Here is a 56,804-nt window from a genome sequence, read left to right on the forward strand (position 1 = left end):
CCGCACCGACCAAGCCGGGACAGGCCCTTGCCAACGTCAACGGCGAAGAGATCACGGTGCTGCAGCTGAACGAGGAGATCCAGCGCGCCGGCATCCCCGCCACGCGCCAGCCCGACGCCAGCAAGCAATTGCTGCAGGCGCTGATCGACCGCGAGCTGCTCGAGCACGCGGCAACCCAGGAAAAGCTCGACCGCGATCCGAAGGTGATGGGCGCCATCGAGCGCGCCCGTTCGCTGATCGTGGCGCAAGCCTACATGCAGAAGCGGCTGGCCAATGTCGCCAAGCCGACGCCGGCCGAGGTCGAGGAGTACTACAAGGCGCATCCCGACTACTTCGACAAGCGCAAGCAGTTCAGCATGGATCAGCTCGTCATCGCGGGGAGCGACCTCACGCCCGAGGTACGCAAGGCGGCCGATAGCGCGCGTTCGCTCGAAGAGGTTGCGGTCTGGCTCGATGCGCACGGCATCAAGTACGGCCGCGCCCAGATCACGCGCAGTACCGCCGACCTGAACCCCGCGCTGGCGAAGAAGCTGCTCGCCATGCCCAAAGGCCAACTGTTCAGCGTACGCGAAGGTGAGCGCGCCATGATGCTGTCGATAGCCGAGGTACGCGAGGCGCCGGTGCCGCTCAATGTCGCCACGCCCCAGATCGCGCAGTACCTGTTGACGCGCAAGCACAAGGAAGTGGCCGCGGCCGAGGTCGACCGGCTGCGTGAGGGAGCCAGGATCGAATACCTGAACAAGGAGCTGGCACTCGATGCGAGGGCCGCGCCGGCCAGTCTTGCCAATCCGCGTGGTACGGATGCCGGCGACGCGGGACGCGCCGGCAAGGCAGTGGCACCTGCTGCCGGCACGGCGTCCGGTACCGGCCCGGCGGCAATGCCCGAGACGGCTCCGGCGCGTACCACGGGCGCAGGAACGCCGGACGCCGCGGCGGTCGATCGCGGCGTCGCCGGCCTGAAGTAATCGGCCTCAACCAAACTCTGGAGGAGCGAGCATGAAAACACTTGCACAATGGATCATGGCAGCTGTGCTGGCACTGGGCGCCGGGTTCGCCAGCGCCGCCGAAGTGCTGCTCGGACCGGGCGACGTGGTGCGCCTGTCCGTGTACGGCAGCCCCGACCTGGCGGTCGAGACGCGGGTCAGCGAGAGTGGCGCCATTACCTTTCCCTTGCTGGGCCAGGTGGCCGTCGGCGGCCTGTCCGTTGCCGCAGCCGAGAAAAAGATCGGCAACCTGTTGGAAAAGGGTGGCTACCTGAAAAAAGCCGAGGTCAACATGATTGTCACCACGCTGGCCAGCCAGCAGGTCTCGGTCCTTGGACAGGTCAACCGGCCGGGGCGCTATCCGGTGGAAGGGCGACGCAAGGTACTGGACCTGCTCGCCATGGCTGGGGGAATCGGCTCCGAGGGAGGCGACCTCATCAGTCTGGTGCGTACCCGCGACGGCAAGACCACGCGCGAGACAATCGACGTTGTCGACATGGTGCGCAAGGGTGAACTCGACAAGGACTTCGAAGTGGCCGGCGGCGACATCATCTATGTCGAGCGCGCGCCCCGTGCCTATGTCACCGGCGAAGTGCAGCGGCCCGGGGCATTTCGCATCGAGCGGGGCATGACGGTCCAGCAGGCGATTTCCGCCGGCGGCGGCCTGACCCCGCGCGGCAGCGACAACGGCATGCGCATCACCCGCCGCGATGCCGCCGGCCGTCCTTTCACGCTCGAAGCCCGCGCCAGCGATCCGGTCCAGGTCGACGATGTGATCACCGTGCGCGAAAGCTGGTTCTGAGCCGCCCGGAGTCGCCATGAACCTCTATCAATTCCTGTTGTTGCTGCGCGCACGGCGACGCCTGATCCTGTCGACCCTGCTGGTGACGGTGTTGCTGGCGCTCGGCTGGAGCCTGATCCAGAACAAGACCTACACCGCGACCGCATCGGTACTGCTCAACTATAAAGGCGTGGACCCGCTCACCGGTGTGACCACACCCGGGCAGCTGCTGCCCGGCTACATGGCGACCCAGATCGACATCATCACCAGCAAGAACGTGGCATTGCGCGTCGTCGACCGCCTGCGCCTGGCGACCAGCCCGGTCGTGATCGCGCAGTTCCAGGACGCTACCGACGGCAAGGGCAGCGTGCGCGACTGGCTGGCCGACCTGCTGCTGCGCAAGCTCGAAATCAAGCCGGCGCGCGAATCGAGCGTCGTCGAAATCAGCTTCAAGGGCGCCGATCCGGCCTTCGCCGCCGCGGTCGCGAACGCGTTCGCCGAGGAATACCAGAACGCCTCCGTGCAGCTCAAGACCGAGCCGATGAAAAAGGCGGCGTCCTATTTCAATGAGCAGACGAAACAGCTGCGCGACAACGTCGAGACGGCCCAGGCGCGCCTGTCGAAATACCAGCAGGAGAAGGGCATCGTCAGCCTCGACAACAATCGTGTCGACATCGAGCTGGCGCGCCTGAACGACTTGTCCTCGCAGCTCGTGGCGGCGCAGGCGGCAGCGCTCGAGGCTACCTCGCGCGAACGCATGGCGGGGGGCAATGCCGTACACTCGCCGGATGTGGCCAACAATCCCCTGGTGCAGAATCTGCGCGTAGCACTCGCGTCGGCTGAAGCCAAACTGGCGGAAGGCGCTGCCCGCTACGGCAGCAACCACCCGCAGTACCGTGCTGCGCGCGCCGAAGTCGACAAGATGCGCGCAGACCTGAATGCCGCGCTCGGTACGGTGTCGAAGAGCGTCGGCGGCAATGCGCAGGTGTTGCGCCAGCGCGAGGAGGAATTGCGTGCCGCCCTGGCGGCCCAGAAGACCCGGGTGCTCGAGCTGAACCGCACTCGCGACGAACTCGGCGTCCTGCTGAAGGACCTCGACAGCGCGCAGCGCGCCTTCGATGCGGCCAGCGGGCGCTTCTCCCAGACCCGGATCGAAGCCCAGGCCGAGCAGTCCGATATCGCGGTGCTGAACCCGGCGGTCGCGCCGGCCGAACCCTCAGGCCCGCGGGTCCTGCTCAACACCCTGGTGGCAATTCTGCTGGGCAGCATCCTTGGCGTGGGCCTGGCCTTGCTGCTGGAATTGCTGCAACGGCCCGTGCGGTCCGGTGCCGACGTGCACGACCTGCTGGGTATCCCTGTGTTGGGCACCATCGAGTGGCAGGCGCCGCGCCCGCGTAGCGGCCTGCGCGCGTTGATGGCACCGCGGCGCCTGTTGCGCCTGAACTGAAGGAAGCTGCGATGAACTCACCCATCCTCTCACCGCTGCCAGCCGATACTGCGGACTCGCGCATGGGCATGCTGCTGCTCGAAGCGGGCAAGCTAACGCTGGACAACGCCGAGCGCGTGCTGCGCATGCAGAAGGATCTCGGCATCCGCTATGGCGAAGCCGCGGTGCGCCTTGGCCTGGTCAGCGAGGACGACATTCGCCAGGCGTTGGCGCGGCAGTTCGGCTATGACTACGTGCAGCCGGGGCAGGGCGCTCTGTCGGCGCGCCTGGTGGCCGCCTACGAGCCTTTTTCGCCTCAGGTAGAAGCCCTGCGCGAGATTCGCAGCCAGTTGATGTTGCGCTGGTTTGCGCGCGGCCGCCGGGCACTGGCCGTGGTCGGCGCCGACCCCGAGGACGGAGCGGCATTGTTCGCCGCCAATCTCGCAGTCGTCCTGTCCCAGCTCGGCGAGCAGACCCTGCTCGTGGACGCGAACCTGCGCAGTCCGCGCCAACAGGAGGTGTTCGGACTCAAGCCACGCCAGGGCTTGTCCGACCTGCTCGTGGGACGCACCGACCTCGACGCAATCGTGCGTGTCCCGGGGTTTGCCGACCTGTCGGTCCTGCCGGCCGGTACCTTGCCCCCCAATCCCCAGGAACTGCTGAGCCGTGAGGCATTTCGCACGCTGCACACGCTGCTGGAAAACCGCTACGACGTCCTCCTGTACGACCTGGCGCCCTTCGGCTACGGCGCCGACGCACTCGCCGTGGCCGCGCGCGCGGGCGGGGTGCTGCTGGCCGCGCGCAAGGATCATACCCGTGTCGCCGATGTCGCGCGGATGGCCGAGCAGCTGGTCGAGGCCGGGGCCGAGGTCGTCGGCGCCGTCGTCATGGAGTTCTGAATGACGAGCCAGGCCAGCTCGCAGGTGTCCGGGCCGACGGCAAGCGCGTCCACGCGTGCGGCGGCCGGCACCGCCGATGCGCCCATGTCTCGCCGCGGCTTTGCAGGACTGCGCCACGCAGCCCGCGCGGCGCTGCCGGAATGGTGGCCCGTGTGGCTCGGGCTGGCCGCACTGTTCCTGCCGACCTTCGCCAGTCTGGCGACCGGCGCCTGGATCGGCGAAGAGCAGGCCCATGGACCGATGATCTTCGCGCTGGCACTGTGGCTTCTCTGGCGCAAGTGGGCTATCGTGCAGGCCCTGCCTCCGGCCTCGTCCGCGACCGGCTGGGCGGTGCTCGCTGTGGGCCTGGTGCTGCACCTGCTGGGGCGCTCGCAGCATATATTGATGTTCGAGATCGGCGCCATCATCGTCGTGCTCGCGGCAATCGTGCTGGTCAAACACGGTGTGTCCGCACTGCGCGTGTTGTGGTTCCCCTTCTTCTTCATGCTGTTCATGGTGCCCCTGCCCAGCGAATTCGTGGCCGCCGTCACGATGCCGATGAAGATGGCGGTGTCCTGGGCCACCGAACAGCTGCTGTTCGCAGCCGGCTACCCGATCGGGCGTTCCGGCGTGGTGCTGCAAATCGGTCAATACCAGCTGCTGGTAGCCGATGCCTGCGCCGGCCTGCAAACGCTGCTCACGCTCGAGGCGCTCGGCCTGTTCTACCTGAACCTGATGCGCCATCCCTCGGCGTTTCGCAATATCTGGCTGGCCTTGCTGATTGTTCCGATCTCGTTTTCGGCCAACGTGATCCGGGTCGTGGTGCTGACCCTGGTCACCTTTTATTTGGGCGACGCGGCGGGCCAGGGCTTCCTGCACGGCTTCGCCGGCATGGTGCTGTTCCTGACGGCGCTGGCGCTCATTCTCGCAGTGGACTCGGGGCTGCAGTGGCTGGCGCGACGGCGCATGGCCGGGGCGCGCGGGGGAGGGGACATGAACAGCCGTTTCCTTGCCAGCCTGACCCGGGCGTGGCAATGGCGGCCACGTCGGCCCTGACAGGCGCGTTGACGCCGTCGCAGAAGACAGCCCAGGCGCGGCCCGGCTTCAGCCTGGAAGCAATGGTGCCCGCTCAATTCGGCGCCTGGCGCATCGACCCCGCCATTGTGCCGCTCACGCCCAATCCCGAGCAGCAGGGTTTGCTGGAAAAGATTTACGATCAGACCCTCTCGCGCACCTATGTCGACGATGGCGGCAGGCGCGTGATGCTGTCGATTGCCTACGGTGGCGACCAGAGCAAGGCGCTGCAGCTGCACCTGCCCGAAGTCTGCTACGTCGCGCAGGGATTCCAGCTCGTCCGCGACGGCAGCGACCGCCTCACGACCGGTTATGGCGTCCTGCCCGTGCAGCGCCTGGTCGCGCGACTGCAAGAACGCAACGAACCGATCACCTACTGGGTGACGATCGGCGAACATGCCACGCGCTCCGGCATCGAGCAGAAACTGCGGCGCCTGGCCTATGGCCTGTCGGGCGAGATCCCGGACGGCATGCTGGTGCGCGTATCGAGCATCACGAACGACGAGCCCGGCGCATGGCGGCTACAGGACCGTTTTGTTGGGGAACTGCTGGCCGCCATGGGTCCAACCGATCGTGCACGCCTCATCGGCGCGCTGCGCTGACCGTCCCTGTCATCATGTCCGACACCTTGCTCCAGGTTGTTTTCAGCTCCTTGCCATTCGCTGTGGTGCTGTTCCTCGTGATCGCGGCCGTGCTCGGCATCGGTCTCGGCCTGGTATGGCCGCGGCTGCTCGCCTATCCCTATCTGTGCATCTTTTTCTGGATGAATTCGACCAGTTACGGCAGCTTGTCCGTATTCGCCACCCCCGGTGTCTACAGCCGCGGTTCCGGCTTGCTGTTCTTCCCGGTGGTGCTCTGGTATGTCCTCGGTGCCTGGGCATGCGCCCGGGTGGCGGCGGCATTCCGGCCCGGCGGCACGACGGATTGCAACCTGCGGCCCTGGTTCTGGGGCTGGACGCTGCTGCTGGGCGCCCATGCCGCTGCCGCTATTTTCGCTGGCGTGCCGCTGAAGGACGCGCTGGCACCGTCGGGATTTTCCAACATTGTATGGATGGGGCCGCTGGTTGCACTGATGCTGCTGGCGTTCCGCACCCGCGCCGAGGCCCTGGAACTGGCCCGTTTCATCATGCTGGCCGGTCTTGGACGGGCGCTGTTTGGCCTGGTGCGCTGGGCGGCCTTTGGTGGCGACCCGAACAACGTCTACGCCAACATGAACGCGATCAGCATCCGTCTGACCTTCTTCGACATCAACGACAGCCTGCTCTGCATGATGGCATGCGCGATTGCCGCGGTGACCCTGTTTGGTACTGGCAATAGCAACGAAAAGAGCGACGATGGGCAAACGCGTCTGTGGCGGCTGCTGGCGTGGCTGGCGCTGGCGAGTACGGCCGCCTGCATCGTCCTGTCCTACCGCCGTAGCGCCTGGATAGGCTTCATGCTCGGCTGTGCTGTCGTGCTGCTGCGCTTTCCGCCGCGTCGCCGCATCCAGTTGGCGCTCGCGGCCTCGCCGCTGGTGGGCGCGGCGCTTGGCTACGCAGCCCCTGCGTCGCCTGGGCCAGGCCGGCGGCGGGATGGCCAGCCTGCTCTACGACATGCAGTCACGCCGCTTCGGACCCGAGAGCGAGCGCGTTCTCGAACTGAAACTGGTGCTGGCCGATATCCTTGCGCGGCCATTCACCGGCATCGGCGCCTGGGGCCGCTATACCGGCTACCAGCAGATCTCCTGGCAGGCCAATCCGGACGGTGGCCTGTTCCTGCACAGCGGCGTGCTGCACGTGTTGCTGAAAAGCGGCCTGCCCGGGCTAATCCTGCTGGGTGGAACGATCTGCGCCTTCGTGCTGGTCGCGCGCCGCGCCCTGCGCAGCCTGCCTCCCGACCTGCTGGGCCTGGGTACGGCAGGCGCAGCCGCGCTTGCCTTCATGATCCCCGACGTACTGATCGGCACGCCCTTTCCCCAGGTGCGCACGACCCAGATGCTGGCCATTGCCCTGGCCTTGCCCTACATTGCGCTGGCCGCCGGCGCTACCATGCCGCTACCACGCCGGAGGCACATGCGCGTACGCTTGCGTCCCGAAGCCGAATCCCTCGCAGGGAGCATCGCTTGAGGCCAGCCTTCCACAGGGTAAAGGGCGGCCCCATCGGCCTGTCCGGGCGGCAGCGAGTCAGGGCAGGCCGGCGCGCGGCAACCCGTCACGGCAGTTGGGCGGGCGCGCAGTCGACCGATGGGGCAGGGCGTACGCATCCGTCCCGGCAAACCCATGAACCTGCGCCTGTTCCACAATGCCTGGTCGAACCTGCTGGGGCGGCAGTGCCGGCGCTCGCCGCGCTGGCCACCGTCCCGCTGGTCGTTGCGGGCCTGGGCGAAGCCGGCTATGGGCTGTATTCGCTGGTGACCGCCATCGTCGGCTATTTCGCCGTCATCGATATCAACGTTACGGCCGGCTCAGTCAAGTACATCGCGGCCCAGCATGCGCGCGCCGAGCACGACAGCGTGGCAGAGACGCTGTGCTTCGGTTTCACCGTCTATTTGCTGATCGGCACGCTCGGAGCGCTGGGATTGTATGGCGCGGCGCCCTGGCTGGCGGCGGAGGTGTTCGCGGTGCCTGCCACACTGGCTGGCGAGGCCGTATCCTGCCTGCGCCTTGCCGCGCTTGGCTTTCTTCTCGGCCAGCTGCAAAGTTATCTCAATAGCGTTCCGCAGGGGCTGATGCGCTTCGACGTCTCCGGTCGCATCGAGATGGTATTCGGTACGCTCGTGCCGCTGCTGACGGTGGCGGTGTTGATGCTGGGACAGGGCTTGTACGAGGTGATCGCGCTGCGCGTGGTCGCTAGCGCCCTGCATTGCCTGGTGTTGTGGCGCGGCGTGAAGCGCCTGTTGCCGCGCCTGCGCTGGCGCTGGCCGGACCGTGCCCTGCGTGGCAGCATCCTCGGTTTTTCCGCCTATTCCTTCCTCTCGCGCTTCGCCGCGCTCTCGTATGCGCACGCCGACAAATTGGTCATCGGTGCGCTCGTCGGCGTCACCGGCCTGGCTTACTTCACGGTGGCGGCCACGCTGGCGAACCGCGTGCTGGGTCTGACCTTCCGCCTCTCAGGGGTGTTCTTCCCCGCCACCAGCGCACTGGCTGCCGGCGGCGAACTGGCGCGGCTGGGCCGCGCCTACCTGAAGGCTACCCGCTACCTGGTCTACGTGAACGCCGCCATGCTGGTGCTGCTCGCCGTGTTTGCCCATCCGCTGCTCACCGCCCGGATGGGCGCCGATTTCGCGCGCAGCGGCGCGCTCGTACTGGCCCTGATGGCCCTGTCGCAGTTCGTCGACTCGCTTACCAGCCTGCCCACGCTCGTCAACGACGGCATGGGTTACCCCCGCCTGTCGGGCGTGTTCGCGCTCGCTCGTGCGCTCGTTGGCCTGGTGCTGGTCTATGCGGGCGTGGCCGGCTGGGGAATCGAGGGCGCGGCCTGGGGCCACCTGCTGGCTTCCTTGTTGTTTACCGTCAGCTTTCTCGTTGTCGTGCACGGGCGCACAGTGCCAACGCAGCTGTCGCACCTGTGTGCGCATGCCTACCTTCCCGGTATTGGCGCCGCGGCAATCGCCGCGGTCTTCGCAGGCGCGGCCGAACGCTGGTTCGACCGCGGCAGCCTTGACTTCGCCCTGATCGCTTTGATCAGCGCTGCGCTGCTGGCCTTGCTCGGGATGGTGTTCGTTGTCGAACGCGATGACCGCCGCTGGGCCTGGGCATGGGTCAAGGCCATGGCGGGGGGCTAGGGTGCGTGTCCTGCTGGTATCGGAGGACTTGCCGGGCGAGCAGATAGGCGGGCTCGGCAAGCATGTCGTCACGCTCGGCAACACGCTGCTCGCGCGCGGACACGAAGTCAGCATTCTCGGCCGTAACGACCTCGGGCCAGGCGCCGGCGCCGCGCAGATCGGCTTTCACGGCCGCTTCCAGCCCGGTTTCGACTATGCCCACCCCGGCTGGAAGGAGCAGCAACTCGGGCTCTTCAATCCGCTCAAGCGTCCTTACTTCGCGCGCAAGATCGGCCGCGCCATCGCGCGCCATGCTGGCCATGCCGACGTCGTGCACTACCACGGACACCTGCCGCTCGTCGGTCAATATGTCGATCCAGCATTGAACTTCGTGCAAACCCGCCACGACCAGGGCAGCGAATGCCTTACCCATCTGCGCTTTCGCGAGGGCCAGGTGTGCACGACCCGTGCCCCCCGCGATTGCTCGGCCTGCATCGATGCGCGCGCCGGCGCCCTGCGCCAGGGTATCACCGCCATCGCCGTAAATGGCTACCGCCAGGCCAGCGCCCGTGCCTTTGCCAGCCACAAGACCGTGTTCGTGTCGGACTTCCTGCGCTGCCAGTTCCTGCGTGCCGAGCCCGGCGCCGACCTGTCGCGTTGCCGCGTGATCCCCAACTTCGTCGACTATGCGCGCCTGGCCGCCATCGCCGCCGCCGCGCCCGAACCCGTGCCGGGCGACATCGTGCTGGTCGGGCGTATCGATGCCGGCAAGGGCTTCGGCGAATTTCTCGTGGCGCTAGAAGGACGCTTGCCGGCCTGGGCGAGCGTGTCGATCGTGGGGACGGGCCCGAACGCGCCGAACTGGAACGCCGCCACGGCGGCGCGCAGGTGCGCTTTCTCGGCTGGCAGGACGGACAGCGCACGCTGGCCCGGAGCGCGTGCAGCCACCTGTGCGTCGTTCCCTCCATCTGCGAGGAAGCCTGCAGCACCACCGTGCTCGAGGCGTTGGCCTTGGGCCGTCCCTGCATTGCCCTGGCCAGGGGCGGTACGCCGGAACTGGCCAGCTACCAGCAGTATCCTGGTCAGCTGCAGCTGGCCCTGAGCATGGCGGAACTGGCCGATCGGGTCCTGGCGCAGCTCGCGATCCCGCCGTGCCGTGGCCCGCTGCCGCCCCGTTTCGGCGCCGATGCCGCCGTCATCGTCCCCCGACTGGTAGACCTGTATGCCGACTGAGCCCCGATTTTCGATCGTCACCTGCACACGGAACAGCGCCGCCACGCTGGACGACACGCTCGCATCGCTGCGTGCCCAGACCTGCCAGGACTTCGAGCATATTTTCGTCGACGGCGGCTCGACCGACGGCACGCTCGACATGCTGGCCGCCTATCCCGGCAACAAGCGCATCCTGCGCGACGTGGGCGGCGGCATCAGCCGCGCCATGAACCAGGGCATTGAGGCCGCGCGCGGCGCCATCGTCGCCCACCTGCACGCAGACGACTACTACGCCACGCCCGACGTCCTCGAGCGGGTGGGGCGCTGCTTCGACAGCAGCGGCGCCGGCTGGGTGGTAGGCCGGATCCAGGTACTGCACGAAGGTCGCCTGCTGCCGCAGTACCCGCAGCGGCGCTTCAGCTACCGCGCCTACGCCGCCAAACCACGCCAGCATCCCCATCCAGCCGTGTTCGTGCGCCGCGAGTGGTTCGCGCGCGCGGGCCTGTTCGACACCAGCCTGCGCTACGCAATGGACATCGACCTCTGGCTGCGCCTGGCCGCACTGGCGCCGCCCGCCATGCTCGACGATACCCTGGCGATCTTCCGCGAGCATGCCGGCAGCGTTTCATCAAGCAACAAGCTGCAGGCGCGGCGCGAGGAATTCGCCGTGCGGCGCCGCTACCTGGCGCGCGCGCCGCTAGCGTTTGCCGTGTATTGCCTGCGTTATCTGAAGCGCATGCATGCCTTGCGCCGCACTACCACGGCATGAGCAATCGGGACGCGTATTGACGAGCGTATTGACGAAAGGCGCAATCTGTTTGTGAACAACACACAGCTGTTAAATGCTTGAAAATGAAGGGAAAACAAGCTTGATACTCTGTCGTTGGATTTCTGCGATGCAACCAAAAAATATGATGATTTGAGGAAAAAAGTTTCCTCTGTTCAATTTCTTACTGCGGTAACATCATTCCGTTACGAACGTTCCGTCAAGAACCATCGTACGGACGACGCAAGCCTGCAGCACGCGCCGTTCACGCAGCATGCGGGCCACCCCGGTCCGCTGAACAGTCATCCAACGTTCTCGGAGCATCATTCATGAAATTCAACCGACAGGGCCTGATCCAGGCCCTCGCCCTGGCATCGTTGTGCGCGCTGTCCTTGAATGCGCGCGCCGATTGGGCCCAATCGGCCGATCCACTCGTCGTCCAACCGGGGCCGGCGGGCAGTGCCATCCAGGCCCAGAATCCGCCCGGTTTCACCTGGGCCCGCCATTCCACGGGGCCGGCCGCGTACGACATCGAAATCACCCCGGCCGGCGGCGCGCCAATGGTTGCCGTGGTCGAGCGTAACTGGTACTTGCCGACCAAGGCCCTGCCTCTGGGTAATTACACCTGGCGCGTGCGTCCGAGCGGCAGCAGCGACTGGTCGACCGAGCGCAGCTTCTCGATCACTGCCCGTTCCACCGTCTTCGAAGTGCCGGACAACACCACCTTGCGCCAGCGTATCAGCGCCAAGGCACGCCCACGCGCGCTGCCGCCGTCGTTCACCTTGTATTCGAGCTGGAGCGCGGCCAAGAAGACCGAGCTCGATCCCTACGTCAGCCGCATGAATAACGAGATCAAGCTGCAGATCAATGCGCTGCCGGTCCTGAGCGATGCACGCTGGCCGATCGCCATCACCTCGCCGCTGACGGCCGCCATGGCCTCCCAGCAGACCGACATCCGCCAGCGTATCAACGAGGCCAGCCGGCAGCTGGAAGCGGCGGCCGTGATGTGGCGCATGAAGCGCGATCCGATGTTCCTGACCGAAGCGCTGCGCAAGGGCGACCAGCTGGCCAGCCTCGACCCGAAGGGCCCGACCAGCTACGCCAACCAGGACCAGGCGACACGCCAGATCTCGGTGTCGCTGATCAAGGCGGTCGACTCGCTCGCCGGCGACCTCGACGCCACGCGCAAGGCGCGCTGGCTCGACACCGTGCGCGTGCGCACCGAAGAGATCTATCGCAACCTGGCCGGCGACAATGGCCGTCTCGACCAGTATCCGTTCGACTCGCATGGCAATACGAGCCTCGTGTTCCTGGTGCTGATCTCCTCGCTGTCGCTGGGCGACATCCCGGAAGCGCAGAAGTGGTTCGATTTCTCGTTCCGCGCCTACGCCAACGCGCCCTCGCCATGGGCCGGTCCGGAAGGGGGCTTTGCCAACGGCACCGCCTATGCCGAATACGCCGCCGGCTACCTGGTGCAGCTGTGGGACCCGCTGACCCAGGCGACCGGCGTGAATTTCTACGCCAAGCCCTGGGCTCTGGGCTTCCTCGACTTCGCGACGCAGTTCACGCCGCCAGGCTCGAAGATCCACGCCTTCGGCGACGGTTCCGAGACCAAGCCCGACACCCGCGTCTTCCACGCCTTCGGCTCGCGCATGGTGTCGCCGCGCGCGGCCTGGTACGTGGCCAAGCTGGGCGGCACCGAAGACACGCTGTCGCTGCTGCAGGCACCGTACCCGATGCCGGTGGCCGATACCAAGGTCCAGCTGCCGCCGTCGAACACCGCCTACTACCCGAGCACCGGCTGGGTGTCGATGCACAGCGATATCGGTTCGAATGCGCGCAGCTCGCTGTACTTCAAGTCCAGCCCGTACGGCTCGTTCAACCACAGCCACGGCGACCAGAACGGTTTGCTGCTGTCGGTGGCCGGCCAGCCATTGCTGGTCAAGGCCGGCTGGTATGACTGGTATGGTTCGCCTTACTGGACCGACTGGTACCACCAGACCCGTTCGCAGAACGCCATCACCTTCGACGGCGGCAAGGGCCAGCTGGTGACCGGCTACCGCGAGCAGCTGCAGCGCAACGGCAAGATCATCGGCTATGCGGCGCAGCCAAGCTACGACTACACCGAGGGCGATGCGACGCCGTCGTATGGTGGCCAATTGACCATGGCCAAGCGCCAGGTCTGGCACCTGCGCAATGCCGGCAACGCGATCCTGGTACGCGACCGCCTGTCGGCAACGGTGCCGCACACCTATGAGTTCAACCTGCACGCTCCGGTGGCGATGGTGAAGGAAAACGCGGGCGCGGTGAAGATTGCGATCAACGGCCAGTCGGTGTGCGTACGTTCCCTGAACCCGAACGCCAGCTTTGCTCCGTGGATCGGCCCGGGTGCCAAGCCGAATGTCGTCGAAGACCATGGCGCCTTCTACCTGGCCAACGACGGCAAGTCGGTCGCCGAGTTCCTGGTGCTACTCGATGTCGGCTGCAAGCGTCCGGAGGTGCAGGTCACGACGTCCGGCACCGTGCGCACGGTCACTGTTGCTGGGCAAAGTGTCACGCTGAACTGAACGCAGGCCCTTCGCGGCCACGCGCTATAGTCGGTACGCCTGCCAAGGCGCGCCGCCCACGTCCCCGCGGCTGCGCGCCACGGGGACGTTTTTTTTTGGTCGCGATGCACGCCAGCCATTGGCTCGCAACTGGCCGGCGCGCGGCCGGGAGCTGCCAGCCATGAGACAGGTTTTCCTGATCCACGCGCACAGGGACCTCGAGCAACTCAACACGCTCATTGCCCGCCTGTGCGATCCGGACTTCGTCATCTACGTCCACCTCGACCGTAAATGGCAGGTCGATCCGGCACAGGTACATCCTGGCGCCCGCCAGGTGCAGCCGCGTGTCGACGTGCGCTGGGGCGGCTTCAGCCAGGTACGCGCCATGCTCGGCTCGCTGCGCCAGGTCATCGCCAGCGAACGCGATTTCGACAAGCTCGTCTTCCTGTCGGCCCAGGACTATCCGGTCTTGCCGAATGCCGTGCTCAAGCACGAACTGGCGGCGCTCCGGGGCCGCGAGCTGATCGATACCGTGGCCATCGGCCCCGGTGGCTGGCCGGCCGCCTATCGCTACCAGTTTTTCCATCGCGAGGGCGGCGCCTTGCCTGCGCGCCTGGGATGTGCGTTCGCCAGCCGTGCCCTGCGCCTGGCAGGCAGGGACGCGGCGCCTGCCTGGCGGACTGGTGCCCTATGGCGGCTCGGCCTGGTGGACACTGTCCCGACCCTGCCTGATCCACCTGCTCGGCCAGGTGGACCAGCAACCGCGGCTGGCACGCTTTTTCAGCACGGTTCTCTGCCCTGATGAAATGTTTTTCCAGACCCTCGTGATGGCCTCGCCTTTCGCCTGCCGCGTGTTGCCGCAGAGTTTTCGCTACGTCCAGTGGCCGGAGGGCAGCGCGCGCAACCCCATGGTGCTGGTCGACGCCGATTTCGAGCCGATCCGTGCTTCCGGAGCGCACTTTTGTCGCAAGCTCGACAGTGTTGCCAGTGCTGGCCTGCGCGCACGCCTGGAGCAGGCTGCGCAGGGTCGGGCTGGCGGCTGATGCTGGCCTTGCAGAAGTCACGGCTGCGTGAGGCTGATCCAGCCGTGTACGGTCTCGCGCCGCGATCGTGGCGGCATCATCCACGGCATGCCGCACCGGTGCGCACATCGCGCTGTCCGGTAGGCACTTCCAACGCTCCTTGATTGCCCTCAAATGCGCGGCCCGCCCTGTTGCGTTTCGGCGGGCGCATTCTGGAACGCCTGCGCTAGTATCGACGGCGATATCTCGACAGGGCTCCCATGCGCACCAGGTCGCTTTCCATTGCTTACATCGTCCGCGACCCGCTGCCGCCGCTGCGTGCCGACGTGCTGACCCTGTTCGGTGCCGAAATGCCGCGTCACGGCGTCCATACCGAGCTCGTCGGGCAGCGCGGCGCGGCGCCTGGCGCGCCCTGGCAGGGTGGTGGCATGCACGCCGTCGGCAGCCTCGCCGGACGCTTCGCCAGCATCCTGGCGCCGCTCTGGGACGCGCTCGGCCTGCTGCGCGCCGCGCGCCGCGTGCGGCCCGACTGCATCCAGGTGCGCGACAAGGTTGCCAGTGCATGGCTGGGACTGGTGGCGGCGCGCCTGCTGCGCGTTCCCTTCGTCTACTGGATGTCCTTTCCCATCGTCGAGGGCTTCGAGGCACGGCGCGATGCCTTGCGCGGGCGCGGGCGCGGTCCGGCCTGGCTCGGGCATGCCGTGCGCCCGGGCCTCGCGCCTGCTGCTGTACCGGATGGTGTTGCCCCGCGCCAGCCACCTGTTCGTGCAGAGCGAGGCGATGCGCGCCTGGCTCGCAGGGCAGGGCATCGCGCTTGATCGCATGACGCCGGTGCCGATGGGCGTCGACGCCGCCCTGTTCGACCGCACATCCATCGCGCCCAGCCAGGACCCCAGGCTGGACGGCCGGCGCGTCGTGCTCTACCTGGGCCGGGTCGCCCAGTCGCGCCGCTCCGACTTCCTGCTCGAGGTCACCGAGCGGCTGCGCGCGCGGCTGCCCCAGGTGCTGCTCGTGATTGCCGGCGATGCGCCCTCGAATGACGAAATGGCGTGGATGCGCTCAAGCATCGCTGCGCATGGCCTGGACGAGCACGTGCTGCTGACGGGCTGGCTGCCCCAGCGTGAAGCGCTGGGCTACGCGGCGCGCGCCGAAGTAGGCCTGTCGCCGATCCCGCGCGGCCGGCTGTTCGACGTCTCCTCGCCCACCAAACTGGTCGAATACCTGGCGCTCGGTATCCCGGGCGTGGCCAACGACATACCCGACCAGGCGCGTGTGATACAAGAGAGCGGTGCCGGGCTGTGCGTGCCGATGCAGGCCGACGCCTTTGCGGAGGCCACGCTGCGCCTGCTGGAGGACCCTGCGCTCGCTGCCGCCTGCGCCGCGCGCGGTCCGGACTGGGTCCGCGCCCACCGCACCTACGACATCCTGGCCCGCGTCGTCGCCCAGGCCTACGAGCGCATCCTGCCATGTGGACCTGGTCGCTGAAGTGCACGCTGCGCTCCCTGCTGCGCACGCTCCTGCGCGGACTGTGGGCCCGCATCCTGCTGCCCGGACTGCTCGCCAACGAGCGCAGCGCGGTCCGGCTGAATGAATCCATTGCCCGGCGCGCACGCCGCCTTGGCGTGCAGGTCGACGGCGATGGAACCCGCCTGTGCCACGCCGATCGCGGCGCACCGCTCTTGACCAAGCACGCGCTACGCCAGCATCCGGAACGCTTCGTCCGTCCACGCGGCCCCGGCTCGCTGCTGCGCAACACCATCCGTACCAGCGGCACCTCCGGCACGCCCTTGACCCCGGTGCAGGCCTGGAGCGCCGTGATCCGCGAAGAAGCTTTTTCTCCAGCGCCAGCTGCGCTGGATCGGCTGGCGCCCGGGCGGACGCCGCGCCTGGATTCGCGGCGATATCGTCTGCCCCGCGCATCCGGCAGATGGCCGCTACTGGTGCCATGACCGCTTCGGCCGGATGCTCATGATGTCTTCCTACCACCTGTCGCAGGCCAGCATTGGCGCCTACATCGACGCGCTGGAAAGCTACGATCCGGTCGTCATCCAGGCCTATCCGTCCTCGATCGCGGCGCTCGCGTCCTGGCTCGATGCGGGCAGCGCGCACTACCGCGGCCGCGCCCTGCGTGGCGTGCTCACCTCGTCCGAGACGCTCGAACCGGGGGTGCGCGCCCTGGTCGAGACATGCTTCGGCGTGCCCGTCTTCGACTGGTATGGGCAGGCCGAACGGGTCGTGGCAATCGGCACCTGCGAGCGCGGCAGCTACCACGTGCTCACCGACTATGGCGGCGTGCAGTTGCTGCCGCTGGACGATGGCGGCTACGAACTGGTGGGGACCACCCTGAACAACCCCGCCATGCCGCTGCAGCACTACCGCCTGGGCGACCGGGTGTTGCCGGGCGACGGGGCGCCTTGTGCCTGCGGCCGCGTGTTCCCGACCGTCCAGGCGGTGCTGGGGCGCCAGGAGCGCAGCCTGGTGCTGCCCGACGGACGCATCGTCACCCGCCTCGACCGCGTATTCCGGGGGCGCGACCGCAAGCTCGTGGAAGGGCAAGTGTTGTATCGGGGCGACGGGCGTTTCAGCCTGCGTGTGGTGGCCGGCGAGGGCTTCGGCGCAGCCGACGAGGCCGCGCTGACGGCGGCTTTTCTCCTGCGCGTGCCCGGCGTAGAAGTAGACGTGGTGCGGGTTCCAGCGATTGCACGCGGCCCCAACGGCAAATTCGAGTTCATCGCGGTCGAGGGCTGAACCGTGCGCGGGAGGGGAAACAGATGATGTATGATCGAAATATTGTGCCTTTATTAAGAATCGTGAATCCGCCAGCCCTCATCAGATGTGTCGCACCCCCGGTTGCCGGAGTCCGCGCATGAAAGCGCGCGCGCCGCGCATCCTGATGCTGGGTACCGCACCGGAAGGGCGGGGCGGGGTGGCGGCGCTGGTGTCGGTGTTGCGCGACGGCGGCCTGTTCGAGCGCGAGGCGGTAGCGTATGTCAGCACCCACCGCGAAGGCGGCGTGTTTGCCAAGCTGGGCAGCGCGGCGAGCGGTTTCTCGAAAGCCGCGCTGGCCTGCCTGCGGCAGCGTCCGCGCATCGTGCATGCACACGCCGCCTCGGGAGCGAGCTTCCTGCGCAAATCGATGCTGTTGTGGCTGGCGCGGACAGCTGGCTGCCGTACCATTTTTCATCTGCATGGCGGCGGCTTTCGCCAGTTCGCCACCGTTCGTTCCAGCATGCTCACGCAGCGCTGGATCCGGCATACGCTCGAACGCAGTTCGCTCGTCATCGCGCTCTCCGAAGGCTGGGCCCAGTTCCTGCGCGGCTTCGCACCGGAGGCACGCGTGACCGTGGTGCCGAATGCGGTGCCCTTGCCGCGGCAGGGCGAGCAGGGCGAGCAGGGCGAACAGGCCGAGCAGGCCGAGCCGGGGCGTATCCTCTTCCTCGGCCGTCTCGAATGCGCCAAGGGCGTGGCCGAGCTGCTCGATGCGGCCGCTACCCCGGCGCCGCGTTTTCCGCAACTGCGCCTGGTACTTGCTGGCAGTGGCGACCTCGAAGCGTGGCGTGCCGCGGTCGCCGCGCGCGGCATCGGCGCGCACGTCGAACTGCCGGGCTGGCTGGATGCGGCTGCACGCGAACGCGAACTGGCCCGGGCATCCGTGTTCTGCCTGCCTTCGCATGCCGAAGGCTTGCCGATGTCCCTGCTCGAGGCCATGGCGGCCGGCAAGGCGGCCGTGGCCACGGCCGTCGGCGCGGTGCCGGAAGCGGTGCGCGATGGCGAAAATGGCCTGCTGGTGCCGCCGCACGATGCTCCGGCGCTGGCGGCGGCGCTGGAGCGGCTGCTGGCCGATAGCGCCTTGCGTGGGCGTCTTGGCACGCAGGCGAGGGCGACGGTGGAACGGCATTACTCAACAGAAGCGGTGTGTGGCCAGTTGGCCGCGATCTACAACGATTTGGCGGGGGTTCGATGAATGCAACAGTACGCATGGTATGGCTGGTGAACCGTCTGCGCTGCATGTCGGTAGCGGAGATCGGTTACCGGGTGCGCCAGGCCGCGCGCACGAGAATGGCGCGCCGCGCGATCCCACGTGGCGCCCCGGCCCCTTTGCCGCGTACCCGCAGCTTCGGCCTGCCCGGTGCTCCCACCCTCGACGCCGCCCAGGTCGAAACCCTGCTGGCCGAAGCCGACCGTATCTGCGCCGGCCACGTCGTCCTGTTCGCCGACCGCAGCTTCGACGTCGGCGTGCCCACCGTCTGGAACCGCGACCCCGACAGCGGCATCACGGGGCCATCGGTGTTTTCGGGCGACATCAGTATCGACGATCCCAACCTGGTCGGCGACATCAAGCATGTCTGGGAACTGAACCGCCACCTGCACTTGGTGCGCCTGGCGCAAGCCTGGAGCGTCAGCGGCGACGTGCGCTGGCTGCACGCGCTCGAGCAGCAGCTGCGCAGCTGGCTCGACCAGTGCCCGCCGCTGACCGGCCCCAACTGGACCAGTCCGATGGAGCTGGGCATCCGCCTGATCAACTGGGCGCTGCTGTGGCAGCTCGTCGGCGGCGAGGGCAGCGTACTCTTTTCCGGCGACTCCGGCCAGCGCCTGCGCGCCGACTGGCTCGACAGCATCCACGCCCATTGCCGCACCATCGCGCGCAACCTGTCGCGCCATTCGTCGGCCAACAACCACCTGATTGGTGAACTGGCCGGCCTGTTCGTGGCCAGTTCGGTCTGGCCCTGCTGGAAAGCCTCGAGCGGCTGGATGGAGCAGGCGCGGCGCGAACTCGAACAGCAGGCGCGCCTGCAGTATTCGCTCGACGGCGTGAACCGCGAGCAGGCCTTCGGCTACCACGTGTTCTCGGCCGAATTCCTGTTCGTGGCCGGTCTCGTCGGCCAGGCCTGCGATGTGCCGTTCTCCCGCACCTACTGGAGCGTGCTGCAGCGCGCCCTGCGGTTCCTGCGTTCGGTACGCGATGTCGGCGGCCATGTGCCGAACGTCGGCGACAGCGACGACGGCGGCGTGTTCCGCCTCGACGCCGCCGGCAGCGACCGCGCGGCGCAATTGCTGGCGCTGGGCGATGCCGTCTTCAGCGCCCAGCCGGCGCTGCAAGCGGCCGGGCACAGCGCTACCCACCCGGGCGTGCGCTGGCTGCTGCACGCGCTGCCGGGGCGCCGTCCCGATGCCGACCCTCACGAGTCCGACACCGGCTGGGCCTTCCCCGACGGCGGCTATTTCCTGTTCGGCTCGCAGTTCGGCGAAGAGAACGAAATCAAGGGCATGCTCGATTGCGGCCCGCTCGGCTATCTCGGCATTGCCGCCCATGGCCATGCCGACGCGCTGGCGCTGACGCTCTCGGTGGCGGGCGAGGAAGTGCTGGTCGACCCGGGCACCTATTCCTACTGGCAGGAACCGAAGTGGCGCGACTATTTCCGCGGCACCTCGGCCCACAACACCGTGCGCGTGGACGGGCGCGACCAATCGGTCTCCGGTGGACGCTTCATGTGGCTGCGCAAGGCCAACGCCAGCATCGAACGCATGCCCAGTTCGCCCCACGAATTCGATTTCCGCGGTTCGCACGATGGCTACACCCGCTTTACCGATCCGGTGCGCCACCTGCGCAGCGTCCGTTTCGACGCGGCCAGCTCGACCCTGGTCGTGCGCGACGAGGTTGCCGCGAAAAAGCCGCATCCGGTCGAACTGTTCTGGCATTTTGCGCCCGAACTGAACGTGCGCCTGACCAGCAGCGGCCTGCACGTGCGGGGCAAGCGCTTTGCCCTGCAGATGCACGCCAGCGGCGCCGACCTCAAGCTGGAACTGGTGCGCGGCGCCGAAAACCCGCCGCTGGGCTGGTATTCGCGCTGCTACGAATCGAAAGAGCCAAGCGACGTATTGCGCATCTCCACCGTATCGTCCGCCGTTCCGGTCGAGTGCAGGTTTACAATAACGTTTTTTTAAGTACTTGACTGAAAAGCAATGCGACAATAGCGGGCAGAAGCGGATCCGGTGGGGCACAGCCGGCAACGTAAACAAACGGGACGGACGCGGCAACGCCTCGGTCCTGGATGCCGAAAACACATTGGTTCTTAGCCAAATAGTTCAGTTTCCATAATTACTACAGCTGCAGGGAAGTCCAAAAACATGCTTATTTATCTGGTGGCCGGCGCAAGGCCCAACTTCATGAAGATCGCGCCGATCGTGCGTGCATTGCAGGCACAGCAGGCGCTGTCGTTCAAGATCATCCATACCGGCCAGCACTACGACCGCGAAATGAACGACGTCTTCTTCGAGGAACTCGGCATTCCGCAACCCGACGTCTTCATGGCCGCCGGCGGCGGCAGCCACGCCCAGCAAACCGCGAAAATCATGGTCGGCTTCGAGGAACTGTGCGTGGCCGAGCGTCCCGCTGCCGTGCTGGTGGTCGGCGACGTCAATTCCACGCTGGCCTGCTCGATCGTCGCCAAGAAGCTCAACATCCCCGTCGCCCACGTCGAGGCCGGCCTGCGCAGCGGCGACATGGCCATGCCCGAGGAAATCAACCGCCTCGTCACCGACAGCATCTCCGACTGGTTCTTCGTCACCGAACCGTCGGCCGTCGAACACCTGCGCCGCGAAGGCAAGCCTGAATCCGCCGTGCACTACGTCGGCCATGTGATGGTCGACAACGTGCTGTTCCAGGCTGACAAGCTCACCCGCGCCGACACCTCCGGTTTCGAAACAAGCGCCTTCAAGGCCCAGGCCCAGCAGAATGGCGGCCGCTACGGCGTCGTCACCATGCACCGCCCGAGCAATGTCGACGAGCCGGAGACTTTTGCCCGCATCGCCGGCGCACTGAAGGAAATCGCGACGGAACTCCCGCTGATCTTCCCGGTGCACCCGCGCACCCGCGCCAACATCGAGAAATTCGGCATCGACCTGGGCCCGAACGTGACCCTGGCCGGTCCCCAGGCCTACATGGCCTTCCTCAACCTGTGGAAGGACGCGGCCGTCGTGCTGACCGACTCCGGCGGCCTGCAGGAAGAAACGACGGCACTCGGCGTGCCCTGCGTCACCATCCGCGAGAACACCGAGCGTCCGGTGACGGTGGAAGAGGGCTCGAACGTGCTGGCCGGCACCGACCCGAACAAGATCCTGGAAGAAGCGCGCAAGGTCCTGCGCGGCGAAGGCAAGCAGGGCCGCCGTCCGCACCTGTGGGACGGCAAGGCCGCCGAACGCATCGTGGAAGTGCTGGCACGCGAGCTGAGCTAAGGAAAATGGCATGTCCCCCGCCATCACACTGATGGGCTGCCGGATCGACAACCTGTCGATGGAAGAAACCCTCGTGCGCATCGAGGAATTCATCCGCTCCGGACAGCCCCATCAGCATGTGGTGGTGAACGTGGACAAGCTGGTCAAGGCCAGCCGCGATGCCGAGCTGCGCCGCATCATCAACGAGTGCGCGCTGGTGAACGTCGATGGCATGCCGGTGGTCTGGGCCTCGCGCCTGCTCGGCAAGCCGTTGAAGGAACGCGTTGCCGGGGTCGACCTGTTCGAGGCCCTGATGCGCCGTTCGAGCGAGCGCGGCTGGCGTGTATTCCTGCTGGGCGCGCGGGCCGAGGTGGTGCAGGCCGTGGCCGAGACCTATACCGCGCGCTACCCCGGCCTGGTCGTGGCGGGCTGGCGCGACGGCTACTGGCAGGGCGAGGCGGAAGAAGCGGCGGTCGCGGAGCAGGTAAGGGCCAGCGCTGCCGACCTGCTGTTCGTGGCGATCAGTTCGCCCAAGAAGGAACAATTCCTGGGCCGCTGGCAGGCCGCCATGCGCATCCCGTTCGCGATGGGCGTGGGCGGCACCTTCGACGTCGCCATCGGCCGTGTGAAGCGGGCGCCGCTGTGGATGCAGCGCGCCGGGCTGGAATGGTTTTACCGCTTCCTGCAGGAGCCGCGCCGCATGTTCCGGCGCTACTTTATCGAGGACATGGCCTTCCTCTGGCTGCTGGTCAAGGAAGCGCTGCATACCCGCAAGGGACAAACATAGGGACACGCGGTCGCAGAGCCGCCGAAGGACAAAGAAGAGGGGGGCGGCAATGCCGTCCTGGGAGCGCCGATACAGGCGCGCATCAACAAGCATAGAGAGTGACGACAATGAAGATTCTGGTTACGGGCGGCGTGGGCTATATCGGTTCCCACACCGTCGTCGAGTTGCAGCATGCCGGGTACGACGTGGTCGTGGTCGACAATCTCTCCAACGCCCAGCGCGAGGTCCAGGACCGCGTGCGACAAATCACGGGCAAATCGTTTGATTTCATCGAGGCCGACATCCGCGATCGCGCCGCCATGGAAGCGGCCTTTGCCGCTCACAAGGTCGATGCCGTGATCCACTTTGCTGGCCTGAAGGCGGTCGGCGAATCGGTGGCGCAGCCGCTGCGCTACTACGACAACAACGTCTCCGGCAGCGTCGTGCTGTTCGAGACGATGGCGAAGTTCGGCGTCAAGACGCTGGTGTTCAGTTCCTCGGCCACCGTCTACGGCGACCCGGCCTCGGTGCCGATCCTGGAAGACTTCCCGCTGTCGGCCACCAATCCCTACGGCCGCAGCAAGCTGATGATCGAGGACATCCTGCGCGACCTGATCAAGGCCGAACCGGACTGGCGCATTGCGCTGCTGCGCTACTTCAACCCGGTCGGTGCCCACGAAAGCGGCCTGATCGGTGAGTCGCCTTCCGGCATCCCGAACAACCTCGTTCCCTACATCGCCCAGGTCGCAACCGGCCAGCGCGAAAAGCTGTCGGTGTTCGGGGGCGACTACCCGACCCCGGACGGCACCGGCATGCGCGACTACATCCACGTCGTGGACCTGTCGATCGGCCACGTCAAGACGCTCGACAAGCTGGCCCAGGGGCCGGGCCTGGTGACCTACAACCTCGGCACCGGCCGTGGCAACAGCGTGCTGGAAATGGTGCGTGCTTTCGAGGCCGCCAGCGGCCGCCCGATTCCGTACCAGATCGTCGACCGCCGTCCGGGCGATATCGCGAAGTGCTATGCCGATCCGGCCAAGGCCCGCGAGGAGCTCGGCTGGATCGCCACGCGCGACGTCGCCCAGATGTGCGCCGACACATGGCGCTACCAGACCTCCGGTAACGTTGAAAAAGCTTCAGAAAACTGAGTTCACTGGCTTTTGTAAGACTCATGAAGTATCGCGTCTTCAAAGCCTGCAAACCACTAGTGTCACAGGGCCTCGAGAAACCGTAGCGAGCATCGCAAACCGACACAGCGACGCGCAGCAGGTTTAGCAAGGCCCCTACCAAAAGGACGGTTCAATAATGAAAGCAATGATTCTCGCGGCAGGCAAGGGCACGCGCGTTCGCCCGCTCACGTACGACCTTCCGAAACCCATGATTCCGCTGCTGGGCAAGCCGGTGATGGCCTACCTGGTCGAGCACCTGAAAAAACACGGCGTGACCGAAATCATGGTCAACGTCAGCTGGCTGCATGAAAAGATCGAAGAGTATTTCGGCGAAGGCGAGCAGTTCGGCGTCCAGATCGGCTATTCCTTCGAAGGCTACATGACCGACGACGGCACCATCGTGCCCGAGCCGATCGGTTCGGCCGGCGGCATGAAGAAGATCCAGGAATTCGGCCAGTTCTTCGACGACACCACCATCGTGCTGTGCGGCGACGCCCTGATCGACCTCGACCTGAAAGCGGCCCTGCTCGAGCACCGCCGCAAGGGTGCGATGGCCTCCGTCATCACCAAGGAAGTCCCGTGGGACAAGGTGTCCTCGTATGGCGTCGTCGTTACCGACGAGCAGGGGCGCATTACCGAGTTCCAGGAAAAGCCGAGCCAGGAAGAGGCGAAGTCGAACTTCATCAGCACCGGCATCTACATCTTCGAGCCGGAAGTGATCGACTTGATTCCGTCGGGCGTGTCCTTCGACATCGGTTCGGAACTGTTCCCGCTGCTGGCCGAACGCGGCCTGCCGTTTTATGCCCAGGGTCGTCCGTTCAACTGGCTCGACATCGGCACCATGTCCGACTACTGGGAAGTGCTGCAGACGGTGCTGACGGGCGAAGTCAACCACATGGACGTGCCGGGCACCCAGATCGAGCCGGGCCTCTGGGTCGGCCTGAACACCTGCATCGACTGGAACGGCACCAAGATCGAGGGCCCGGTCTACATCGGCTCGGGCGTGAAGATCGAATCGGGCGTGCACATCGTCGGCCCGACCTGGATCGGCCACGGCAGCCACATCTGCGAAGGCGCCGAGATTGTCCGCAGTGTGTTGTTTGAATATACTCGCGTCTTGCATGATGTAACACTCAATGAAATGATTGTCTTCAAGGAATACAGTGTCGATCGTGCAGGAGAAATGAAGCACGCGTCCGAGTACAGCTCCGAAGAATGGCTGAACGCCCGCGACCGCCGCCGCAGCAGCCGCAAAGAAATCGCAAGTCAGAACAGCAATAACCAATAGAAAGCGAACGCATGAAAATTTACCCAGTGATCCTCTCCGGCGGTGCCGGCACCCGTCTGTGGCCACTGTCGCGGGCTGTGCTGCCAAAACAGTTGCTGCCGCTGGTTGCCGACAAGACCATGTTGCAGGAGACCGCGCTGCGCGTGGCCGGCCTGCCGGGTCTGATGGCTCCGCTGGTCGTCTGCGGCAACGACCACCGCTTCATGGTGGCCGAGCAGCTGCGCGCGGCCGGCATTACGCCGCTGGGGATCCTGCTCGAGCCGGTCGGCCGCAATACCGCGCCGGCAGTGGCCGCCGCTGCGCATTACCTGAAATCGATCGACCCGGAAGCGGTCATGCTGGTGCTGCCGGCTGACCACGTCATCACCAATCGCGAAGCCTTCAAGGATGCGGTGCTGCGCGCCGCGACCATGGTGCGCGAAGGCGGCCTGGCCACCTTCGGCATCGTGCCGCAAGGCCCGGAAACCGGCTATGGCTACATCCGCCGCGGTGCGGCGCTGGCGAATTGCGAAGACTGCTACCAGGTCGAGCGCTTCGTCGAGAAACCGGACCTTGCCACGGCCCAGGCCTTCGTCGCGGACGGCGGCTACTACTGGAATAGCGGCATGTTCATGTTTGCCGCCGAGCGTTACCTGGCCGAGCTGGCCCAGTTCGCGCCGGAGATCGCCACCGCCGCCGAGAAAGCCGTCAGCACCGGCTACCGCGACCTCGATTTCTGCCGCCTCGACGAAGCCGCCTTCTCGGGCTGCCCGTCGGACTCGATCGACTACGCCGTCATGGAGCATACCGGCCACGCCGTGGTTGTCCCGGCCGACATCGGCTGGAGCGACGTCGGTTCCTGGTCGGCGCTGTGGGAAGTGCAGCCGAAGGACGACAATGGCAATGCCCAGCGTGGCGACGTCTATCTCGACGGCGTCAAGAATTCGCTGGTGCGCGCCGAGAGCCGCATCGTGGCGGTCGTCGGCGTCGAGAACATCGTCGTCGTCGAGACCCAGGATGCGGTGCTGGTCGCGCACAAGGACCAGGTGCAGCGCGTCAAGCAGGTGGTCGACCACCTGAAATCGAAGGAACGTACCGAGCACCTGCACCACACGCGCGTCTACCGTCCGTGGGGCCACTACGAGGGCATCGATGCGGGCGACCGTTTCCAGGTCAAGCGCATCACCGTGAAACCGGGCGAAAAACTGTCCCTGCAGATGCACCACCACCGCGCCGAGCACTGGGTGGTCGTCTCGGGCACGGCCCGCGTGACCTGCGGCGACAAGGTCAGCCTGCTGTCGGAAAACGAGTCGACCTATATCCCGATCGGCATGAACCACCGTCTCGAGAACCCGGGCAAACTGCCGCTGCACATCATCGAAGTGCAGTCCGGCAGCTACCTGGGCGAGGACGACATCGTGCGCTTCGAGGATATCTACCAGCGCTCGTAAGATCAGGACAGCCGGCACTGCGCGGGAAGGACGCCTGCAGGGCCGGGGGACCGGCAGGGACGAAAGCGGGCGGCAACGCCCGCTTTTTTTCGTCCGTCGCGCCCGCGCGGGACGGCCACGCGCACCCGTGGCTTCCTCTACACCTTGCGCAAGGTTCCCAAGTCAACAGTGTGAGGGGGTGCGCCACCCCGGCATACAATGGGTTGGTCAGTGAACCCCGACCGGAGGTGATCATGAAGACGCTCCTTGCCCGTGGCCCGCATCCGCTGCCTCTTGCGCTGCGCCTTGTACTATCGCGTGCACTGTCCCGCGCGCTCGCGCTGGCACTGCCGCTAGTCCTGCCGTTTATCCTGCTGCTCGTTGCTCCGCCATCGCACGCCCAGACCGGCAACCCGCCGCTCGATCCCGTCCTCGAAGGGCAGCTCGAACGCTGGCTCGGCGCCGGCGACCTCATCTTCGATAACGTCTATACGCGCGCGCCTGGCGACGACTCGCTCGACTTCCACGCCGCCGCCGACGACCGGGGCCCGACTTTTACCCTGGTGCGCGTCAGCGATCCGGCAGGGCAAGCCTGGCTGGTGGGCGGCTACAACCCGCAAAGCTGGTCGTCCACGGACGGCTGGCACAGCACGGAACGCGATTTCCAGCGCACGGCCTTCCTGTTCAATTACACCGATCCCGGCGTCTGGCACCAGGTGCCGAGCGGCTTCGAACTACCCAGCCAGGGCGCTTTCCAGACCTTCAATGCGGCCGACCAGGGGCCGACCTTCGGCGCCGGCCCCGACCTCCTGGTCAACGACCGGCTCGATACCGCGCTGTCCTGGCGCCTGAGCTATGGCGACCCAGGCGGCGAGGGGCGCAGCATCATCGACGGATCGACCGGCGGACAGCTCTTCAGGATCGACGCGCTCGAACTCTACGCCATCGCGCCGATTCCGGAACCGGCCGCAGCCACCATGCTCGCAGGCGGCCTGGGCATGCTGGCGCTCGCCCTTGCGCCACGCATGCGCCGCCGTACGGTCGCCGTGCGCGCCTGATAGCGGGCCATGGCCCGGCCATCCCGCAGGCGTGGCGGCGCTGCAGCCTTGTCGCGTCCATGCGCCAGGAAACGGGTGCGGCCGGGCGGGGAGTTCCCGCGCGCGTTCGCGCTGCCAGCGGAAGGAGGCGCGTACTGGCGCTCCGGCGCGCCTCCGTGGGCGCACGGGCGCACGCCTGCGCGGCTGTTCGTGAGCCTGCTCCCATGGCTGCGCATCCGGATGCGCGTGTGGGCGCGCACGCGTGTGCCGGCACGCGTGCTGGCAGGGCTGCTCGCGTGCCTATGTGCGCTGCCGTTTACCGTCCTGGGCGCCGCGCCCGAAACCGGCCTCGCCGCAGGCACGGCGCAGGTGGAAGCCGCCGCGAGCTCCGGCCTCGGTCCGCGCCAGCTGGCAATCGTCATCAACGACAACGACCCGGACAGCGTCGCCATCGGCAAGTACTATCGCGAGCGCCGCGACATCCCGGCCGCGAACGTGATCCATGTGCGCCTGCCACGCGAGGCCTCGCTGCCGCTCGAACGCTTCCGCGCGCTGAAGGAGGACATCGACAGCCGCCTGGGACCAGGCATCCAGGCCGTGCTGATGGTCTGGACCGCTCCCTACAAGGTCGGCTGCAATGCCATCACCGCCGCCTACACGCTGGGCTACGACGAGGCCTTGTGCCGCGATACCTGCGCTCCCGCCCGGCCCAGCCCCTATTTCAATGCGCGCGGCCGCCGTCCCTACAGCGAACACGGTCTGCGGCTGTCGATGCTGCTGCCGATCGCGTCGGTTGACAAGGCGCGGGCGCTGATCGACCGCGGCGTCATCAGCGGCTTTCGCCTGCTACCCGCCAGCGCCTGGTACCTCAGTACCTCCGAGGCGGCGCGCAACGCCCGCGCCGTTTTCTTTCCGCGCCCCGGCTATCTGGCGTCCAAGCGCCTGCGCATCCACCGCGTCCGGGGCGACGCCATCGAAGGCGTCGACGACGTCCTCGTCTACCAGCTCGGCAAGGCCGAGGTCGACAAGCTGGGCAGCCTGCGCTTCGTGCCCGGCGCCCTGGCCGACCACCTGACTTCGCACGGTGGCGAATTGCTGGGAAGCTCGCAGATGAGCAGCCTGCGCTGGCTCGAAGCGGGCGCGACGGCCAGCTATGGCACGGTAAGCGAGCCCTGCAACCACTGGCAGAAATTCCCGAATCCGGGCGTCCTCCTGCGTCACTATCTCGATGGCGACAGCGCCATCGAAGCCTACTGGAAGAGTGTCGCCTGGCCGGCCCAGGGCCTGTTCATCGGCGAGCCGCTGGCGACACCCTATCCGAAGCGATGAGTGGCGGCGCAAGCTGCACAAAGCGTCGCAGGCCGGACCGCGAGGTGAAGCGGACAAGGGCCGCCAGGGCCGCCATCGGCGCGTCGTGGCTCCGGCTTGTTTCGTGACCGGGTGGGAACACAGCCAGCACAGGGACCGCAATGCCGGCCCCAGCACCGACGCGAGTCGGCAGCCTACCGCCGCAAGACAGCAAAAACATGGCCGTGAAGTTGGACGACGCGCCGCCGTCTCGAGGGCCGGTGAATGCAGTCCCGATGACTTGCGGCAGCTTTATTTTCTTGTAAGAATCTCTTTTGAATCAATGTGTTGCCGGCTTACCTCATCCGGAAGTATTGCCGTGAGAAATTGTGTCATTCTCCTGTCAAATTGTAGATTTATTATTGTTTCTAGTAATAAAATGACTATAAGCATGGACAACATTGCTGCGCCCCACCATCCCTTTTAGGAAGCCCATGAAAATGCCCGTTGCAACCCCTACCTCCGCCGGCCGGCTGACCGTCCTGGCGGCACTGCTGGCCGGATTGTCCGCCGGTGCCTGCGCCGCGCCAGCCGATGTCGTCATCAGCCAGTTGTACGGCGGTGGCGGCAGCGCCAACTCCACCCGGAACCGCGATTTCGTCGAACTGTTCAACCGCAGCGGCGCACCGGTCAGCCTGAAAGGGATGAGCCTGCAGTACCAGTCGGCCGCCGGCACCACCCGGCAGGCGGGCGCCTTGCCGGACGTAACGCTGGCACCGGGGCAGTATTTCCTCGTCGCGGGATCGGCGGGCACGGGGGCGACATCGGTCCGATCGACCATTCCTGGGGCGCCTCGCTGTCGGCCACGACCGGCAAGGTGGCGCTGGCAAAAAAGTCGACAAGGCGATGACGACGCCCGAGGGTGAAGCGATCGTCGACCTGGTCGGCTTCGGCACCGCCAACCGCTTCGAAGGCTTCGTCGCGCCGGCACCGTCGATCTCGACCTCGCTGCAGCGCGCAGCCCCGGGCTGCACCGACACCGACAACAACGCGGCCGACTTCACCGCCGCCACCGTCGTCGGCCCGCGCCGCAGCACGTCGCCCATCAACAGCTGCGGCGGCCCGGTGCAGCAGGCCATCGTGCTGTCCTGCCCGACCGGCCTGCAGGCCGAGCAGGGCAGCGCCGCCAGCGCTCCCTTGTCCGCGCGCGACGAGGACAGCATCGTCAACAGCGCCGTCATCGAATCGGGCGCGGTGCCCGGCATCAGCCTCGACGGTTTCGTCGCGGCCGGCGCCATCGGCGCCAGCGCCAACGCCACCCTGAGCGTGGCCGCAAGCGTGGCACCAGGCAGCTACCCGGTGAAGATCCGCTTCGCCAACAACGACGGCCAGAGCGCCAGCTGCACCGTGCCCGTGCGCGTGGCCGGCCAGCTGAGCATCCCGCAAATCCAGGGCACCGGCCCCAGGACCGCCTACCACAACACCGTGCAGACGACCCAGGGCGTCGTCACTGCCGTGGTCGGCAGCGGCTTCTTCCTGCAAGACCCGAAGGGCGATGGCGATCCGGCCAGCTCGGACGCGATTTTCGTGTTCGGCAGCAGCGCCGGCCTGGCCGTGGGCGACCTGGTGCGCATTACCGGTACCGTGGTCGAATACACCCCAAGCGGCGCCAGCCGTTCGTACACCGAATTCAAGGACCTCGGTGCGGTGACGAAACTGGGCAGCGGCCCGGCGATTGCACCGGCCAATGTCGCGCTGCCGGACGCCGACCTGGCCCGCTTCGAAGCCATGCTGGTGCGTTTCACCACACCGCTGACGGTCAATGGCAACGCCTACCTCGCCGAGCGCGGCGAGCTGACCTTATCAAGCGGCCGCCGCGAAATCCCGACCAACCGCTATCCGGCCGGATCGCCTGAAGCCCAGGCGCTGGCCCGCGACAACGCGGCCAACATGATCGTGCTCGACGACGGCATCTTCACGACGCCGGCGCAGATTCCCTACCCGGGCCAGGACGGCACCGTACGCGCGGGCGACACCGTCACCGACCTGACCGGCGTGCTCGACTTCGGCGCCATCGGCGGCGGCGGTGCGGCCTTCAAGGTGCAGCCGACCGTGACGCCGGTGTTCTCGCGCACCAACGAGCGCTTGCCTGCACCCCAGGTGGCAAGCGGCAACGTGAAGGTCGCCAGCGCCAACGTGCTGAACTTCTTCACCACCTTTACCAACGGCCAGGATGCCTGGGGCCGCACCGGCCAGGGCTGCACCATCGGCAGCCGCACCAGCGCCGGTAACTGCCGTGGCGCTGACAACATGGCCGAGTTCGTGCGCCAGCGCGACAAGATCGTTGCCGCCCTGTCGGCCGTGAATGCCGACGTCGTCGGCCTGATGGAAATCCAGAACAACGGCGATACCGCCGTCGACTACCTGGTGCAGCAGCTGAACGGCGTGATGGGTGCCGGCACCTACGCGGTCGTGCCCAAGCCGGCCGCGACCGGCACCGACGCGATCCGCGTGGCCATGATCTACAAGCCGAAGGCGGTCAGCCTGGTGGGTGGCGCACTGTCGGACGGCGACATCGTCAACAACCGCGCACCGATCGCCCAGACCTTCAAGGCCGGCAACGGCGGCAAGTTCTCGCTGGTCGTGAACCACCTGAAGTCGAAGGGCAGCTGCGGCGGCGCCAGGGGCGGCGATGCCGACAGCGGCGACGGCCAGGGCTGCTGGAACGCCAGCCGTGTCGAACAGGCCGCACGCCTGCGCGACTACTTCCTGCCGCAGGTCGTGGCTGCCGCCAACGATCCGGACGTGCTGGTGGTCGGCGACATGAACGCCTATGGCATGGAAGACCCGATCCGCCTGCTGAACGCGGCCGGCTATGTCAACGAGATCGAACGCTTCGTGCGTCCGCAGGGCACGCCTTACTCCTACGTGTTCGGTGCCGAAAGCGGCTACCTCGACCACGCGCTGGCCAGCACCAGCCTCGACGGGCAAGTGGCCGGCGTGACCGAATGGCACAACAATGCCGACGAGCCGGAAGCGATCGACTACAACATCGAGAACGGCAACACGGAACCGTACGTGAAGGACGCTTTCCGCGCCTCGGATCACGACCCGGTGGTGGTCAGCCTGAACCTGGCGCCAACCTATCTTGATGTCACGACGTCAAGCTCGATCACGCGTTCGGCATTGCTGCTGAACCGCGCAACCGGCAAGTACAGCGCCACCGTGAAGATCACGAACACGAGCGGCGCGGTCCTGACCGGTCCGCTGCACCTGGTGCTCGAAGGCCTCCCGAGCGGCGTGACGCTCGACGGCAAGAGCGGCGAGCAGGGCGGGGCGCCTTATCTCACCCTGCCAGGCGCATCGCTGGCGCCTGGCGCCACGGTCAGCGTCACCACCACCTTCACCAACCCATCGAAGTCCAGCATCGGCTACACGCCGAAACTGTTCACCGGCACTTTCTGAGGAAGCGATCCATGTTCAAGCTGAAAAACCTGTTCACCCGTGCGCTGCTGGCGCTGATGCTGGCAACGGGCGCCGGCGCGGCGCTGGCCGGCCCGACCTACCACGTGACGGTCGACACCCGCGGCTATGAGGGCAGCGGCACGCTCGACTTCCTGTTCCTCGGTTACGACACCTCGGCGCCAGGCAATGCGTTCCTGAGCAATTTCACGGGGGACTATGGCAGCGACAGCGCCTTCGAAGGCGATGCGAGCGGCGCCATCGACAGCGGCGTGGTGCTGGGAACGAGCGACTGGTACAACAGCTTCGCGCAATCGGTGAACCTGGGCGGGCGCTTCGGCTTCGACCTGCGCTTCGACGTCGGTCCAGCCGGCGGCCCGCTCGGTTTCAGCGTCGGCCTGTTCAGCGATGCACTGGGCCAATACCTGGGCGCGGACGCCACCCCGGTCTCGTTCGAGCTGAGCCCGGGCCAGCCCGACCTGATCGCACTCGACGCCTCGCTGGTACGCGTGGCCGAGGTGCCGGAACCGGCGGGCATGGCCCAGCTGGCGCTGGGACTGGCATTGATGGCCTGGACCGCTCGCCAGCGCCGCAAGCGCTGATCGCGCGCGCTGGCCGCTTCAGGAGAAGCACACCGGACTCGCGTCCGGTGTGCTTTTTTCATGGAAGAGCGGAATCAGCTGCCGGCGCGGCGCATCGCATCGAGGCGATAGGCTTCGGCGTTGCCGTCGATGATGCGCAGGCCGGCGCAGGCCTGGTCGGCGCAGTCGGGCAGCGGGGTCTTGCCGACCGACGCCGGGTCGACCGAGATGTCGACCACATGGGTCGCCGCGGCGCTCTGGACAGGGGCATTCATGCCGGTGGCATCGGTGCCGCCGCAGGCGCTCAGGGCGCAGGCAAGGGCGGTAAGGGAGAGCAGGGAGCGGAGGATATGGGTATGCATGATGGCGTTGAGACGGGCTCGTCAGTGATGGATCTATTGTAGCTAGGAATTTTTTCCTTGGGTCAATAACTTTCTGCCGTTGGCCGAAGAAGAAAGATATTGAACGCGAGATAGCATACAGATAGGCGAAGATGAATGCTGATTGTGGGAAATATCCTACAGGAAACAAAAAGTGCGATTAGGAATCATTTTCGATGGCCGTCGCATGGACGCTACACTCCTGTCGCGTTCAAAAACCACGTTCATGTGCGGCGCATGAATACTGCGTGCACGCTTGACCCGACAACGCGGGAGCGTATGATGAGCACATGAAAAAACTTGCCATTCTCCTACTACTGGCCTTGTCTGCCTGCAGTACCCGGGCAGACGATCCGGCGTCCGCCTCAAGCACGGGGCCTGCCTCTGAGCCGGCCACTGCCGCCAATGCCGCCACTGCCGCCAATGCCGTGGCCATGCCTGCCGGTGCGCCTGGGGCGAAGTCCGACTTGCTGGCCCAGATCCGGGCGAAAATAGGCACGGCCGCATGCAGCAGCGACAGCCAGTGCCAGGTCATCCCGATCGGCGCCAAGGCCTGTGGCGGCCCGGCCAGCTACCTGCCCCGGTCGAGCGCGCAGACGAACGGCGCCGAACTGCAGGCGCTGGCCGACCGCTACCGCGACGAGCAGCACGCCAGCAACAAGCGTTCGAACATGATCTCGAACTGCATGGTGGTGGCTCCGCCGGGCGTGACCTGCCGCGCCGGCACCTGCCAGGCGGTTGACGCCCCGGCGCCGCGGTAAGCAGACCGCGGGGTGCTGGTTCGGGGGATCCCCATGCCGCCGGCACGGGGTGTGCAAGGGTGTGCAAGCGGCGCAACTTCGGCCGGTTTGGCGTTGCCTCATGGATAACCCCATGGTACTCTGCTGGGACGCGGCCGCCTGGCCGAATCAGGAGTCATCTGGATGTCGCAAGCACCACTCGCCGGACCGCGTCGCGGACTGAAACAAGGTTTTACGCTGCTCGAATTGCTGGTCGTGATCGTCATCATCGGCCTGCTCGCCGCCTACGTTGGTCCCAAGTATTTTTCCCAGCTCGGCAAGTCGGAAGTGACGATCGCCAGGGCGCAAATCGACGCTTTCGAGAAGTCGCTCGACACCTACCGCCTCGACGTCGGCCGTTATCCGACGGGGGAAGAGGGCCTGAATGCCCTGATGGCGGCGCCCGCCAGTGCCGGCGCCAAGTGGAACGGTCCCTACCTGAAGAAGGGCGTGCCGCAAGACCCCTGGGGCCATCCGTATCAATACCGTTCGCCCGCTGCCAAGGGAGAATACGAAATCATCTCGCTCGGCCGCGACGGCCAGCCTGGCGGCAGCGGCGACAACGCCGACATTTCCTCGCTCTGATTTCCGTTCCCTTTCCTTCTTCACCACACATCCGGGCACGTCTTCATGCAGTTCGCAGTACGCACCCTTGCGCCCGACCTCTCGATCTCCAGCCTCGTGGTCGATGCGCTCGATGAAACCGACGCGCGCCGGCAAATCGAGGCGCAAGGCCTCTTCGTCAGCGACATCGCGCCGGCCGGCGGAGCGGTAGCGCGCACGCGCGGCCCGAAGCTCTCGCTCGTCCTGTTTTCCCGGGAATTGCTGGCCCTCCTGAATGCGGGCCTGGGCATCGTCGAAGGCCCTGGAAGCGCTGCTGGAGAAGGAAGCCAATCCCGCCGCGCGCGCCGTGCTCGAGCGCCTGCTCGCCGGCCTGCGCGAAGGCAAGCGTTTTTTTCCAGCGTGCTGGCAAGCCAGCCGCAATTGTTCCCGCCGCTGTATGTCGGCATCGTGCGCGCCGCCGAAGGCACCAGCGACCTGCCGCGGGCGCTCTCCCGCTATATCGACTACCAGCAGCGCATCGATACCGTGCGCGCGAAAATCGTCAGCGCCTCGATCTACCCGGTCATCCTGCTGTGCGTGGGCGGCGGCGTGTCGACTTTCCTGATCGGCTATGTGGTGCCGCGCTTTGCCGAGGTCTACCAGGGTGCCGGGCGCAACCTGCCGTGGATGAGCCAATTGCTGCTCGAGTGGGGCCAGTTCGCGGCCAGCCACGGCACGGCCGTCCTGCTGACGCTGGGCACTGCGGTAGCGGCTGCGGTGCTGGGCGTACGCCGCATGCTGCGTAGCGGTGGCATCACGCGCCTGCTGGCGCGCCTGCCCGGTATCGGCGAGCGTGCCCGCATCTATGAACTCTCGCGCCTCTACCTGACGCTCGGCATGCTGCTTGAGGCCGGCATCACCATCGTCGGCGCCATCGAGACGGTGGGGCCGATGGTGTCAGGCTCGCTGCGCGCGGCGCTGACGAACGCGCGCCTCGCCATCGAATCGGGCCGCCCACTGTCGGACGCCTTCGAAGCACATGGCCTGACCACGCCGATCTCGCTGCGCATGCTGCGCGTGGGCGAACGCACCGGCGACATGGGCCCGATGCTCACGCAATCGGCCGCCTTCTACGACGGCGAAATCAGCCGCTGGATCGACCGCTTCACGCGCACCTTCGAGCCGCTGTTGATGGCGGCCATCGGCCTGGTGGTGGGCGCCATCGTGGTGCTGCTGTACATGCCGATCTTCGACCTGGCGGTAGACATGTCGTGAGTGCGTCCATCCTCGCTCCGGACCTGCTGGCGCGTGCGCGCCTGCAAAGCCGCCAGTCACAGCGCCCGCTCGTGGCCGAACTCGAGGCGCTGACCGGCCTCGATCCGCGCCAGCTCGTCGGCGCCCTGGCCGAGCCTTTTGGACTCTCGGTCATGGAAACCACCGAGATGCTGAGCCAGGAGCCGGCTTTCGACCTGCTGCCCTTGGCGCAGGCACTGGCGCGTCACTGCGTGCTGCTGCGCGGTCCGAACCGCGAACTCACCGGCGTGATCGCCGATCCGTTCGACCTGGACCAGCAGACCTGGCTGTCGAACCGTGCCGGCGCCAGCGCACGCGCGCCACTGCACCTGCGCCTGGCGCTCGCCTCCGACATCCAGGCCTATCTGTCGCGCCAGGAAGCCTCGGCGCGCGCAGTCGACAGCATCGTCCCCAGCAGCGGGGATGGACGGCGCGACGGCAAGACCGCCGCCGTGCTCTCGTTCGCCTCGGTGTCGGAAGCGGGCAGCCCGGCCGTCAAGCTGGTCAACTCCACGCTCTACGATGCCCTGAAAGCCGGCGCGTCCGACATCCACCTGGAGAGCACCGCCGGCGGCCTGGCTGTGAAATACCGCGTCGACGGGGTGCTCGACCATGCGACCACGGTCGGCGGCATCGAGCTGGCCGAACACATCATCTCGCGCCTGAAGGTGCTGGCCGAACTCGACATCGCCGAGCGCCGCATCCCGCAGGACGGCAGTTTCCGGGTCGAGTCGAACGGACGCGACATCGACCTGCGCGTCTCGATCATGCCCAGCATTCATGGCGAGGATGCGGTCATCCGTATCCTCGACAAACGCGCCATGGTCGAAGCCTATGGCGCGCTGACGCTGGAAGCGCTGGGCTTTGACGCGCCCTCGCTGGCGACCCTGCGCGCCCTGGCCCAGGAAGCCTATGGCATGCTGCTGGTGACAGGGCCGACCGGCTCGGGCAAGACCACCACGCTATACGCGGCGCTGACCGAAATCCACAACGGCCGCGAAAAGATCATCACCATCGAGGACCCGGTCGAGTACCAGCTGCCGGGCATCCTGCAGATCCCGGTCAACGAGAAGAAGGGACTGACGTTCGCGAAAGGCCTGCGTTCGATCCTGCGCCATGACCCGGACAAGATCATGGTCGGCGAGATCCGCGACCGCGAAACGGCGGAAATCGCGGTGCAATCGGCGCTGACCGGCCACCTGGTCCTGACGACCGTCCACGCCAACAACGTGTTCGACGTGTTCGGCCGCTTCACCCACATGGGCATCGACCCGTACGCCTTCGTGTCGGCCCTGAACGGCATCTGGGCCCAGCGCCTGATCCGCATGAACTGCCCGCACTGCGCCACGCAGTACGACCCGAGCGAGGCGGAACTGGCCTCGGTGCGGCTCGAGCGCATGGAGGTCGCGGACTACCTCTTCATGCGCGGCAAGGGCTGCGGCGATTGCCGCGGCACCGGCTATCGCGGCCGCCGCTCGATCGCCGAGATATTGACCCTGAACGACGAGATCCGCGAGCTGATCGTCGACAAGCAGCCGATCCGCCGCATCAAGGCCGCCGCCCACGCGAACGGCACCCGCAGCCTGCGCCTGGCCGCGCTCGATCTGGTCAAGCGCGGCGCGACCACGCTCGAGGAAATCAAACGGGTGACCCAGCATGCCTAGACTGCCCGGACAAAGCCTGCGCCTCGGCGTCGACCACGACAGCCTGGCACTCGTGCGCCACAGCCGCCTGTTCGGCGCGGCCAGCACCGTGCTGGCTGAAGCCCGTATCGCCGATGCGAACGACGCCGCCGAACTGCTGCGCGGCCTGCGCCAGCTGGGGGAGGTCGCACCGCTGGCGCACTGGCCGGTGAGCGTGGTAGTGGCCGACGAACTGGCGCGCATGTGGCAGGTGGCGCCGCCGCCTGCGGCCGCGAGTCCCGCCGACCTGGACGCCGCCTGCGCGATGCGCTATCAGTCGCTGTTCGGCGCGCCCCCAGGCGGCTGGACGATCGCCGCCGACTGGCAGGCGGGGCAGCCCTTCCTGGCTGCCGCGCTGCAGGACGGCTTGCTCGCGACGCTGCGCGAATGGTCGCGCGAATCCCGCTGCCACCTGATGCAAGTCGTGCCTCAATTCGTCGCGGCGATGAATGCCTGGCGCCGTGCGCGCCGTCCCGGTGCCTGGTTCGGCCTGGTGCATGGGCAGGTGCTGAGCATCGCGGCCTACGAGGGCCCGCGCCTGGCTGCCCTGCGCAGCACCGTGGTGCCCCCTGGCGCCGGCCGCGACTGGCTCGCCAGCCTGGTCGCGCGCGAGGCGCTGCGCGTGGGCGTGGCGCAGCCGGAACTGCTGCAGGTATGCGGGCCGGCGCCGCGCGCCTGGGGCGGCAGCGACGACAAGCTGAAGTTCGCCTGCACGCTGCTGGGCGGCGAGAGCGATGACACCAAAGGCCATTCCGGCATCGTGCGCCTGGCCTGTACCGGGAGCGCCGCATGAAGCGCGTGCGCCTGGATTTCGCACCGCCCAGCCTGCGCCGCACGCTGTACCTTGCGCCGGCCTGGGCCTGGGTGACCGCGCTTGGTGCTGCCGCGCTGTGCCTGACCGCGCTGGTGCAGGTGCTGGATTACCGCGAGGCGCGCGAGGAGGTCGATGCCCAGTGGGCAGCGATTCGCGACCGCGCCGCGGCCTCGCAGGTGCAGGCGGCGGTGCCGCCGCTGGCCACCCGCGCGGCGCCGGTCGGTGCCCAGCAGGCCGTCGCCGTCAACGCGGCCATCATGCAGCTGAACCTGCCCTGGGCGCGCCCTGCACGATGCCGTGCGCAGTGCAACACCCGCGAACGTGGCGCTGCTGGCGCTGGAACCGGACGCGAAAAAGCGCGTGCTGCGCATCACGGCGGAAGCACGCAGCAGCGACGACATGCTGGCCTACGTGGCGGCGCTGGGACGCGAGGAATGGTTCGGCGCAGTCACCTTGGCGCGCCATGAAGTGCAGGAGCAGGACCCGAACCGGCCCGTGCGCTTCCAGGTCGATGCCGAGTGGGGGACCCCATGATGCCGCAAGGGGGTAACGCGCTCCTGCGCATGCGCCTGGCGCTGCGTGCCACCAGTGCGCTGCTACTGGCGGCCGTGCTGCTGTGCGCGGCGGCGCTGGCGCTGCTGGCCTGGGTACTGCCGGCGCGCGACAAACTGGAACGGGAGCGCGCCGAAGCGGCGGACATCGCACGTCGCCCGCCAACGGTCGCGGCGCACGCGCCTGTCGTCGACAACGCCGCCGCCAACCTGGCGCTGTTCCAGGCCGCGCTGGGCAACCCGCGCCACCTCGAGCGCGAGTTGAAGACCCTGTTCGACCTTGCCGCGAAAAGCGGGCTGCTACTCCGCCAGGGCGAGTACAAGAGCGGCTACGACCGCAACGCGCGTCTTGCCACCTACCAAGTCAGCCTGCCGGTGAAAGGGAGCTATGCCCAGGTCTGGCAGTTCGCGCTGCTGGCGCTGCGGGCCATTCCCTTCGCCTCGCTCGACGAGGTCAGCTTCCGGCGCGAGGCCATCGGCGAGCCGACAGTCGAAGCGCGCCTGCGCCTGACCCTCTACCTGCAAGACACGCGAGGGGCGCCATGAAGCGCGCTTCCATCAAGCCGCGCCACGTCGTGCTGGGCGTGGCCCGGTGCTGGCGGCGGCGCTGGCCGCCTTTGGCGACCGCACGCCCGAGAGCGAGGTGGCCGAAGCCGTCGAGCGCGCCCCGGCCGCCGCGCAGGCGCCATCCACGCCGGCGCGTGCGTCCACGCAGGAAGCCAAACCCGCACCCGCGATCGCCCGCCTGCTGCCGCGCGAGGTCCTGATCGGCGACGCCAGGGTCGGTCTGAAGGCCGGCAGCCGCGACCCGTTCGGCCGCCAGGACTGGACACCGCCGCCGCCACCGCCACCGAAACCGGCGCCACCCCGCCGCCCAGCGCGCCGCCGCTCCCCTTTACCGTGATCGGCAAGGCGCTCGAGGACGGTGTCTGGGAAGTCTACCTGGCCAGCGGCGACCGCACCCACATCGCCCATGAAGGCGGCGTGATCGAAGGGACCTGGCGCGTCGATCGCATCGCGCCGCCCATGATGACCCTGACTTATCTGCCGCTGAACCAGGTCCAGCAGCTCAACATTGGAGTATTCGAGTAATGAACCGTTCCCGCATGCGCGTCTTTGCTGCTGTGCTGGCCGCTACGCTGCTGGCCGGCTGTACCGCGCAGCGCGCCTACCACGAGGGCAACGCGCTGGTCGCGCGCCAGGAGGAGGTGGGGGCAGGGCTGGCCAAGTACCGCGAGGCGGTGGAGGCCGATCCCGCCAATCCGCTCTACCGCGCCGCCCTGCTGCGCGCGCGCGATGCCACCACCACGCGCTTCATCGAGCAGGCCGAGCGCGAGCTGGCGGCGGGCCGCGCCGATGCCGCGCGCGCCGCCTACGAGCAGGTGCTGGCGGTCGATCCGGCCAACGAGCGCGGCCGCGCCGGCATGCGCCAGCTCGAGGCCGACCGCCGCCATGCCGCCTGGCTGGAAGCGGCGCGTGCCGATATCGAGAAGAAGGACATCGCGGCGGCACGCCGCAAGCTGGCCGACATCCTCACCGAGCGTCCGGGCCACGAAGCGGCGCGCCTGCTGCTGGCCGAACTCGACGAGAAAGAGGCCGTACCGACCGCCGACACGGCGCTGGCCGCGGCCTTCCGCAAGCCGATCAGCCTGGAGTTCCGCGAGGCGCCGCTGCGCCAGGTGTTCGAGATCATCGCGCGCCATTCGGGCCTGAACTTCGTCTTCGACAAGGACGTGCGCTCGGACGGACGCACCTCGATCTTCCTGAAGAACAGCACCGTGGAAGCGGCAGTGCACTTCCTGCTGGTGACGAACCAGCTCGAGCGCCAGGTCATGGACGGCAACACCATCCTGATCTTCCCGAACAGCGCGGCCAAGCTGAAGGAATACCAGGAGCTGACGGTCAAGACGTTTTACCTGGCCAATGCCGATGCCAAGAGCATCGCCAACACCTTCAAGACGATCCTGAAATCGCGCGACGTCGTGGTCGACGAAAAACTCAACCTCGTGATCCTGCGCGACAGCCCGGAGGCAATCAAGCTGGCCACCCAGCTGGTGGCCCTGCAGGACGTGCCCGAGCCGGAAGTCATGCTCGACGTCGAGGTGCTCGAGATCAAGCGCTCGCGCATCATGGACCTGGGCGTGGCATGGCCGCAGAGCCTGGGCTTCGCGCCCCTCATCGGTGGCAATGGCGCGCCCTTGTCGATCGACGAGCTGCGGGGACTGAGCAGCAGCGTGATCGGCGTGTCGGGCGTGAGCGCCACCGTCAACGCCAACAAGACCGACTCCGATTCGAACACGCTGGCCAATCCGCGCATCCGCGTGCGCAACCGGGAAAAGGCGAAAGTCGTCATCGGCGACAAGGTGCCGAACATTACCGCGAACTACTCCACTGGCGGCGGTGGCCTGAACAATGTCCTGACCGAGTCGATCAACTACGTCGACGTGGGCCTGACGCTCAACGTCGAGCCGACCATTTACCTGAACAACGAAGTCGGTATCCGCATCTCGCTCGAAGTGAGCAACCTGGTCGACACCGTCACGACCGGGAGGGGCGCTGTGGCCTACCGCATCGGCACCCGCTCGGCGCAGACCATGCTGCAGCTGAAGGATGGCGAGAACCAGGTGCTCGCGGGCCTGATCAACAGCGAGGACCGCAGCAGCGGCAGCAAGGTGCCGGGCATGGGCAACCTGCCCATCCTGGGCCGCCTGTTCGGCAGCACGCGTGACGCCAACGACAAGACCGAGATCGTCCTGTCGATCACGCCGCACCTGGTACGCACGATCCAGCGCCCGCCGGCCGGCGCGTCCGAATTTTCAGCAGGAACGGAGGCCAGCTTCCGCCGCCGTCCCGATACCGCGGTGCGCCTGCCGACAGTGCAGCCTGGCGCGCGTCCGGCCGCGATGCCGATCGCTCCGCCGCTGGGCCAGCCGGCCACGCCGCCCGGCGTGCCGCCGCAGGTGACCGGCGTTCCCCTGTCGCAGCCGATCGGCACGACGCCGCCGCCGGCACCCTACACTGCGCCCTCGGGTGCGCAGGTGACGCCGGTACCGGCGCCGGCCACGCAGCCTTTGCCGCCGGCCTCACCCACGCAGCAGCCGCCGACGCAATGAAACTGGCCGTATTCAGTCGTGAGCCGACGCGCAGTTGCGGCTTCACGCTGATTGAACTCCTTGTCACGCTGGCGATCCTGGCGCTGCTGGCGACGCTCGTGATCCCGGTCGGCCAGACCGTGGTCCAGCGCCGCAACGAGGCCGCGCTGCGCCAGTCGCTGCGCGAGATCCGCGGCGCGCTCGACGCCTATAAACGCGCCAGCGACGAGGGCCGCGTGAAAAAGGCGGTGGGCGCCAGTGGTTACCCGGAGCGGCTCGAATTGCTGGTCGAGGGCGTGCTTGACCAGCGCAGTCCGAAGCCGGCGAAAATCTTCTTCTTGCGCCGCCTGCCGCGCGACCCCTTCAATCCCGATCCCACGCTGGCCGACGCCCAGACCTGGGGCAAGCGCAGCTATGCCAGCGAAGCCGAGGAGCCGAAGGAGGGCGACGACGTCTACGACGTATATTCGACCTCCACGCGCGTCGGCCTGAACGGCATTCCCTACAGGCGGTGGTGAGCATGACCAGGAGACTCCGTGGCTTTACCCTGATCGAGCTGCTGGTGGTGCTGGCCATCGTCGCGCTGCTGCTCACCTTGGCCGTGCCGCGCTTCTTCCCCAGCGTGGACGGGGCGAAGGAAACCATCCTGATGGATAACCTGAGGAGCGTGCGCGCGGTGATCGACCAGTTCCATTCCGATACCGGGCGCTATCCGGACTCGCTGGAGCAGCTGGTGGAGAAAAAATACCTGCCACGCTTGCCGGTCGATCCGATCACCGAGAGCGATACCACCTGGACGATCGTCCCGCCCGAGGACGACAGCACGCCCGGCGCCGTGGTCGACATCCACAGCGGCGCGCAGGGCAACGGGCGTAACGGCCGTCCCTACGCGCAATGGTAGTGGCGCGCACGCAGGGGGCGAAGCCGGCTTCACCTATGTCGGCCTGATCGTCTTCGTTGCCATCCTGGCCTGGTGGGCGCGGCGACGCTGAAGGTGGACAGCCTGCTGCGGCGCGCCGCCGCCGAAGCCGAACTGCTCGAGATCGGCGCGGCCTATGGCGAAGCGCTGCGCAGCTATGCCGCGGCCACGCCGCGCGGCTTCCCGACGGCGCCGCCGACCCTGCAGGATTTACTGAAGGACCCGCGCTTCCCGGGCGTGCGGCGCCACCTGCGCAAGATCTTTGTCGACCCGGTCACGGGCCGCAGCGAATGGGGCGTGGTCTACCGGGGCAGCGGGGGCACAGGCGGGGTCGGCGTGCTGGCGGTCTACAGCCTGTCGCAGGCCCGCCCGCTGAAGATCGGGAATTTCGACGCGCGCTTCCAGAACTTCGAGAACAAGGAACACCTGTCGGACTGGAAGTTCACAGCTGCCGGGCAAAGCGTGTCGAGCGCGGCGCCGGTCGCAGGATGGCAGCCCGGACAGCCGGGAAAGCCGGGGCAGCCGGGCCAGCCCGGCACGCCGCCGACGGTTCCGCCGCCTCCCGCCACGCCGGCGCCACCCGAACCGGCCGAACCGCCGGCCACTGAGCCTGTCGAGCCCCCGCGCGAAAGGCCGCCGGAACCGCCACCGGAGCCCGAACCCGAGCCCGAGCCTGAACCCGTTACGCCCCGGAACCGCCACCGCAGACCGGACGCACCGAGTCCGGACGGTGATTACTTGGCGCGGCGCTTGAAGTCGCGCGGGCGGAAGCCCAGGGCGCCGAGCACGCCGAAATAGCTCACCGCGCTGGCGGTGACGATGGCCAGCAGGGCCATGGCGCGCATGAGCGGGTGGGCACGCATGCCGATCCAGTCGAGCTGCGCCTGGCCGAACCAGGCCACCGTGCCCATCACCGCCACGGCAATGACGAGCTTGAGGACGAAACTTCCCCAGCCGGGCTCCGGCTGGTAGATCCCGCGCTTGCGCAGGCCGGTGAACAGCAGGGCCGCGTTGATGCAGGCGCCCACCCCGATCGACAGGGCCAGTCCGGCCACGCCCAGGAGCGGTACGAAGACCAGGTTCAACAGCTGCGTGACGACCAGCACGCCCACGGCGATGCGCACCGGCGTGCGTACGTCCTGGCGTGCAAAGAAGGCCGGCGCCAGCGTCTTGACGAGAATGAAGCCGAGCAGGCCGGCGCTGTAGGCCATCAGCGGCAGCGAGGAGGCGATCACGTCGGCGTTATCAAAAGCGCCGTAATGGAACAGGGTGGCGATCATCGGCTCGGCCAGTGTGGCCAGGCCGACGGCTGCCGGCAGGGACAGCAGGAAGGTCAGGCGCAGGCCCCAGTCCAGCAGCGACGAGTATTCGCGGGTATCGCCTTCGGTATTGGCCTTGGCCAGGCCGGGCAACAGGATCGTCCCCAGGGCCACGCCGAGCAGGGCCGTCGGCAATTCCATCAACCGGTCGGCGTACTGCAGTGCCGACACGGCGCCCGCTGCCAGTCCGGCCGCGATCGTGGTGTTGATCAGGAGGCTGATCTGGGCCGCCGCCACCGAGAAGACGGCCGGTCCCATCTTGGCCAGCATGCGGTGCACGCCGGCATCGCGCAGGCCGACCAGCGGGTTGATGGCCAGGCGCGGGAGCATGCCGATCTTCAACAGCGAGGGAAGCTGCAGCGCCACCTGCAACACGCCGCCGATACACACGCCCACGGCCATTGCATAGATCGGCTGCGCGAACCAGTCGGCCATGACCACGGCGGCGAAGATGAAGGACAGGTTCAGCAGGACGGGGGTGATGGCGGGAATCTTGAACTGGCGCCAGGTGTTGAGCACACCGCTGGACAGGGCAACGAAGGCCATGCAGGCGATGTAGGGAAACATCATGCGCGTCATGACGACCGCGGCATCGAAGGCGGCCGGTTCGCGCTGCAGGCCGCCGCCGATCCAGTAGATCAGCACCGGTGCCGCGATGATGCCGGCAATGCTGGTCAGAACGGTTGCCCAGATCAGCACGGTCGCCACATGGTCGACCAGGGTCTTGGTCGCCTGCTGGCCGTGTTTCGTCTTGTACTCGGTGATGATCGGTACGAAAGCCTGCGAGAAGGCGCCCTCGGCGAACAGGCGGCGCAGCAGGTTCGGCAAGCGGAAGGCGATGTTGAAGGCGTCGGTGAAGTTCGAGGCGCCGAAGGCGGCGGCGAACAGGCTTTCGCGCAACAGGCCCGTCACGCGGGACACCATGGTCATGCTGGAGATGGCAGCGAGGGTCTTGAGCAGATTCATGGGGCGAGATTATAGCTGTGCAACAACCGCTCCGCCGCTTCTCTTGCCGGAAGTGTGAAGAATGAATTGCTCGGAAGGGATTCCTTCGCTATAATCGTGGGCTGTACTGAATTCTGTTAGCAGACACTTATGTTTGGCAGGCACTGGAATGGGCCAGTTTGACTCGCTAATGTTTGCAAACGCAACTTGACCCCGATTTAGGAAATTCCATGGCAAATACCGCACAAGCGCGCAAACGCGCTCGTCAAGCAGTTAAGCAAAACGCACACAACAGCGCTCAGCGTTCGACCCTGCGCACCGCAATCAAGGCTGTCCGCAAAGCCATCCAGGCTGGCGACAAAGCCGCTGCGACCAGCATCTTCCAGTCGTCCGTGTCGACCATCGACAGCATCGCCGACAAAAAGATCATCCACAAGAACAAGGCCGCTCGCCACAAGAGCCGCCTGGCTGCTGCCCTGAAAGCCCTGTCGGCCTAACAACCGGTTGGCGCGCGGCGATGCGCCGCGCAGGCAGTACAGTGGAAGAAAGACCCGCCCGACTTCGGTCCTGGCGGGTTTTTCCGCTTGTGGGGCGTGTTTTTGCTCCGCCGCCCGCTTTTTGAGTGTCGCGAGATCGACGTAGGGCGTAGGGCGGCACCTGTGTCCACGCTACGGTTCTATTACTGTGCCTCTGATCGTCGGATGGGACTGCGTGGGCGCGAGTGCCCACCCTACAGCTTCGCCGACGTCCACTTCACGCACCCGAGCGCCAGCGCCGAATTGCTGACCAAAAACGCGCCATGCCGGTAGAGCAGGGCGGTCTTTGCCTTGTCGCGCACGTCGAGCGCCCAGACGTCGCCGGTGGGTGCGGCCCACAGGATGCGACCATCGACCGCCTCGATGCCGGCGAACACCTGGTTCGGCGTCGTGCCTGGCTTGAAGAACACCATGACCGTATCGGTATCCCGGGGCGGCAGGGCCGCGACCGGCCCGCCGACCAGCACTGCCAGCACCAGCGCGGCGGCGCTCTTGCCCCCGCCGACCGGGCCTTCACCCCGGTTGAGCCACCGAACCAGGGCGACGAAAGCCAGCCCGAACACCACGAACCAGAGCAAGTCCCAGAGGAGGGGATTGACGTCGAGGCGAATGTGGTGGATGCGCAGCACCCAGTGGAACAGTACCGCGTCGACGATGTTCCAGACGCCGAAGCCGAAGGCGGCGCTGGCCAGCAGCAGGCGGTCGCCCGTGGCCGCGGCGCGGCGTGCCTTCCACAGCTTCCACAGGCCGATCGCGGCAATCAGGTACATCAGGACGTGAAAGAGGCCGTCGGCCAGGATCTGCACCTTGATGTCGCGGAAGGGCTCGCCCGGAACCAGCGACAGCAGATGGTGCCACTGCAGCACCTGGTGCAGCAGGATGCCGTCAAAAAATCCGCCCATGCCAAAGCCGAGCAGGAAGCCGGCCCAGGCCAGCGTGCGCAGGGCGGGGATGGCGGAAGCGTCGGATTGGCGGACAGCATTCATGGTGGCTCCTGTCGGATCAAGGGAAGGTGAAACCGCTGTGCGCCATGCTAGCGCGTTCCGCCTGTGCCGCGCGCCCGCCATGCCGGCCGCATTGCCGATCCTTCTAGCCCCTAAAGCTATAGCGCACAGTAAAATACTGGTGCATAATGTGAAACGCCCATCTTATGTCTTATAGAAGACTTCCATCGCGGCGAGGGTTCCAGCCCTGCCGCCAGGCGCCGGCGCCTGCCCCATCACGGCAGGATGTCGCGCCCTGTCCATCATGCTCCCGGTGGGGTAGTATGTCCGGACCTGGTGCCGGCCGCGCGCGTGGACAGGGGCTACTTATCAAGTTGACCAATGCAGGTTTTATATTCGCGGCAGCTTCGCGAGAACTGAGGAAATAGCGCATGAGCAGTGATCCGACCATCATCTACACCCTGACCGACGAGGCGCCGCTGCTGGCGACCCACGCCTTCCTGCCAGTCGTCAGCACCTTCACCAAAGCCGCCGGCATCAAGGTCGAGCAGGCCGATATCTCGGTTGCCGCCCGTATCCTGGCCGCCTTCCCGGAAAACCTGACGCCTGAGCAGCGTGTGCCGGACGTGCTGGCCGAGCTGGGCAAGAAGACGCTCGAGCCGGACGCGAACATCATCAAGCTGCCGAACATCAGCGCCTCGGTCGGCCAGCTGGTTGCCGCGATCAAGGAACTGCAGGGCAAGGGCTACAACATCCCCGACTACCCGGCCGATCCGAAGACGGAAGAAGAAAAATCGATCAAGGCCCGCTACGGCAAGTGCATCGGCTCCTCGGTCAACCCGGTCCTGCGCGAAGGTAACTCCGACCGCCGCGCCCCGCGCGCCGTGAAAGAATACGCACGCAAGAACCCGCACTCGATGGCCGAATGGTCGCCGGCCTCGCGCACCCACGTGTCGCACATGACCCATGGCGACTTCTATCACGGCGAAAAGTCGATGACGCTCGACCGCGCGCGCGACGTCAAGATGGAACTGGTCACCAGGAGCGGCCAGACGGTCGTCCTGAAGCCGAAGGTCGCGCTGCTGGACGGCGAGATCATCGATTCGATGTTCATGAGCCGCAAGGCCCTGCTGGCCTTCTACGAACAGCAGATCAACGATGCCAGGGAAACGGGTGTGCTGTTCTCGCTGCACGTGAAGGCGACGATGATGAAGGTCTCGCACCCGATCGTCTTCGGCCACTGCGTGCGCATGTTCTACAAGGAAGCCTTCGAGAAGCACGGCGCCCTGTTCGACAGCCTCGGCATCAACGTCAACAACGGCATGGCCGACCTGTACAGCAAGATCGCCGACCTGCCGGCTTCGCAGCGCGAAGAAGTCGAGCGCGACCTGCACGCCTGCCAGGAGCATCGTCCGGCGCTGGCCATGGTCGACTCGACCAAGGGCATCACCAATTTCCATTCGCCGAACGACGTGATCGTCGACGCGTCGATGCCTGCGATGATCCGTGCCGGCGGCAAGATGTACGATGCCAACGGCCGCCTGAAGGAAGTCAAGGCTGTCATTCCCGAATCGACCTTCGCCCGTATCTACCAGGAGATCATCAACTTCTGCAAATGGCACGGCGCCTTCGATCCGAAGACCATGGGCACGGTCCCGAACGTGGGCCTGATGGCGCAGCAGGCCGAGGAATACGGCTCGCACGACAAGACCTTCGAGATCCCGGAAGATGGCGTGGCCAACATCACCGACCTGGCAACCGGCGAAGTCCTGATGAGCCAGAACGTGGAAGCCGGCGACATCTGGCGCATGTGCCAGACCAAGGACGCGCCGATCCGCGACTGGGTCAAGCTGGCCGTGACCCGCGCGCGCAACTCGGGCATGCCGGCCGTGTTCTGGCTGGACCCGTACCGTCCGCACGAGAATGAGCTGATCAAGAAGGTGCGCACTTACCTGAAGGACCACGACACCACCGGCCTGGACATCCAGATCATGTCGCAGGTGCGTGCGATGCGTTACACGCTCGAGCGCGTCAAGCGCGGCCTGGACACCATCTCGGTCACCGGCAACATCCTGCGCGACTACCTGACCGACCTGTTCCCGATCCTGGAACTGGGCACCAGCGCCAAGATGCTGTCGATCGTCCCGCTGATGGCCGGCGGCGGCATGTACGAGACCGGTGCCGGCGGCTCGGCGCCAAAACACGTGCAGCAGCTGACCGAAGAGAACCACCTGCGCTGGGACTCGCTGGGCGAATTCCTGGCCTTGGCCGTGTCGCTGGAAGACCTCGGCATCAAGACCGGCAATAACAAGGCCAAGGTGCTGGCAAGGACGCTCGACGCCGCTACCGGCAAGCTGCTCGACAACCGCAAGTCGCCATCGCCGAAGACCGGCGAACTCGACAACCGCGGCAGCCAGTTCTACCTGTCGATGTACTGGGCGCAGGAACTGGCGCAGCAAGCCGAGGACGCCGAACTGGCAGCGCACTTCGCGCCGCTGGCCAAATCGCTGGCGGAGAACGAGCAGAAGATCGTTGCCGAGCTGCTCGCAGTGCAGGGCAAGCCGGCCGACATCGGCGGCTACTACAAGGCCGACGAGGCCAAGGTGAAAGCCATCATGCGTCCGAGCGCGACCTTCAACGCGGCGCTGGAATCGGTAGCGTAAGCCGATCCGCAGTCGTTAAGTTAAAAAACCCGCCCGGCGCAAGCCCGGCGGGTTTTTTTTGTAGGGTGGGCACTCCGTGCCCACGCGGCAGGTGCATATCGCTCGGACACGAGCATCAAAACGTCGCTCGCAAACGCCTGCAATTCTGTCGACGCTACGTGGCGATACTTCACCGCCAACAAATAATACGAACGCCGTATCCGCGTGGGCACGGAGTGCCCACCCTACCTCAATGCGCTTGCCGGCACCTCGACGAACTCCCCCGGCATCAAGGGATGCGTCTGCAAGGAAAACGGCCCGATACTGCTCCGCACCAGCCGCAGCGTCGGCAGGCCGACGGCCGCCGTCATGCGCCGCACCTGCCGGTTCTTTCCCTCTTCCAGCGTGATCGCGATCCAGCTCGTCGGCTTGTCCCGGCGCGTGCGGATCGGCGGGTTGCGCGGCCACAGCCATTCGGGCTCGGCGATGCGCACCGCGCGGCAGGGCTTGGTGACGAAGTCGCCCAGGTCGATCGGCGCCTGCAGGCGCGCGAGCAGGGCGGCATCGGCCACCCCGTCGACCTGCACCAGGTAAGTCTTGGCTTCCTTGTGATCGGGATGCGCGATCTGGTGCTGCAGCTTGCCGTCGTCGGTGAGCAGCATCAGGCCCTCGCTGTCGGCGTCCAGCCGTCCTGCGGGATAGATGCCGGGAATGGCGAGGTAGTCGGCGAGGGAGGCGCGGCCTTCCTGGGGCGTGAACTGGCACAGGACCTGGAAGGGCTTGTTGAAGAGGATCAGCGGCATGAAGTGAATCTCGAACGATAGGGGCCGCCTGTGCGGGGGCTTGCAATGGCAAGGTGCACGAGACTGGTGCATAATGCAAGATACGACTTGCGTCTTATACAAGACAAAGACAAGACACACCACAGGCAGCCAACATCATATTGTAATGTAGATCGCAGGCCAGCTTTCCGCCGCCCCTGGCGCCGGCCATGCGACCACTTGGGAGAACACATGTACCAACATATCAAGGTTCCTGCCGACGGCCAGAAAATCACCGTCAATGCCGACTTCTCGCTGACCGTCCCGGACCATCCGATCATCCCCTATATCGAAGGCGATGGTACCGGCATCGACATCACCCCGGTGATGATGAAGGTCGTCGACGCGGCGGTGGCCAAGGCCTATGGCGGCGCCCGCAAGATCAGCTGGATGGAAATCTATGCCGGCGAGAAGTCGACCAATGTGTACGGCCCGGACGTCTGGCTGCCGCCGGAAACCCTGGAAGCGGTGAAGGACTATGTGGTTTCGATCAAGGGTCCGCTGACCACGCCGGTCGGCGGCGGCATCCGCTCGCTCAACGTCGCGCTGCGCCAGGAACTCGACCTGTATGTCTGCCTGCGCCCGGTTCGCTACTTCACGGGCGTGCCGTCGCCGCTGAAACAGCCGGAAAAGACCGACATGGTGATCTTCCGCGAGAACTCGGAAGACATCTATGCCGGCATCGAATGGGCGGCCGATTCCGAGGGCGTGAAGAAGGTCATCGACTTCCTGACGAAAGAGATGGGCGTCAAGAAGATCCGCTTCCCGGAGACCTCGGGCATCGGCATCAAGCCGGTCTCGCGCGACGGCACCGAGCGCCTGGTGCGCAAGGCCATCCAGTACGCGATCGACAACGACAAGCCATCGGTCACGATTGTCCACAAGGGCAATATCATGAAGTACACCGAAGGCGGCTTCCGCGACTGGGGCTACGCGCTGGCCCAGAAGGAATTCGGCGCCGAGCTCATCGATGGCGGCCCATGGTGCAAGTTCAAGAATCCGAAGACGGGGCGCGACATCATCGTCAAGGATTCGATCGCCGACGCCTTCCTGCAGCAGATCCTGCTGCGTCCGGCCGAGTACAGCGTGATCGCCACCCTGAACCTGAACGGCGACTACATCTCCGACGCGCTGGCGGCGCAGGTGGGCGGCATCGGCATCGCGCCGGGCGCCAACATGTCGGATTCGGTCGCCATGTTCGAGGCCACCCACGGCACCGCGCCGAAATATGCCGGCAAGGACTACGTCAACCCGGGCTCGCTGATCCTGTCGGCCGAGATGATGCTGCGCCACATGGGATGGGTCGAGGCTGCGGACCTGATCATTTCGGCGATGGGTAAAGCCATCCAGTCCAAGCGCGTCACCTATGACTTCGCGCGCCTGATGGAAGGCGCGACCCAGGTATCGTGCTCGAGCTTTGGCGATGTGATGATCGAGCAGATGCAATAAGCAGACAAGCCTTTTGATAACAGCCCCGCGTTCGCACGAACCCGGGGCTGTTTTAGTTGAGCCAGGCCAGGAGAATAGCGTGAGCAAAGCACCCAATTACGAACGTATTATCCCTTTTGTGTATGCGTTCTACCGCACGGGACTCAGTCCCGAGCAGTTACGTGGCCTCGGTACACCGGATCGGGGGGCGCTCGCGTCGCCGTTGGGTGAGCGTGCACGGCAACTGGCCGATCGCTTCGACCAGCTGCTTTCCGCTAAAGAAGACCAGCACGTGGACGACGCGCAGCTGCAAGCCATGCTGGAAGAGGCGCAAGCGCTGAGTAAAGAACTGGGCACGCGGCCCGGGCAAGGCTGAGGCGGGGCAGGCGGCGCGGCACAGGCGAAAAAAAACCCCGCTATTGGCGGGGTTTCTTGCTTCCGCAGGGAGGATTACATGCCCTGGATGTTGGAAGCTTGCTTGCCTTTAGGGCCTTGCGTGACTTCGAATTGGACTTTCTGACCTTCTTTGAGGGTCTTAAAACCGTTCATGTTGATTGCGGAGAAGTGCGCGAACAAATCTTCACCGCCGTCATCTGGAGTGATGAAGCCAAAGCCTTTGGAATCATTGAACCACTTAACAGTACCAGTTGCCATAAAAGAACTTTCAAATTTAAACTAATCACACGAGCCATAAAAGCAAGAAGCTTCTTGCCCCCTCCTCAGCCTGCTCACTTCTTATCAACAAGTACATAAGTACAAGTCAATGGTTGCATTGTTGATGCACTAAAGTTGTAAGTCAAGCCCTTTAGCATAGTTGTTGTTAATTTTTTCATACTGCCTGCATAAGGGGGTAAAAGCCCTTCGCGAAACGCCTGGCAGGAGTGCGCGACGCCCCGTAGACACCCGCCCGGCCTGTCGCGTGGACTCGTCGCTGGCGTTTTGCCTGACGATGCGAAACAAGCTCTTGATTTCTGCAATCGGAGCGCCATCTGCGCATTCAACGGAAAACAAGTAAGATGAAAGCGAATCGAAGTGAGCGGGCAGTAAGCTGAACGTAGTGAGCAGATCGTACCGAGCTGACGTTTACGCTTTGCATCATCCTTGAACGCATTAGAATACGCCCATGGCAACCAAGCACGATACCGAACAGCTGCTGGAGCGGCAGACAGTGAAACCCCCGCCCCTGTATCAGGTGGCGTTGCTGAATGATGACTACACGCCGATGGAATTTGTGGTGGCGATCATTCAGGAGTACTTCAACAAGGATCGCGAGACGGCGACGCAGATCATGCTTTCCGTGCACCGTCATGGTAAAGGCGTGTGCGGCGTGTTTTCCAAAGATATAGCGTGTACCAAAGTGGAGTTTGTCTTAACGCATGCGCGCAAGGCGGGTCACCCCCTGCAGTGCGTGATGGAGGAAGTATGATTGCGCAGGAACTTGAAGTATCCCTACACATGGCCTTTGTCGAAGCCCGACAGGCACGGCACGAGTTCATTACCGTGGAGCACCTGCTGCTTGCGCTCCTCGATAATCCCTCGGCCGCTGAAGTCCTGCGTGCATGCGCGGTCAATATCGATGACCTGCGCAAGACCCTGACCAATTTCATCGGCGATAACACGCCGACCGTGCCCGGCACGGGCGAGGTCGACACCCAGCCGACGCTCGGCTTCCAGCGTGTGATCCAGCGCGCGATCATGCACGTGCAGTCGGCGTCGAACGGCAAGAAGGAAGTCACGGGCGCCAACGTGCTCGTCGCGATCTTCGGCGAGAAGGACTCGCATGCCGTTTACTACCTGCACCAGCAGGGCGTGACCCGTCTCGACGTGGTGAACTTCATTTCGCATGGCGTGCGCAAGGACCAGCAGATCGACAGCCAGAAGGCGTCGGAAGGCGTGGAAGAGGCGCAGGTCGAGGGCGCAACGAAGGAGAGCCCGCTCGACCAGTTCACGCAGAACCTGAACAAGGCCGCTGCCGACGGCAAGATCGATCCGCTGATCGGCCGCGAGGAAGAAGTCGATCGCGTCATCCAGATCCTCTGCCGCCGCCGCAAGAACAATCCGCTGCTGGTCGGTGAAGCCGGTGTCGGCAAGACGGCGATTGCCGAAGGCCTGGCATGGCGCATCGTCCAGGAAGACGTGCCCGAAATCCTGCAGAACGCCGTCGTGTTCTCGCTCGACATGGGTGCGCTGCTGGCCGGTACCAAATACCGCGGCGACTTCGAACAGCGCCTGAAGGCCGTCCTGAAGCAGTTGAAGGACACGCCGAACGGCATCCTGTTCATCGACGAGATCCACACCATCATCGGCGCCGGTTCGGCTTCGGGCGGTACGCTCGACGCATCGAACCTGCTGAAACCAGCGCTCGCCAACGGCCAGCTGAAATGCATCGGCGCGACCACGTTCACGGAATTCCGCGGCGTGTTCGAGAAGGACCATGCACTCTCGCGCCGCTTCCAGAAGGTGGACGTGAACGAGCCCTCGGTCGAGCAGACCGTGCAGATCCTGCGTGGCCTGAAGTCGCGCTTCGAAGAGCACCACGGCGTGAAGTACTCGTCGTCGGCACTCTCGACCGCGGCCGAACTGGCGGCGCGCTTCATCAACGACCGCCATCTGCCGGACAAGGCGATCGACGTCATCGACGAAGCGGGCGCGGCACAGCGCATCCTGCCGAAGTCGAAGCAGAAGAAGACCATCGGCAAAACCGAGATCGAGGAAATCATCGCCAAGATCGCGCGGATTCCCCCGCAAACGGTCAACCAGGACGACCGTTCCAAGCTGCAGACGATCGACCGCGATTTGCGCAACGTCGTCTTCGGCCAGGACCCGGCCATCGATGCACTCGCTTCGGCGATCAAGATGGCGCGTGCGGGCCTGGGCAAGCAGGACAAACCGATCGGCTCCTTCCTGTTCTCCGGTCCGACCGGTGTCGGCAAGACCGAAGTGGCCAAGCAGCTGGCCTTCATCCTCGGCATCGAGCTGATCCGCTTCGACATGTCGGAGTACATGGAGCGTCACGCCGTGTCGCGCCTGATCGGTGCGCCGCCGGGTTATGTCGGCTTCGACCAGGGCGGTTTGCTGACCGAAGCCATCACCAAGAAGCCGCACGCGGTGCTGCTGCTGGACGAAATTGAAAAAGCCCACCCGGACATTTTCAACATCCTGCTGCAGGTGATGGACCACGGCACGCTGACCGACAACAACGGACGCAAGGCCGACTTCCGCAACGTGATCATCATCATGACCACGAATGCGGGTGCCGAGAGCCTGACCAAGCGTTCGGTGGGCTTCGTCGATTCGAAGGCTGCCGGCGACGAGATGGCCGACATCAAGCGCATGTTCACGCCGGAGTTCCGCAACCGCCTGGACGCGATCATCAGCTTCCGTGCGCTGGACGAGGAAATCATCCTGCGCGTCGTGGACAAGTTCCTGATGCAGCTGGAAGAGCAGCTGCACGAGAAGAAGGTGGAAGCCATCTTCACCGAGAAGCTGCGCAAGTTCCTCGGCGCGAAGGGCTTCGATCCGCAGATGGGTGCCCGTCCGATGTCGCGCCTGATCCAGGACATGATCAGGAAAGCCCTGGCCGACGAATTGCTGTTCGGCCGCCTGACGAACGGTGGCCGCGTCACCGTCGACATGAACGAGAAGGACGACGTCGTCCTCGAGTTCCCGGAAGGCGACGCACTGCCGCCGCCGGCCCCGGCCGAAACGGTCGAGATCGAGTAATCGATCGGCTGATCCAGAAAACCGCGCTTCGGCGCGGTTTTTTTTCGCCTGTGAACGGCAGCGATGCCACCTTCTTGCAGCGCCGGCTATCGTAGGGTGGGCGCCCCGTGCCCACGCTGACAACACCTTCCGATGACATGGACCCAGAGCGTGCCGCGCCCACCCTATGGTCGATGACGCAATGTCAGCTCGAGACAGCGATGCACCGGCCGCCGGATTTTTTGCCTGTATGCACGCCCACGCCGTCCACCCCTGTGGCACACTCATTCTCTTCAGCAACCCTTGCCGCAGAGAACATGAACCTGTCCCGCACCATCCTCGCACTGTCGCTGGCGCTCGTCGGCACCCAGGCCACCGCCGCCGATCCGTATTTCCGCTATCCCGCCCTGCGCGGCGACACGGTCGTGTTCACCGCCGAGGGCGACCTCTGGCGCACGACCCTGGCCGGCGGCAAGGCCACGCGCCTGACCACGCACCCGAATGCCGAGACCCACGCCGCCATCTCGCACGACGGCAAATTCGTCGCCTTTGCGGCGTCATACGAGGGCGCCCAGGAAGCCTATGTGATGCCGCTCGAAGGCGGCCTGCCCAAGCGCATCACCTTTGAAAACGGCGGCGTGACCGTGTTGGGCTGGACGGCGCAAGGCGAAGTCCTGGTCAGCACCGAAAATTCCACTGGCCCCTCCAAGCACCGCGTGGTCGCCGCGCTCGACCCGGTCAGGATGACGCGGCGCGTGCTGCCGCTGGCCGACGCCAACGACGCGGTGCTCGACGACGCAGGGCGCACCGTCTATTTCACGCGCATGGGCCTGACCATGACCAACGATAACGTGAAGTCCTACCGCGGCGGCGCCTATGCCCAGCTGTGGCGCTTCGACCTGGCAGCTGGCGGCAAGGCGCCCGGCGAGGCTACGCCGCTCTTCAAGGGCGACAGCAACAACAACCGTCACGCGATGTGGTGGCAGGGCCGCCTCTACTTCATCAGCGACGCCGACGGTGCCGACAACATCTGGTCGTCGCAGCCGGACGGCAGCGACCGGCGCCAGCATACGCGCCACAAGGAATGGGACGTGCGCAGCGCGGCGCTCTCCGATGGCCGCATCGTCTACGGGCTCGGCGCCGACCTGCACGTGCTGGAGATCGCCAGCGGCACCGACACGCTCGTCAAAGCAAGCCTGGTGTCGGACTTCGACCAGACGCGCATGCGCCGCGTGAAGTCGCCGCTCGATGCGCTGACCAGCATCGAGCTGGCCAACAAGGCCGAGCGCATCGTCCTGACCGCGCGCGGCCGCGTGACGATTGCCGGCACCGGCAGCTATCGGCGCGTCGAGATCGCCGTGCCGGACGGCGCTAGAGCCCGCAGTGCCGTATTCAGCCACGACGACAAATGGGTGTACGCGATCGTCGACGCCAGCGGCGAGAACGAGATCTGGCGCTATGCCGCCGACGGCTCCGGCGCCGGCGAACGCCTGACGATGGATGGCGCCAGCCACCGCGCCAACCTCTACCCGTCGCCCGACGGCAAATGGCTGGCCCACACCGACAAGAAGGGCCGTACCTGGCTGCTCGACCTGGCGAAAAAGACCAATGTCATCGTCGACGACGCCGGCCAGGTGGGCCTCGAACGCCCCGACCAGGTCGTGTGGTCGCCCGACAGCCGCAACCTGGCTTTTGTCCGCGTCGGCAGCAGCGAACAGCGCAACCAGATCGGCATGTTCAATCTCGCGACGAAGGAAATGAGTTTCGTCA

At 66.0% G+C, this 56,804-nt stretch carries 54 protein-coding genes and 2 pseudogenes (2 of these 56 cut by a window edge); 51 read left to right on the plus strand and 5 right to left on the minus strand.

The window, feature by feature from the left end; all coding sequences use genetic code 11:
• The 31 genes and pseudogenes from G4G31_RS11495 to G4G31_RS11615 all read left to right on the plus strand — a co-directional run.
• On the plus strand, nt 1-965 hold the 3' portion of the coding sequence (locus tag G4G31_RS11495; protein ID WP_229425536.1) for an EpsD family peptidyl-prolyl cis-trans isomerase. Its footprint begins 46 nt before the window's first position; only the last 965 of its 1,011 coding nucleotides appear in the window; its start codon lies beyond the left edge, outside the window; the stop codon is at nt 963-965.
• 31 nt (nt 966-996) lie between these two features.
• Complete coding sequence (gene epsE, locus G4G31_RS11500) at nt 997-1,785, plus strand: polysaccharide export protein EpsE (RefSeq protein ID WP_182991516.1); 789 nt, start codon at nt 997-999, stop codon at nt 1,783-1,785.
• A gap of 16 nt (nt 1,786-1,801) precedes the next feature.
• Nucleotides 1,802-3,211, plus strand: coding sequence for a chain length determinant protein EpsF (gene epsF / locus G4G31_RS11505; RefSeq protein ID WP_182991517.1), 1,410 nt, complete (start codon nt 1,802-1,804; stop codon nt 3,209-3,211).
• Nucleotides 3,212-3,273: 62 nt separating this feature from the next.
• Nucleotides 3,274-4,089 (plus strand): chain length determinant protein tyrosine kinase EpsG, encoded by an 816-nt coding sequence (gene epsG, locus G4G31_RS11510; RefSeq protein ID WP_374011294.1) that lies wholly within the window; start codon nt 3,274-3,276, stop codon nt 4,087-4,089.
• Nucleotides 4,090-5,124: an exosortase B gene (gene xrtB / locus G4G31_RS11515; RefSeq protein WP_374011295.1), complete on the plus strand. Its 1,035-nt coding sequence runs from the start codon at nt 4,090-4,092 to the stop codon at nt 5,122-5,124.
• Complete coding sequence (epsI, locus tag G4G31_RS11520) at nt 5,103-5,744, plus strand: exosortase-associated protein EpsI, B-type (protein ID WP_182991519.1); 642 nt, start codon at nt 5,103-5,105, stop codon at nt 5,742-5,744. Before xrtB ends, epsI begins: the two co-directional genes overlap by 22 nt.
• 924 nt (nt 5,745-6,668) lie before the next feature.
• Nucleotides 6,669-7,247, plus strand: a complete 579-nt coding sequence (locus G4G31_RS11525) for a hypothetical protein (protein WP_182991520.1) — start codon at nt 6,669-6,671, stop codon at nt 7,245-7,247.
• 203 nt (nt 7,248-7,450) lie between these two features.
• Nucleotides 7,451-8,905, plus strand: a complete 1,455-nt coding sequence (locus tag G4G31_RS11530; protein WP_229425537.1) for an oligosaccharide flippase family protein — start codon at nt 7,451-7,453, stop codon at nt 8,903-8,905.
• Nucleotides 8,856-9,518, plus strand: a pseudogene (locus tag G4G31_RS25830) (glycosyltransferase family 4 protein); the annotation flags it as partial. The gene G4G31_RS11530 and the pseudogene G4G31_RS25830, both read left to right, overlap by 50 nt.
• A gap of 254 nt (nt 9,519-9,772) precedes the next feature.
• A pseudogene (locus G4G31_RS25835) lies at nt 9,773-9,895 on the plus strand (hypothetical protein); the annotation flags it as partial.
• Between the two features lie 93 nt (nt 9,896-9,988).
• Nucleotides 9,989-10,117 carry a hypothetical protein gene (locus tag G4G31_RS27545; RefSeq protein ID WP_267873688.1) on the plus strand — a complete coding sequence of 43 codons (129 nt, stop codon included), beginning with the start codon at nt 9,989-9,991 and terminating at the stop codon, nt 10,115-10,117.
• Nucleotides 10,107-10,865, plus strand: a complete 759-nt coding sequence (locus G4G31_RS11540; RefSeq protein WP_182991521.1) for a glycosyltransferase family 2 protein — start codon at nt 10,107-10,109, stop codon at nt 10,863-10,865. Before G4G31_RS27545 ends, G4G31_RS11540 begins: the two co-directional genes overlap by 11 nt.
• Before the next feature lie 326 nt (nt 10,866-11,191).
• Entirely contained in the window at nt 11,192-13,429 is a 2,238-nt protein-coding gene (locus G4G31_RS11545; RefSeq protein WP_182991522.1) for a DUF4962 domain-containing protein, read from the plus strand.
• A gap of 160 nt (nt 13,430-13,589) precedes the next feature.
• Nucleotides 13,590-14,210 carry a beta-1,6-N-acetylglucosaminyltransferase gene (locus G4G31_RS11550; RefSeq protein ID WP_229425538.1) on the plus strand — a complete coding sequence of 207 codons (621 nt, stop codon included), beginning with the start codon at nt 13,590-13,592 and terminating at the stop codon, nt 14,208-14,210.
• Nucleotides 14,092-14,451, plus strand: a complete 360-nt coding sequence (locus G4G31_RS25840) for a beta-1,6-N-acetylglucosaminyltransferase (protein ID WP_374011296.1) — start codon at nt 14,092-14,094, stop codon at nt 14,449-14,451. Before G4G31_RS11550 ends, G4G31_RS25840 begins: the two co-directional genes overlap by 119 nt.
• Nucleotides 14,452-14,690: 239 nt before the next feature.
• On the plus strand, nt 14,691-15,248 hold the full coding sequence (locus G4G31_RS25845) for a glycosyltransferase family 4 protein (protein ID WP_229425540.1): 558 nt from the start codon (nt 14,691-14,693) through the stop codon (nt 15,246-15,248).
• Nucleotides 15,166-15,915: a glycosyltransferase gene (locus G4G31_RS25850; protein ID WP_229425541.1), complete on the plus strand. Its 750-nt coding sequence runs from the start codon at nt 15,166-15,168 to the stop codon at nt 15,913-15,915. The genes G4G31_RS25845 and G4G31_RS25850 overlap by 83 nt, the downstream gene beginning before the upstream one ends.
• Entirely contained in the window at nt 15,897-16,379 is a 483-nt protein-coding gene (locus G4G31_RS25855; protein WP_229425542.1) for a hypothetical protein, read from the plus strand. The genes G4G31_RS25850 and G4G31_RS25855 overlap by 19 nt, the downstream gene beginning before the upstream one ends.
• Before the next feature lie 22 nt (nt 16,380-16,401).
• Nucleotides 16,402-17,178 carry a hypothetical protein gene (locus G4G31_RS25860; RefSeq protein WP_229425543.1) on the plus strand — a complete coding sequence of 259 codons (777 nt, stop codon included), beginning with the start codon at nt 16,402-16,404 and terminating at the stop codon, nt 17,176-17,178.
• Between the two features lie 118 nt (nt 17,179-17,296).
• Entirely contained in the window at nt 17,297-18,394 is a 1,098-nt protein-coding gene (locus G4G31_RS11565; protein ID WP_229425544.1) for a glycosyltransferase family 4 protein, read from the plus strand.
• Nucleotides 18,391-20,376 (plus strand): alginate lyase family protein, encoded by a 1,986-nt coding sequence (locus G4G31_RS11570; protein WP_229425545.1) that lies wholly within the window; start codon nt 18,391-18,393, stop codon nt 20,374-20,376. Before G4G31_RS11565 ends, G4G31_RS11570 begins: the two co-directional genes overlap by 4 nt.
• Before the next feature lie 183 nt (nt 20,377-20,559).
• A complete protein-coding gene (wecB, locus tag G4G31_RS11575; protein WP_182991523.1) occupies nt 20,560-21,666 on the plus strand; it encodes a non-hydrolyzing UDP-N-acetylglucosamine 2-epimerase in 1,107 nt (368 codons plus the stop codon).
• Between the two features lie 10 nt (nt 21,667-21,676).
• Nucleotides 21,677-22,432: a WecB/TagA/CpsF family glycosyltransferase gene (locus tag G4G31_RS11580; protein ID WP_182991524.1), complete on the plus strand. Its 756-nt coding sequence runs from the start codon at nt 21,677-21,679 to the stop codon at nt 22,430-22,432.
• Nucleotides 22,433-22,539: 107 nt separating this feature from the next.
• The gene (galE, locus tag G4G31_RS11585) at nt 22,540-23,559 is read left to right on the plus strand and encodes a UDP-glucose 4-epimerase GalE (RefSeq protein WP_182991525.1); all 1,020 of its coding nucleotides are present in this window, start codon (nt 22,540-22,542) and stop codon (nt 23,557-23,559) included.
• Nucleotides 23,560-23,716: 157 nt separating this feature from the next.
• The gene (locus G4G31_RS11590; RefSeq protein WP_182991526.1) at nt 23,717-24,868 is read left to right on the plus strand and encodes a sugar phosphate nucleotidyltransferase; all 1,152 of its coding nucleotides are present in this window, start codon (nt 23,717-23,719) and stop codon (nt 24,866-24,868) included.
• Between the two features lie 11 nt (nt 24,869-24,879).
• A complete protein-coding gene (locus G4G31_RS11595) occupies nt 24,880-26,298 on the plus strand; it encodes a mannose-1-phosphate guanylyltransferase/mannose-6-phosphate isomerase (RefSeq protein ID WP_182991527.1) in 1,419 nt (472 codons plus the stop codon).
• A gap of 233 nt (nt 26,299-26,531) precedes the next feature.
• Entirely contained in the window at nt 26,532-27,335 is an 804-nt protein-coding gene (locus tag G4G31_RS11600) for a PEP_CTERM-anchored TLD domain-containing protein (RefSeq protein WP_182991528.1), read from the plus strand.
• Between the two features lie 189 nt (nt 27,336-27,524).
• The gene (locus G4G31_RS11605) at nt 27,525-28,643 is read left to right on the plus strand and encodes a TIGR03790 family protein (protein WP_308622160.1); all 1,119 of its coding nucleotides are present in this window, start codon (nt 27,525-27,527) and stop codon (nt 28,641-28,643) included.
• A gap of 452 nt (nt 28,644-29,095) precedes the next feature.
• Nucleotides 29,096-29,527 (plus strand): lamin tail domain-containing protein, encoded by a 432-nt coding sequence (locus G4G31_RS25865; protein WP_229425546.1) that lies wholly within the window; start codon nt 29,096-29,098, stop codon nt 29,525-29,527.
• Nucleotides 29,508-32,066 carry an ExeM/NucH family extracellular endonuclease gene (locus G4G31_RS11610; RefSeq protein ID WP_229425547.1) on the plus strand — a complete coding sequence of 853 codons (2,559 nt, stop codon included), beginning with the start codon at nt 29,508-29,510 and terminating at the stop codon, nt 32,064-32,066. The genes G4G31_RS25865 and G4G31_RS11610 overlap by 20 nt, the downstream gene beginning before the upstream one ends.
• An 11-nt stretch (nt 32,067-32,077) precedes the next feature.
• A complete protein-coding gene (locus G4G31_RS11615; RefSeq protein ID WP_182991529.1) occupies nt 32,078-32,665 on the plus strand; it encodes an NF038129 family PEP-CTERM protein in 588 nt (195 codons plus the stop codon).
• A gap of 74 nt (nt 32,666-32,739) precedes the next feature.
• Here G4G31_RS11615 and G4G31_RS11620 read toward each other — a convergent pair whose 3' ends face one another.
• Nucleotides 32,740-33,006 (minus strand): hypothetical protein, encoded by a 267-nt coding sequence (locus G4G31_RS11620; protein ID WP_182991530.1) that lies wholly within the window; start codon nt 33,004-33,006, stop codon nt 32,740-32,742.
• 308 nt (nt 33,007-33,314) lie between these two features.
• On the opposite strand from G4G31_RS11620, the gene G4G31_RS11625 reads away from it, so the two are divergent.
• The 13 genes from G4G31_RS11625 (at nt 33,315) to G4G31_RS28270 (ending at nt 43,495) form a co-directional block, all read left to right on the plus strand.
• Nucleotides 33,315-33,785: a hypothetical protein gene (locus G4G31_RS11625; RefSeq protein ID WP_182991531.1), complete on the plus strand. Its 471-nt coding sequence runs from the start codon at nt 33,315-33,317 to the stop codon at nt 33,783-33,785.
• Nucleotides 33,786-33,947: 162 nt separating this feature from the next.
• Nucleotides 33,948-34,388: a type II secretion system major pseudopilin GspG gene (gene gspG / locus G4G31_RS11630; protein ID WP_182991532.1), complete on the plus strand. Its 441-nt coding sequence runs from the start codon at nt 33,948-33,950 to the stop codon at nt 34,386-34,388.
• Nucleotides 34,389-34,433: 45 nt separating this feature from the next.
• Nucleotides 34,434-35,621 carry a type II secretion system F family protein gene (locus G4G31_RS11635; RefSeq protein WP_229425548.1) on the plus strand — a complete coding sequence of 396 codons (1,188 nt, stop codon included), beginning with the start codon at nt 34,434-34,436 and terminating at the stop codon, nt 35,619-35,621.
• Entirely contained in the window at nt 35,618-37,303 is a 1,686-nt protein-coding gene (locus tag G4G31_RS11640) for a GspE/PulE family protein (protein WP_182991533.1), read from the plus strand. The genes G4G31_RS11635 and G4G31_RS11640 overlap by 4 nt, the downstream gene beginning before the upstream one ends.
• Nucleotides 37,296-38,114 (plus strand): hypothetical protein, encoded by an 819-nt coding sequence (locus G4G31_RS11645; protein WP_182991534.1) that lies wholly within the window; start codon nt 37,296-37,298, stop codon nt 38,112-38,114. Before G4G31_RS11640 ends, G4G31_RS11645 begins: the two co-directional genes overlap by 8 nt.
• 318 nt (nt 38,115-38,432) lie before the next feature.
• Complete coding sequence (locus tag G4G31_RS28265) at nt 38,433-38,669, plus strand: PilN domain-containing protein (RefSeq protein WP_308622161.1); 237 nt, start codon at nt 38,433-38,435, stop codon at nt 38,667-38,669.
• Nucleotides 38,666-39,232 (plus strand): hypothetical protein, encoded by a 567-nt coding sequence (locus tag G4G31_RS11655; protein WP_182991535.1) that lies wholly within the window; start codon nt 38,666-38,668, stop codon nt 39,230-39,232. The genes G4G31_RS28265 and G4G31_RS11655 overlap by 4 nt, the downstream gene beginning before the upstream one ends.
• Before the next feature lie 46 nt (nt 39,233-39,278).
• Nucleotides 39,279-39,590, plus strand: a complete 312-nt coding sequence (locus tag G4G31_RS25870) for a hypothetical protein (protein WP_229425549.1) — start codon at nt 39,279-39,281, stop codon at nt 39,588-39,590.
• Nucleotides 39,587-39,778, plus strand: a complete 192-nt coding sequence (locus G4G31_RS25875; RefSeq protein ID WP_229425550.1) for a hypothetical protein — start codon at nt 39,587-39,589, stop codon at nt 39,776-39,778. Before G4G31_RS25870 ends, G4G31_RS25875 begins: the two co-directional genes overlap by 4 nt.
• Complete coding sequence (locus G4G31_RS11665; protein ID WP_182991536.1) at nt 39,778-41,799, plus strand: secretin N-terminal domain-containing protein; 2,022 nt, start codon at nt 39,778-39,780, stop codon at nt 41,797-41,799. Before G4G31_RS25875 ends, G4G31_RS11665 begins: the two co-directional genes overlap by 1 nt.
• Nucleotides 41,796-42,296, plus strand: coding sequence for a prepilin-type N-terminal cleavage/methylation domain-containing protein (locus G4G31_RS11670; RefSeq protein WP_182991537.1), 501 nt, complete (start codon nt 41,796-41,798; stop codon nt 42,294-42,296). The genes G4G31_RS11665 and G4G31_RS11670 overlap by 4 nt, the downstream gene beginning before the upstream one ends.
• A gap of 2 nt (nt 42,297-42,298) precedes the next feature.
• Nucleotides 42,299-42,679, plus strand: a complete 381-nt coding sequence (locus G4G31_RS11675; RefSeq protein WP_182991538.1) for a type II secretion system protein — start codon at nt 42,299-42,301, stop codon at nt 42,677-42,679.
• Between the two features lie 72 nt (nt 42,680-42,751).
• Nucleotides 42,752-43,495: a type II secretion system protein gene (locus tag G4G31_RS28270; RefSeq protein ID WP_308622162.1), complete on the plus strand. Its 744-nt coding sequence runs from the start codon at nt 42,752-42,754 to the stop codon at nt 43,493-43,495.
• Here G4G31_RS28270 and murJ read toward each other — a convergent pair.
• Entirely contained in the window at nt 43,432-44,982 is a 1,551-nt protein-coding gene (gene murJ, locus G4G31_RS11685) for a murein biosynthesis integral membrane protein MurJ (protein WP_182991539.1), read from the minus strand. The genes G4G31_RS28270 and murJ overlap by 64 nt on opposite strands.
• 209 nt (nt 44,983-45,191) lie before the next feature.
• On the opposite strand from murJ, the gene rpsT reads away from it, so the two are divergent.
• The gene (gene rpsT, locus G4G31_RS11690; protein ID WP_056339242.1) at nt 45,192-45,458 is read left to right on the plus strand and encodes a 30S ribosomal protein S20; all 267 of its coding nucleotides are present in this window, start codon (nt 45,192-45,194) and stop codon (nt 45,456-45,458) included.
• Nucleotides 45,459-45,691: 233 nt separating this feature from the next.
• Here the strand turns inward: rpsT and G4G31_RS11695 are convergent, their stop codons facing one another.
• Nucleotides 45,692-46,483, minus strand: coding sequence for a DUF2243 domain-containing protein (locus G4G31_RS11695; RefSeq protein WP_182991540.1), 792 nt, complete (start codon nt 46,481-46,483; stop codon nt 45,692-45,694).
• Between the two features lie 389 nt (nt 46,484-46,872).
• Between G4G31_RS11695 and G4G31_RS11700 the strand changes: the two genes are divergently transcribed.
• Nucleotides 46,873-49,104, plus strand: coding sequence for an NADP-dependent isocitrate dehydrogenase (locus G4G31_RS11700; RefSeq protein ID WP_182991541.1), 2,232 nt, complete (start codon nt 46,873-46,875; stop codon nt 49,102-49,104).
• A gap of 224 nt (nt 49,105-49,328) precedes the next feature.
• Here the strand turns inward: G4G31_RS11700 and G4G31_RS11705 are convergent, their stop codons facing one another.
• A complete protein-coding gene (locus G4G31_RS11705) occupies nt 49,329-49,886 on the minus strand; it encodes a pseudouridine synthase (RefSeq protein ID WP_182991542.1) in 558 nt (185 codons plus the stop codon).
• Nucleotides 49,887-50,096: 210 nt separating this feature from the next.
• On the opposite strand from G4G31_RS11705, the gene icd reads away from it, so the two are divergent.
• Both icd and G4G31_RS11715 read left to right on the plus strand, forming a co-directional pair.
• Nucleotides 50,097-51,353: an NADP-dependent isocitrate dehydrogenase gene (gene icd, locus G4G31_RS11710; RefSeq protein ID WP_182991543.1), complete on the plus strand. Its 1,257-nt coding sequence runs from the start codon at nt 50,097-50,099 to the stop codon at nt 51,351-51,353.
• Between the two features lie 79 nt (nt 51,354-51,432).
• On the plus strand, nt 51,433-51,708 hold the full coding sequence (locus tag G4G31_RS11715) for a hypothetical protein (protein WP_182991544.1): 276 nt from the start codon (nt 51,433-51,435) through the stop codon (nt 51,706-51,708).
• Nucleotides 51,709-51,782: 74 nt separating this feature from the next.
• Here the strand turns inward: G4G31_RS11715 and G4G31_RS11720 are convergent, their stop codons facing one another.
• Nucleotides 51,783-51,986: a cold-shock protein gene (locus G4G31_RS11720; protein WP_020653506.1), complete on the minus strand. Its 204-nt coding sequence runs from the start codon at nt 51,984-51,986 to the stop codon at nt 51,783-51,785.
• A 469-nt stretch (nt 51,987-52,455) separates the two neighbouring features.
• On the opposite strand from G4G31_RS11720, the gene clpS reads away from it, so the two are divergent.
• From clpS to G4G31_RS11735, 3 genes are all read left to right on the plus strand, one after another.
• Nucleotides 52,456-52,758 carry an ATP-dependent Clp protease adapter ClpS gene (gene clpS / locus G4G31_RS11725; protein WP_027864722.1) on the plus strand — a complete coding sequence of 101 codons (303 nt, stop codon included), beginning with the start codon at nt 52,456-52,458 and terminating at the stop codon, nt 52,756-52,758.
• Complete coding sequence (gene clpA, locus G4G31_RS11730) at nt 52,755-55,055, plus strand: ATP-dependent Clp protease ATP-binding subunit ClpA (RefSeq protein WP_182991545.1); 2,301 nt, start codon at nt 52,755-52,757, stop codon at nt 55,053-55,055. The genes clpS and clpA overlap by 4 nt, the downstream gene beginning before the upstream one ends.
• Before the next feature lie 296 nt (nt 55,056-55,351).
• Nucleotides 55,352-56,804 carry the 5' portion of a S41 family peptidase gene (locus G4G31_RS11735; protein ID WP_182991546.1) on the plus strand. The gene runs 1,973 nt beyond the window's last position, so 1,453 of the gene's 3,426 nt are visible here — the first part of the coding sequence; the start codon lies at nt 55,352-55,354; its stop codon lies off the right edge, out of view.

The sequence above is a fragment of the Massilia sp. Se16.2.3 genome (assembly GCF_014171595.1).
Lineage (GTDB): Bacteria > Pseudomonadota > Gammaproteobacteria > Burkholderiales > Burkholderiaceae_D > Telluria.

What these genes read in the sequence shown, in the direction of transcription:
- gspG (WP_182991532.1), top strand. Translation starts at nt 33,948, where the DNA reads ATGTCGCAAGCACCACTCGCCGGACCGCGTCGCGGACTGAAACAAGGT.
- G4G31_RS25865 (WP_229425546.1), top strand. Translation starts at nt 29,096, where the DNA reads ATGAAAATGCCCGTTGCAACCCCTACCTCCGCCGGCCGGCTGACCGTC.
- G4G31_RS11625 (WP_182991531.1), top strand. Translation starts at nt 33,315, where the DNA reads ATGAAAAAACTTGCCATTCTCCTACTACTGGCCTTGTCTGCCTGCAGT.
- G4G31_RS11545 (WP_182991522.1), top strand. Translation starts at nt 11,192, where the DNA reads ATGAAATTCAACCGACAGGGCCTGATCCAGGCCCTCGCCCTGGCATCG.
- epsG (WP_374011294.1), top strand. Translation starts at nt 3,274, where the DNA reads ATGGGCATGCTGCTGCTCGAAGCGGGCAAGCTAACGCTGGACAACGCC.
- wecB (WP_182991523.1), top strand. Translation starts at nt 20,560, where the DNA reads ATGCTTATTTATCTGGTGGCCGGCGCAAGGCCCAACTTCATGAAGATC.
- G4G31_RS11580 (WP_182991524.1), top strand. Translation starts at nt 21,677, where the DNA reads ATGTCCCCCGCCATCACACTGATGGGCTGCCGGATCGACAACCTGTCG.
- clpS (WP_027864722.1), top strand. Translation starts at nt 52,456, where the DNA reads ATGGCAACCAAGCACGATACCGAACAGCTGCTGGAGCGGCAGACAGTG.
- G4G31_RS27545 (WP_267873688.1), top strand. Translation starts at nt 9,989, where the DNA reads ATGGCGGAACTGGCCGATCGGGTCCTGGCGCAGCTCGCGATCCCGCCG.
- G4G31_RS25850 (WP_229425541.1), top strand. Translation starts at nt 15,166, where the DNA reads ATGGTGTTGCCCCGCGCCAGCCACCTGTTCGTGCAGAGCGAGGCGATG.
- G4G31_RS25855 (WP_229425542.1), top strand. Translation starts at nt 15,897, where the DNA reads ATGTGGACCTGGTCGCTGAAGTGCACGCTGCGCTCCCTGCTGCGCACG.
- G4G31_RS25845 (WP_229425540.1), top strand. Translation starts at nt 14,691, where the DNA reads ATGCGCACCAGGTCGCTTTCCATTGCTTACATCGTCCGCGACCCGCTG.
- G4G31_RS11620 (WP_182991530.1), bottom strand. Translation starts at nt 33,006, where the DNA reads ATGCATACCCATATCCTCCGCTCCCTGCTCTCCCTTACCGCCCTTGCC.
- G4G31_RS25860 (WP_229425543.1), top strand. Translation starts at nt 16,402, where the DNA reads ATGTCTTCCTACCACCTGTCGCAGGCCAGCATTGGCGCCTACATCGAC.
- G4G31_RS11565 (WP_229425544.1), top strand. Translation starts at nt 17,297, where the DNA reads ATGAAAGCGCGCGCGCCGCGCATCCTGATGCTGGGTACCGCACCGGAA.
- epsE (WP_182991516.1), top strand. Translation starts at nt 997, where the DNA reads ATGAAAACACTTGCACAATGGATCATGGCAGCTGTGCTGGCACTGGGC.
- G4G31_RS11655 (WP_182991535.1), top strand. Translation starts at nt 38,666, where the DNA reads ATGATGCCGCAAGGGGGTAACGCGCTCCTGCGCATGCGCCTGGCGCTG.
- murJ (WP_182991539.1), bottom strand. Translation starts at nt 44,982, where the DNA reads ATGAATCTGCTCAAGACCCTCGCTGCCATCTCCAGCATGACCATGGTG.
- G4G31_RS11540 (WP_182991521.1), top strand. Translation starts at nt 10,107, where the DNA reads ATGCCGACTGAGCCCCGATTTTCGATCGTCACCTGCACACGGAACAGC.
- clpA (WP_182991545.1), top strand. Translation starts at nt 52,755, where the DNA reads ATGATTGCGCAGGAACTTGAAGTATCCCTACACATGGCCTTTGTCGAA.
- G4G31_RS11720 (WP_020653506.1), bottom strand. Translation starts at nt 51,986, where the DNA reads ATGGCAACTGGTACTGTTAAGTGGTTCAATGATTCCAAAGGCTTTGGC.
- G4G31_RS11550 (WP_229425538.1), top strand. Translation starts at nt 13,590, where the DNA reads ATGAGACAGGTTTTCCTGATCCACGCGCACAGGGACCTCGAGCAACTC.
- G4G31_RS11665 (WP_182991536.1), top strand. Translation starts at nt 39,778, where the DNA reads ATGAACCGTTCCCGCATGCGCGTCTTTGCTGCTGTGCTGGCCGCTACG.
- epsI (WP_182991519.1), top strand. Translation starts at nt 5,103, where the DNA reads ATGGCGGCCACGTCGGCCCTGACAGGCGCGTTGACGCCGTCGCAGAAG.
- xrtB (WP_374011295.1), top strand. Translation starts at nt 4,090, where the DNA reads ATGACGAGCCAGGCCAGCTCGCAGGTGTCCGGGCCGACGGCAAGCGCG.
- G4G31_RS11700 (WP_182991541.1), top strand. Translation starts at nt 46,873, where the DNA reads ATGAGCAGTGATCCGACCATCATCTACACCCTGACCGACGAGGCGCCG.
- icd (WP_182991543.1), top strand. Translation starts at nt 50,097, where the DNA reads ATGTACCAACATATCAAGGTTCCTGCCGACGGCCAGAAAATCACCGTC.
- galE (WP_182991525.1), top strand. Translation starts at nt 22,540, where the DNA reads ATGAAGATTCTGGTTACGGGCGGCGTGGGCTATATCGGTTCCCACACC.
- G4G31_RS11590 (WP_182991526.1), top strand. Translation starts at nt 23,717, where the DNA reads ATGAAAGCAATGATTCTCGCGGCAGGCAAGGGCACGCGCGTTCGCCCG.
- epsF (WP_182991517.1), top strand. Translation starts at nt 1,802, where the DNA reads ATGAACCTCTATCAATTCCTGTTGTTGCTGCGCGCACGGCGACGCCTG.
- G4G31_RS11635 (WP_229425548.1), top strand. Translation starts at nt 34,434, where the DNA reads ATGCAGTTCGCAGTACGCACCCTTGCGCCCGACCTCTCGATCTCCAGC.
- G4G31_RS11670 (WP_182991537.1), top strand. Translation starts at nt 41,796, where the DNA reads ATGAAACTGGCCGTATTCAGTCGTGAGCCGACGCGCAGTTGCGGCTTC.
- G4G31_RS11675 (WP_182991538.1), top strand. Translation starts at nt 42,299, where the DNA reads ATGACCAGGAGACTCCGTGGCTTTACCCTGATCGAGCTGCTGGTGGTG.
- G4G31_RS11610 (WP_229425547.1), top strand. Translation starts at nt 29,508, where the DNA reads ATGACGACGCCCGAGGGTGAAGCGATCGTCGACCTGGTCGGCTTCGGC.
- G4G31_RS11600 (WP_182991528.1), top strand. Translation starts at nt 26,532, where the DNA reads ATGAAGACGCTCCTTGCCCGTGGCCCGCATCCGCTGCCTCTTGCGCTG.
- rpsT (WP_056339242.1), top strand. Translation starts at nt 45,192, where the DNA reads ATGGCAAATACCGCACAAGCGCGCAAACGCGCTCGTCAAGCAGTTAAG.
- G4G31_RS11645 (WP_182991534.1), top strand. Translation starts at nt 37,296, where the DNA reads ATGCCTAGACTGCCCGGACAAAGCCTGCGCCTCGGCGTCGACCACGAC.
- G4G31_RS11595 (WP_182991527.1), top strand. Translation starts at nt 24,880, where the DNA reads ATGAAAATTTACCCAGTGATCCTCTCCGGCGGTGCCGGCACCCGTCTG.
- G4G31_RS11695 (WP_182991540.1), bottom strand. Translation starts at nt 46,483, where the DNA reads ATGAATGCTGTCCGCCAATCCGACGCTTCCGCCATCCCCGCCCTGCGC.
- G4G31_RS11570 (WP_229425545.1), top strand. Translation starts at nt 18,391, where the DNA reads ATGAATGCAACAGTACGCATGGTATGGCTGGTGAACCGTCTGCGCTGC.
- G4G31_RS11705 (WP_182991542.1), bottom strand. Translation starts at nt 49,886, where the DNA reads ATGCCGCTGATCCTCTTCAACAAGCCCTTCCAGGTCCTGTGCCAGTTC.
- G4G31_RS11615 (WP_182991529.1), top strand. Translation starts at nt 32,078, where the DNA reads ATGTTCAAGCTGAAAAACCTGTTCACCCGTGCGCTGCTGGCGCTGATG.